Source organism: Streptomyces sp. NPDC093600, from assembly GCF_044764755.1.
In the GTDB taxonomy this organism is placed as follows: domain Bacteria; phylum Actinomycetota; class Actinomycetes; order Streptomycetales; family Streptomycetaceae; genus Streptomyces.
Genome location: NZ_JBIWIU010000008.1, coordinates 110444 through 167770, shown reverse-complemented (window position 1 = coordinate 167770; position 57327 = coordinate 110444). Strand labels below are relative to the sequence as shown.

Below are 57327 nucleotides of genomic sequence, written 5' to 3'. Positions count from 1 at the left end.
CGGACCGCGTACCCGTCCATGGAGCTGTTGTCGAACGGGGGCAGCGCCACCGGCACCGTCACGTCCTCGACCAGGACGCAGCCCTGGGCGTCGGGCAGTTGCAGCTCGATGGGTTCGAGCGGGGAGACCGCCGCGAGGACGTCGTCCAGGTGCGCGTCGACGGACCAGAGGCCGTGCGACGGCCCCTCGCAGGGACCGTGGGACGGACCGCCGGACCGATCGCTGGACGAGCCGTGGGACGGACCGCCGGACGGGCCGCCGGTCGCCGGTGCCGTACTGCTGCTCAAGGTGCTACATCTCCTCGTCGACGTAACTGCGGAGCCAGGTCCGGAAGTCCGGTCCCAGGTCTTCACGTTCGCACGCGAGTCTGACAATGGCACGCAGATAGTCCCCGCGGTCACCGGTGTCATAGCGCCGGCCCTTGAAGACCACGCCGTGGACCGGGCCGCCGACCCGCTCGTCCTTGGCGAGCTTCTGCAGCGCGTCCGTCAACTGGATCTCACCGCCGCGCCCCGGCTCGGTCTCCCGCAGTATCCCGAAAACGGCCGGATCCAGGACATAGCGGCCGATGATCGCGTAGTTGCTCGGCGCTTCCTCCGGATCGGGCTTCTCCACCAGGTCGGTCACCTTCACGACATCGGAGTCGACCGTCGCCTCGACCGCCGCGCAGCCGTACAGGCCGATCTGCGCGGGCTCGACCTCCATCAGCGCGATGACGCTGCCGCCCTCACGCTCCTGGACCTCCACCATCCGCGAGAGCAGCGGGTCGCGCGGGTCGATCAGGTCGTCGCCGAGGAGGACGGCGAAGGGCTGCTCGCCGACGTGCGGGGCGGCGCAGAGCACGGCGTGGCCGAGCCCCCGCGGGTCACCCTGACGCACATAGTGCATGGTGGCGAGGTCGTTGGACTCCTGGACCTTGGAGAGCCGCTCGGCGTCGCCCTTGCGGGTCAGCGCCTCCTCCAGCTCGTAGTTCCGGTCGAAGTGGTCCTCCAGCGGGCGCTTGTTGCGGCCGGTGATCATCAGGACGTCGTGGAGACCGGCCTCGACGGCTTCCTCGACGACGTACTGGATCGCCGGCTTGTCGACGACCGGCAGCATCTCCTTGGGCGTCGCCTTGGTGGCCGGGAGGAACCGGGTGCCGAGGCCCGCGGCCGGGATGACAGCCTTGGTGATCCTGGGGAGGGACTGAGTCATGCGGAGCACCTTAGCCGCTCGTAATGAGAGGAAGATGGGGGTCCCATCAAGTTCCTCCGCATAAGAGCAGGTACGAGAAGGTACGAGAACATCTCTGAATCCCGGGAGCTCCACAGTGCAAGCCGACATGTCCGGAAAGGCCGTTCTGCGCCGTCAGTTGCTCGCCGCCCGTGCCCTGCTGAGCAGCCATGATGCCGAGGCCGCCGCCGAGCGGCTCGGCCGGGGTGCGCTGGAACTGACCGAGATGGCGGGGGCGTCGACGGTCGCCGCCTATGTGTCGGTGGGCCGGGAGCCGGGCACGCGCGCGTTGCTCGACCTGCTGCGGGCACGGGGCACGCGCGTGCTGCTGCCGGTGCTGCTGTCCGACAACGACCTGGACTGGGCCGCGTACGAGGGGCCGGAGCGGCTGGCGAAGGCGGGCCGGGGCCTGCTGGAGCCGACGGGTCCGCGGCTCGGCCCGGACGCCGTGTGCGAGGCGGACGTGGTGCTGCTGCCGGGGCTCGCCGTCGACGAGCGCGGGATGCGCCTCGGCCGGGGCGGTGGCTCGTACGACCGGGTCCTCGCCCGGCTCGCGCGGGCGGACGCGCATCCGGCGCTCGTGGTGCTCCTCTACGCGAACGAGGTGGTCGCCCGGGTCCCGGAGGAACCGCACGACCACCCCGTGCACGCGGTGGTGACCCCGCAGGGGGCCCGGCGCTTCACACGCCGCTAGAGGCCCGTCAGGGCCTCAGGACCAGCGTCTCCTTCGTCGAGGCGTCGACCGCCGCCTTGCCGAAGGACCAGTCGAGCAGCTCGCCGTTCACCCACTTCTCGGTCTGGTCGGCGTAGTGCGAGTGGTACGCGTGCCCCGAGGCGCCGGACAGGTTGATCCAGCGCGACCGGTCCCAGTCGCCGACGTTGACGACCATCCGCATCGACGGCACCCAGATGACCTCGTAGCCGCCGGCCGCGTTCCAGCCGGTCGCGTTGACCGCCGCCTCGCCGCCGCCCAGGTTCCACGGGCCGCGGTTGAGCATGGTCCGGATGAAGTCCGGTCCGGCGGTGCCGAGGGTCTGGTTCTCCAGGGTCAGCTGGTGCAGCCGGCCCCAGCTCCAGGTGGAGACGTCCTTGCCGAGCTTGGCGGTCAGCTCCCAGCGGGCGTCCTCCATGGCGCGGGCGAGCAGCTGGTCACGGTTCTCGGTGGCCTGGTCCGTGCGGTTGGCCTCGGTCTTCCACCACTCGCTGTCCTCGTCCTTCAGCAGCGGGCGGACCACCTCGTACCAGCGGTCGCCGCCGTCGGGCTGCGCCGACTCCGCGTCGCGCTGGCCGCACTCGCGCACCAGCCTGTTCTGCTCGTCGACCGGGCCGGTCGGGTCGGCCGGGCGGACGTTGATGCAGTCCCCCTCGGCCCGCAGCTCCTTGGGCAGCTTGTCGCCGAAGGCGAGCTTGAGGACGTTGCGCCAGACCGCGTTGAAGTACGCGGCGGCGGCCGAGTCCGGCTCCTGGGTGTAGTCCCAGCCCTCCAGGAGCTTCTGCGCCTCGCGGACGTACCGATCCGAGATGTCGATCTTCAGCAGGAGCGGGTTGAGCAGGGTCGCGATCTCGCTGCGGTTGTCCATCTGCATGGTCCGCATGTCGTCCGGCGAGATCTTCCCGCCGTCCTTGGTCTTCGACTCGATGAGGTCGTTGATCCGCTGGCTGCGCGAGCCGTACCCCCAGTCCTTCGTCAGGAGGGCGGGGTACGCGTCGGCGCCGGTCACGGCCTGGTTGGCGGTGACGATGTAACCGCGCTCCGGGTTCTCCTCGTAGGGCAGCTCCTCGTAGGGGATGTAGCCCTTCCATCGGTACGAGGAGTCCCATCCCGGCGCCGGGAGCGTGCCGTCGCCCTTCGCGCGCTCCGGGATCCTGCCCGGCGCCTGGTAGCCGATGGTGCCCTCGGTGTCGGCGTAGATCAGGTTCTGGGAGGGGACCTGGAACTTCTTGGCCGCGGCGCGGAACTCCTTGAAGTTCTTGGCGCGGTTGAGCTCGAAGACGGCGTCCATGGAGGTGCCGGGCTCCAGGGCCGTCCACTGCAGGGAGACTGCGTAGCCGGTGCCGCGGTCGGGTGCGGCGTTGCCGACGGGGGCCTTCTGGCCGACCTTCTCCAGCTCCGAGGAGCGGTCGGAGACCACCGGGCCGTGGCCGGTCGAGCGGACCGTGATCAGCCGGCTGCCGCCGCCCGCGATCTTGATCGTCTCCTCGCGGGTCGTGAACGGCTTGGTCCGGCCGTCGACGAGGTAGCCCTCGCCACTGACCTTCTCGAGGTACAGGTCGGTGACGTCGGCGCCCAAATTCGTGAAGCCCCAGGCGATGCTGTCGTTGTGGCCGATGACCACACCGGGCATGCCGGAGAAGGTGTAGCCGGCGACGTCGTAACGGCAGGTCGCCGAGACCGAGCGGCAGTGCAGTCCCATCTGGTACCAGAGCGACGGCATCTGCGGCGCGAGGTGCGGGTCGTTGGCGAGCAGCGGCTTGCCGGAGGTCGTGTACTTGCCGGCGACGACCCAGGAGTTGGAGCCGATGCCGTTGCCGTTGGGGCCGAGCAGCGCGGGGATCTCGTCGAGCGAGTCGGAGAGCGCGCCGAGCTGGGACTGCATGCCCTGCAGGGCGCTGTCGACGGAGCCGCCGTTCGTGGAGCCGCTGGTGCCGGTGGAGCCGTTCGTCGACGCCGAGGAGCCGCCGTCACTGGTACCGGTGCCGGAGTCGCCGCTCCCCGACGTCTTGCCTTTCGGGTCGAACTCGCCCTTCGCCTCGTCGACCGCGCCGCCCTCGACGATCGGCTGGTGCAGCTCGTACGGGTACGCCGGGTACAGCTGCTTGATCTGCGCCGGGCTCAGCCGGCTCGTCATCAGCGAGCGGTCGATCTCGTCCTTCATGTTGCCGCGCAGGTCCCAGGCCATCGCCTTGAGCCAGGCCACGGAGTCGACCGGTGTCCAGGGCTCGATCTCGTACGAGTGGGAGAAGGAGAGCGCCGCGTACTCCACCGAGACGTCGGAGGGGTCCCGGTCCTTGAGGTAGGCGTTGACGCCTTCCGCGTACGCCTGGAGGTTCTTCTTCGTCTCCGGCGACAGGACCTTGTCGTACTCCTCCCGCGCGATGCGGTGCCACCCCAGCGTGCGCAGGAAGGCGTCGGTGTTCACCTGGCTCTTGCCGAACATCTCGGAGAGCCGGCCCGACGTCATGTGGCGCCGGACGTCCATCTCGTAGAAGCGGTCCTGCGCCTGGACGAAGCCCTGCGCGCGGAAGAGGTCGGCCTCGGTGTCGGCGTAGATCTGCGGGACGCCGTACGCGTCCCGCTTGACCTCGACCTGACCGGAGAGCGCGTCGAGCCGGATCGTGCCCGTCGTCTGCGGGAACGAGGCCCGGACGGTGCTGACGCCCCAGTACCCGCCGAAACCGACGCACCCGACCAGGGCGAGGACCAGGACGAGGACGATCAGGCGGGCGCGTCGCCCCTTCTTCTTGGCGGGAGGCGCGGTCGTGTTGGAGGGCATCGCTGTCCTTCGAGGGGCAGGGTGATCCTGGAGTACGGAAGCAACCTTAGGCGCAGGGCCGGGCCGGGCCGGACCCGGTGTGGGCGCGAGGAGCCACGCGCGCGTGCGCCTGGCACGGGACGGGCGATCGAGGAGAGGCCGAAGCGGCGTCAAGAGAACGTTAAAGATTAGGTAAGGTAACGAAGTGTCGACTGCTGGAACGATCCGGCTGCGCGCGAGGGGAAGGAACGGCCGCTGACTGTCCACCAGCTCAATGAACTCCTGCTCATCTGCTCGCTCGTGCTGCTCATCGCTGTCGCGGCGGTGCGGATCTCGTCCCGGAGCGGGCTCCCCAGCCTGCTGCTGTATCTCGGGATCGGGATCGCCATAGGGCAGGACGGCATCGGCAACGTCGCCTTCGACAACGCCGAACTGACCCAGGTGATCGGCTATGCCGCCCTGGTCGTGATCCTGGCCGAGGGCGGCCTGGGGACGCAGTGGAAGGAGATCAAACCCGCGTTGCCCGCGGCGGTCGTGCTGTCGACCGTCGGCGTCGCGGTGAGCGTGGGCATCACGGCGACCGCCGCCCACTATCTGGTCGGTCTGGAGTGGCGGCAGGCCCTGATCATCGGCGCGGTCGTCTCCTCGACGGACGCCGCCGCCGTCTTCTCCGTCCTGCGCAAGGTGCCACTGCCCTCCCGGGTGACCGGTGTCCTGGAGGCCGAGTCCGGCTTCAACGACGCCCCCGTCGTCATCCTCGTCGTCGCCTTCTCGACGGTCGGCCCGGTCGACAGCTGGTACGTCCTCGTCGGCACGATCGTCCTGGAACTGGCCATCGGCACGGCCATCGGCCTCACGGTCGGCCTCCTCGGCGCGTACGGGCTGCGGCACGTGGCCCTGCCCGCCTCCGGCCTCTACCCGATCGCCGTCATGGCCATCGCGGTCGTGGCGTACGCGGCCGGCGCGATGGCGCACGGCTCCGGCTTCCTCGCCGTCTATCTGGCCGCGCTGGTGCTCGGCAACGCCAAGCTGCCGCACGCGCCCGCCAACCGCGGATTCGCCGAGGGGCTCGGCTGGATCGCCCAGATCGGCATGTTCGTCCTGCTCGGACTGCTGGTGACGCCGAGCAAGCTGTTCGCCGACTTCTGGCCCGCGGTGGTCATCGGCCTGGTCCTGACGGTGGTCGCCCGGCCCCTGGAGGTCCTCCTCAGCCTGCTGCCCTTCCGCATCCCCTGGCAGGAACAGGCGCTGATGTCCTGGGCCGGCCTGCGCGGAGCGGTCCCCATCATTCTCGCGACGATCCCCATGGTGTCCGGGATCGAGGGCAGCGAGCGGGTCTTCAACATCGTCTTCGTACTCGTCGTGGTCTACACGCTCGTCCAGGGACCGACCCTGCCGTGGCTCGCCCGAGCGCTGAAGCTGGGCGACGGGGCGGAGGCGGCCGACCTGGGGGTCGAGTCGGCGCCGCTGGAGCGGCTGCGCGGGCACCTGCTGTCGGTCGCCATCCCGGCGGGCTCCCGGATGCACGGCGTGGAGGTCGCGGAGCTGCGCCTTCCGGCCGGGGCCGCGGTCACCCTCGTCGTACGCGACGACAAGAGCTTCGTACCGGGTCCGACCACCGTCCTGCGGCGCGGGGACGAGCTGCTCGTGGTGGCGACCGACCCCGTCCGGGACGCCGCCGAGCGGCGGCTGCGGGCCGTCGGGCAGGGCGGAAAGCTCGCCGGATGGCTGGGCACGGGCGGGGCCACGGCGGTCACCGAGCACCGGCGGCACGGCCACCGGCACGGTGACGACAGCGCCGACGGGCGGACCCATCGGCCCATCCGCAAGCGAACGTCCGGTTAATCACAGGCATCGATCGCAGGAGAAGGGCGTTTTCTCAGGCGGGACGGCGCCCTTCCCTGTACCATGAAGGCACACCTGATCGAACCAACTCTGCCTGACGCAGAGCTGGCGCGACCGTATGGCGGCCGAGGCACCCTCCGCAGTGGAGCCCGGCATCTACCGCAGTTCCGCGCATGAGGACAGCTCTCGGCGACACCCGCACCACCGTGCACGGGGCGCGCTACCAGGCGGCAGAAAGGCAAGGACCGTGGTGTCCACGGTCACCTCCGACAAGCCTGCGGCGGCTGAGACGTCTGCGACGTCCGAAACATCCGAAACACCTGCGACGTCCCAGAACTCCGCGGAGAACACCGGCCGGGTCGGGAAGCCCCGCAAGCGGGCCGGAAAGCGGGCGGCCGGTTACGGCCGGCTGCTGCGCACACCCGGCGCACTGTCGTTCCTGCTGCCCGGCTTCGCCGCCCGGCAGCCGTTCGCGATGCTGACGATCGGCATCGTCCTGCTCGTCCAGCACACCACCGGCTCGTACGGCAGCGCCGGTGCCGTCGCCGCCGCCACCGGCGTCTCGATGGCGCTGTTCGCCCCGCAGAGCGGCAAGCTCGCGGACCGCTTCGGCCAGCGCGCCGTCCTGATCCCCGGCGTCCTGATCCACTCCGCCGCCGTCGCCACGCTGACCGCGCTCGCCCTGGCCGGCGCCCCGATGTGGGCGCTGTTCCTCGCCGCCGTGCCGGCCGGTGCCTCGGTGCCGCAGATCGGCCCCATGGTGCGTGCCCGCTGGGCGGCGAAGCTGGAGGGTTCGCCGCTGATGTCCACCGCGGCGGCCTTCGAGTCGGTGACGGACGAGTTCACGTTCGTCGTCGGCCCGGTGCTCGCGACGGCGCTGTGCACCGGCGTCCACCCCGCCGCCGGTCTGATCGCCGAAGCCTCGCTGACGCTCTTCGGCGGCCTGTTCTTCGCCGCCCAGCGGCGCACCCAGCCCGCCCACGGCCTGGTCGCGGCGGCCTCCGCCGGACCGCGCGTCTCGGCGCTCTCCATCCCCGGCGTCCGGGTCCTGGCCATCGCCTTCCTGGGCATCGGCTCGGTCTTCGGCGGCATGCAGGTCTCCCTGACCGCGTTCTCCGAGGAGATCGGCAACCCCGGCGCCAACGGTCTGCTGTACGGGATCTTCGCCGCGGGCAACATGCTCGCGGGCATCGCGTGCGGCGCCGTCGCCTGGAAGATCGGCCCGCGCAAGCGCCTGATCCTGGGCTACGCCGGACTGACCGTGGCGGCCTCGCTGCTCTGGTCCGTCCACTCCGTGGCGCTGCTCGGCGCCCTGGGCCTGGTGGTCGGCCTGTGCATCGCCCCGGCCCTGATCACCGGCTACACCATCGTCGAGACCCTGGTCCCCGCCAACGCCCGGACCGAGGCGTTCACCTGGCTCACGGGCGCGGTGGCCCTCGGCCAGGCCGCCGCCGTCACGGTCGCCGGCCGGCTGGCCGACGCGCACGGCGCGAGCACCGGATTCCTGGTGCCGCTGGTGGGCACGGCGCTCGCGCTGGCCACGCTCCTCGCGCTGCGCTCGCGCCTGGCGCCCCAGGCGTCCGGACGGGTCGCCGCACGTGGTATCGGTCACCGAGTGCCGGTGACGGTGGACTGATCCCGCGGAATAGGTCACTATGGATCGTCGTTAGCACTCGATGAGTGTGAGTGCCAGGAGGAAGACAGTGCCGACCTACCAGTACCAGTGCACCGAGTGCGGCGAGGGCCTCGAGGCGGTGCAGAAGTTCACCGATGACGCGCTGACCGAGTGCCCGAGCTGCAAGGGACGCCTCAAGAAGGTGTTCTCGGCGGTCGGCATCGTGTTCAAGGGCTCCGGGTTCTACCGCAACGACAGCCGCGGCTCGTCGTCCAGCAGCTCGCCGGCCTCGTCGTCGAAGCCGTCCACGGCTTCCACCTCCGCTTCGTCGTCCTCGGACGCGAAGCCGGCCGCGTCGTCGAGCACGACGTCCAGCACGTCGAGCGGCTCCAGCTCGGCGAGCTCGGCCGCCTGAGCCTCCGTCTTTCGAGAAGCATCCTCCGGAAGCCCCACCGCTGTGCGCGGTGGGGCTTCCGGCGTTCGGGGCACCGATCTGCCCTTAGTCCCCCTCACGGGTGAGTGAGTTGTCCACAGGAGCCGGACCGTCCACAGGCCGGAGCGGGAGGAGCGCGAAGCCGGGAAGGTGGGGAGCGGCTCTTCGGATCTCCTGACAGGTGGTGTTCGCGATGACGACCTTCCCCGGCCACACCCGGCCGCACTCCCCCGGCGACAGCCACGGCTATGCCGGGCCGCACTCCCCCAGCCACGCCCCCGGAGGCTTCACCCACCCCCATGGGCCGGTCCGGCCCGACCCGGACAGCCGGGCCCGGCCCCCCTCCCTCTCGCCCGTTCCGGCGACGTGCGGTGTTCCGCAGTTCGAGCCTCTACGCGTGCGGGGCCGGCGACAGCGTCTGCGACGGGCCCTGCGGCGCAGGAGGCGTGCGCCCGCCGCCGTGCTGGCACTGACCGCGGCAGCGCTGGCGGTGGCCGGAGCCGGGGAGGTGTCCGCGGATCCTCCGCCGCACCGGGAGGCGCGGGAGCGGCCCCGGCCTCCCGCGGTGCGGCTCGTGTCCGCTCCGGTACGGATCGCCGACGCGGCGGCCGTGGCACTGCTGCGGCCCGGTGACCGCGTCGACGTGATCGCGGCGCCGGACTCGGCGACGGGCGAGGCGGGGAAGCCGCGTGTGGTCGCCACGGCCGCCCGGGTGGCCGACGTCCCGCGCCCGGGTGGGACCGGTCCGGGCGGTGGGACTGGTCCGGACGGTGGGACTGGTCCCGACGGTGGGGCACTGGTGGTCCTGTCCGTGCCGCGGGCGACGGCGACGGCTCTGGCCGGTGCGGGGATGACGTCCCAACTGGCGGTGACCCTGTGCTGATTCGTACGGGCAGCGTGCCAAGTAGCCGGTCCGGGTGTACCGATTGGACGCCTCCACGCCGGTCACGGCCTAATGGCTCCGTCAACCGCACACGCGACGAAAGGCATCCGGGTGACCCCGAAGAAGGAGAGCGTACTGGCGGGCTTCAAGGCCTTCCTGATGCGCGGGAACGTGATCGACCTGGCGGTGGCGGTCGTCATCGGCGCCGCGTTCACCAACATCGTGAACTCGGTGGTGAAGGGGGTCATCAACCCTCTGGTCGGCGCCTTCGGGACCAAGGACCTGGAGAGCTACAAGTCCTGTCTCAAGGCACCGTGCGCCATGGTGGACGGCGAGATGCAGGGCATCGAGATCCAGTGGGGTCTGGTCCTCAGCTCGATCCTGAGCTTCCTGATCACCGCGGCCGTCGTCTACTTCCTGATGGTCCTGCCGATGGCGAAGATCCTGGCCAAGCGGGCGGCGCACGAGAAGGCGAAGGAGGGCGTCCAGGAGACCATCGAGGTCAGCGAGCTGGAGGTCCTCAAGGAGATCCGGGACGCGCTCGTGGCGCAGCGCGGCGGGGACGGTGGCTCCGGCGGCACGCCGGGCGGCACGACGGGTGTGGGCCCGGGCGGCGGCTCAGGCGCCGGGGGCGGCACGGGGGCGCACATCACCCCCTAACCGACGGCTCGCGCCGGTGTCAGAGGTGGTGCGGCGGCTTCTCGTCGAGGAAGCGCGCGAGATCGGCGGCACTGTCACCGCCGTGAGGAGGCCGCTCGCCCCACCCACGGTCCGTGTCGTCCGCGGACTGCTGGTCCAGCGGATCATCGAAGATCAGTGCCGGCTTCGGTCGCGGTCGTGGATCGTCGTCGGACTGCTTCGCGTTGCGCGGGCCGTGGGTGGGGGCGGTGCTCATACGTCCAGGGTACGCCCGGAATTCGGCCTCGCACCCGGGTGATCGGCGGTCCTTCGGGCCGAGCACCCCCGGCCCGAGAGGACCAGGAACGCCAGCCCCATGATCTCCGGGCCCGCGGCGATCGCCGGCCCCACGACTGCCGAGCACGACGGTCGGGCGAGGGCCGGTCGGGGCGCCGGAGCGGAGGGGCGTGGTACGCAAGGGCCATGACGAAGCACGACGCACGCGACTCACTCGACGCGCTCACGGACGTGAGCGGCCTCCGGGTCGGCCACGCGCGCGTGGCCGGGCCGGGCGCGCTCAGCGGCACCACCGTCGTCCTCGCGCCGGAGGGCGGAGCCGTGGCGGCCGTGGACGTACGCGGCGGGGGACCCGGCACACGCGAGACCGACGCGCTCGACCCGCGCAACGTCGTCCAGCGGATCGAGGCAGTGGTCCTGACCGGCGGCAGCGCGTACGGCCTGGACTCGGCGGCCGGTGTGATGGCCTGGCTGGAGGAGCGGGGCCGAGGGGTACGCGTGGGGCCCGACCCCTCGCACGTGGTCCCGGTGGTCCCCGCCGCCTGCGTCTTCGACCTGGGCCGCGGCGGGGACTTCACCGCCCGCCCGGACGCGGCGACGGGGCGCGCGGCGGTGGAGGCGGCGGCGGCGACGGAGCTCCGCGCGCGCGTGGAGACCGGGGCGGTCGGCGCGGGCACCGGAGCCGTCGTCGGCGGGCTCAGGGGCGGGGTCGGTACGGCGAGCACGCTCCTGGCCTCGGGCATCACCGTCGGCGCCCTGGTCGTGGTCAACGCGGTGGGCTCCGCCGTCGACCCCGAGACGGGCGTGCTGTACGGCCGGTACTTCCAGGGCCGCCCGGAATATCCGGAGCCGGCCGTCCACGAGGCGGCGCGGCGGCGCCTCGCCGAGGCGCAGGCGACCCACGCGGCGCCGCCCCTGAACACCACGCTCGCGGTCGTCGCCACGGACGCCGTCCTCACCCGCGCGCAGGCGCAGAAGCTCGCGGGCACGGCGCACGACGGCATCGCGCGCGCCGTTCGCCCCGTGCACCTGCTCAACGACGGGGACACCGTCTTCGCCCTCGCGACCGGGGAGCGGGAGCTGCCCGCCGAGGCGGGGCCGCTCGCCCTGAACGACCTCCTCGCGGCGGGCGCGGACACCGTGACCCGGGCGATCGTGCGGGCGGTCCTGGAGACGGCCGAGGGCGTGTCGGGCCCGGGCGGGGACTTCCCCTCGTACCGGGAGCTGTACGGCGGGGCCACCGGCCCCGACTCCCGCTGACCGGAAGGAAGTTGACGCCCGCGACGAGGAGGACGAGGGGGCGCGCGGGAACTTCGGGTACGCCCCCGCCGTTTTCCCGAACGCCGGACACGATGTCAGACCCAGGCACTACGTTAAGCAAGCATCAAGTGACATGCGGCGACGGCCTGGAGACCCTCTTGAACGATCCGCGGGATTCTCACGATCCGTACGAGACGACCGAGACGCACGTTGAGCGGCTCCTCGGCCGGGCGCTCAACTCCTTCGATCTGCCCGACACTACGGTCGAGCGCCTGGAGACGGCGCTCGCCCACTCCAGCGCGCTGTACTCCTCGCACCACAGCGCGTCACTGCACCGCTCCATGTACCGGCACACGTATCTGCTCGCCGACGGCACGGCCCTGACCCTGTGGGAGCTGGTCCACAACACGGGCCGGGGCCGAGCCGAGCACCACGAGCTGTACGCGGAGGAGGACGAGGTCCGCCTCGCCGCGTCACGGCTGCTGCCGACCGGCCTGGACCCGGGCTGGGACGTGGAGCGCTCGGACGGGTTCGACCTCGACGACGAGGGCGACCTGGAGTCGCTGAACGCGCTGCTGGCCCGGCCGATACCGGCCCAGCCCCGGATGTACGTCTCGGACAACTCCGCGGACCACGCGCGCCGGGTGCTGCGGCGCGCGGAGAACGCGGACAGGCCCGGCGAGGGGACGGCGCGGCGGCTTCGGCTGGCGTTCGCGCACCACATCACGCAGGCGTTCGGCCGCCAGTGCCCGGCGGAGAGCCGCCGGGGCGCCGGATTCACGCTCTACGAGCACGCGTTCCTGCTGCTCGACGGCAGCGAGTTGAGCCTGTGGGAGGTCGAGCACACGGCGACACCGGACGGCCGCCACATGTGCGAGGTGTACGAGAACGAGCGAGCGGCCCGCGACGCGATGGAGCACCGGTCGCGGGTGCGCTGAGGAAAGCGGAGGACCGGCCACCGCGGTAGGTGGCCGGTCCACGGGTCAGGCCGCCACGGCGACCTTCGTGTCGGTGCCGGCCGTCTCCGGGCTGTCGCTCGGGGCGGGCTCGGGGGTCGGTCGGCGTGCGCCCTTGAGGAGGACGACCAGGGCGGCGCTGACGAGCGTGCCCGCCACGATCGCGACCAGGTAGAGCAGCGGGTTGCCGATCAGCGGGATCACGAAGATGCCGCCGTGCGGGGCCCGCAGGGTGCACTCGAAGAGCATCGACAGAGCGCCGGTGACCGCGCCGCCCGCCATCGCCGACGGGATGACCCGCAGCGGGTCGGCCGCGGCGAACGGGATGGCGCCCTCGCTGATGAACGAGGCACCGAGGACCCAGGCGGCCTTGCCGTTCTCCCGCTCGGTCTTGGTGAACAGCTTCCCGCGCACGGTCGTGGCGAGCGCCATCGCGAGCGGCGGGACCATTCCGGCGGCCATCACGGCGGCCATGACCTTGAGGGAGCCCTCGTTGGGGTTGGCGAGGCCGCCCACAGCGAAGGCGTACGCGACCTTGTTGACCGGGCCGCCCAGGTCGAAGCACATCATCAGGCCCAGGATCACGCCCAGGATGATCGCGTTGGCGCCGGAGAGGCCGGACAGCCAGTCGGTCAGCGCCTTCTGGAGGCTCGCGATCGGCTTGCCGATCACCAGGAACATCAGGAAACCGACGACGATCGAGGACAGCAGCGGGATCACCACCACCGGCATGATGCCCCGCAGAGCGGTGGGCACCTTCACCCTCTGGATGGCGAGCACCGTGCCACCGGCGATCAGACCCGCGGCGAGACCGCCGAGGAAACCGGCGTTGATGGTGAGCGCGATGGCACCGCCGACGAAGCCGGGGACGAGACCGGGCCGGTCGGCCATGCCGTAGGCGATGTAACCGGCGAGGACCGGGACGAGGAAGCCGAACGCGAGGCCGCCGATCTGGAACATCAGGGCGGCCCAGCTGTCGGCCTGGCCCCAGGCGAAGTACTCGGCGACCGAGGGCGCCTTGTCGATGTCCCAGCCGCCGACGGCGAACCCGAGGGCGATGAGCAGGCCGCCGGCGGCGACGAACGGCACCATGTAACTGACGCCCGACATCAGCCACTTGCGGAGCTTGGTGCCGTAGCCCTCGTGGGGCTCGCCCGCGTTCTCGACGGGCGTGCCGTGCTTCGCGGCGGCGGTGACCTCGCCGCGCGCGGCCTTCTCCCTGACCTCGGCGATCAGTTCGGCGGGCCGGTTGATGCCGGCCTTGACGCCGACGTCGACGGTGGGCTTCCCGGCGAACCGCTCCTTGTCCCGGACGGGCACGTCGTGCGCGAAGATGACGCCGTCGGCCGCCGCGATGACGGCGGGGTCGAGCCGGGTGAACCCGGCGGACCCCTGCGTCTCGACGACGACCTCCGCCCCGGCGGCCGGACCGGCCTTCTCCAGGGACTCGGCGGCCATGTAGGTGTGGGCGATACCGGTGGGGCAGGAAGTGACGGCCACGATCCGGAAGACCGGCGCGGACTTGTCACCGGCCGCGCCCGCCGACTCCCCGGCGGGCGCGTCGCCCGCGCCGCGCGGGGCGGCCGGGGAAGCCGGGGCCGTCCCGTCGGCGGCGTCCGCGTCGCCCGCGCCCCCGGGGCCGGTCTCTACGGAGCCCGTCGGCGCGGCGGCCGTTCCCTCCTCCGCGCGGACCACGGGCTCCTCGCCCGAGACGGGCTCGGTGGCAGACGCCGAGGCGGGCGCCGGGGCACGCCCCGCGCCAGCTACCTCGCCGGTGGCAGACGCCGAGGCGGGCGCCGTTGCAGGCCCGGCAGCGGGCTCCGGGACGGACCCCTCCACGGACCCCGCCCCAGCCACCTCCCCGGCGGCGGCCGTACCGCTCACCGCCCCGCCGGGAGTGGCGTCGCCCCCGGCGGTCGTACCGCTCACCGCCCCAGGGGTGGCGTCGCCCGCGATCAGGGCCGCCGCCTGCGCCGCCGAGGTCGCCCCGCGCAGCGCCCCCGTGAACTCCTCGTTCATCAGCTGGCGCGCCAGGGACGACAGGATCGTCAGGTGGGCGTCGTCGGCGCCCGACGGGGCCGCGATCAGGAAGATCAGGTCCGCCGGGCCGTCCGGGGCGCCGAAGTCGACGCCCTCGCGCGAGCGGCCGAAGGCCAGGGTCGGCTCGGTGACGTGCGCGCTGCGGCAGTGCGGGATGCCTATGCCGCCGTCCAGGCCGGTCGGCATCTGGGCCTCGCGGGCGGCGACGTCCGCCAGGAAGCCGTCGAGGTCGGTCACCCGGCCAAGCCCGACCATGCGCTCCGCGAGCGAGCGGGCCGCCGCTTCCTTCGTGCCGACGGACAGGTCGAGATCGACCAGGTCCGCGGTGATCATCTTGCTCATCGCGGGCTCCCTTGCTCGCTGAGTACTCGGTCGAGGGGTACGTCCGCGGTCACGGTGACCGCCGACGGATTCAGATCGGCAGGCGTCGGCATCTCGCTGCCCGGCAGCTGGACCGCCGCGGCGCCGTGTGCCACCGCCGCCGCCAGGGCGTCGGGCCCTTCGCCGCCCGCCGTGAGAAATCCGGCCAGGGAGGCGTCACCCGCGCCCACGTTGGAGCGGACCGCCTCCACGGACGCCGTGCCGTACCAGGTGCCGGTGTCCGACACCAGCAGCTGGCCGTCCGCGCCCAGGCTCGCGAGCACCGCGCCCGCGCCCCGCTCCCGCAGCTCCTCCGCCGCCTTCACGGCGTCGCCGACGGTGGCCAGCGGACGGCCCACGGCCTCCGCCAGCTCCTCCACGTTCGGCTTGACGACGTCCGGCCGGGCGGCGAGCGCCGCGAGGAGCGAGGGCCCTGAGGTGTCGAGCGCGATCCGGGCGCCCGCGCCGTGCGCGCGGGTGACCAACTCGGCGTACCACTCGGGCGCGAGGCCCCGGGGCAGGCTGCCGCAGCAGGCGATCCAGTCCGCGGCGGGCGAGTACGCGCCGACCGTGGCGAGGATCGTCTCGGACTCCTCGGCGTTCAGCTCCGGCCCCGGCGCGTTGACCTTGGTCAACGTCCCGTCCGGTTCGGCGAGGGCGATGTTGGAACGGGTGTGTCCGGCGACCGGCACCGGCGCCACCTCGATGCCCTGTCCGGCGAGGAGCTGGGCGACCAGCGCGCCGGGGGCTCCGCCGAGCGGGACGACGGCGACCGTACGGTGCCCGGCGGCGGCCACGGCCCGGGAGACGTTGACGCCCTTGCCCCCGGGGTCCATCCGCTCGGCGGAGGCACGGAGCACCTCGCCGCGGTCCAGGGCCGGTACTTCGTACGTCCGGTCCAGCGACGGGTTGGGGGTGACGGTGAGGATCATGCGCGTACGACTTCCGTTCCCGCGGCCTCGATCGCCGCGGCGTCCTCGGGGCTGAGCCCGCTGTCGGTGATGAGCAGGTCGACGTCGGCGAGGTCTCCGAAGCGGGCGAAGTGCTCCTGGCCGTGCTTGGCCGAGTCGGCGAGCAGCACGACCCTGCGGGCGGAGGCGACGACGGCCCGCTTGACGGCGGCCTCGGCGAGGTCGGGGGTGGTGAGACCGTGTTCGGGCGAGAAGCCGTTGGCGCCGAGGAAGGCGACGTCGGCGCGGATCTCCCCGTACGCCCGCAGCGCCCACGCGTCCACGGCGGCGCGGGTGCGGTGCCGGACACGCCCGCCGACGAGATGGAGATCGATGCCGGGGTGGTCGGCGAGGCGGGCGGCGACGGGCAGGGCGTGGGTGACGACGGTCAGCCCGCAGTCGAGTGGGACGTCGGCGGCGAGCCGGGCGACGGTGGTTCCCGCGTCGAGGACCACGCTTCCCGCCTCGGGCAGTTCGGCGAGGGCGGCCCGGACGATCCGGTCCTTCTCGTCGGCGGCGGTGGACTCGCGTTCGGCGAGGTCGGGCTCGAAGTCGAGCCGCCCGGCGGGTATCGCGCCCCCGTGCACCCTGCGGACGAGTCCGGCCCGGTCGAGGGCCTTGAGGTCGCGCCGTACGGTCTCGGCGGTGACCTGGAACTCCTCGGCGAGGGAGAGGACGTCGACGCGTCCGCTCTCGCGGGCGAGCCGCACGATCTCTTGCTGTCGCTCGGGTGCGTACATGTGGCTTTACGTCCATTCCATGCCCGAACCTGTGGTTTCACGAGCAGGCTACGCCCGCGTGTCGGCGAAGTAAACACACTCGGGCATACGGACGGACACGATCGGGCAACGGAGGACAGCGCAAGACCCCCGGTGAGGGACAACAGCGGAAGGCCCGGGTCCCTCGGACCCGGGCCTCCTCGATACGTCACCGGTTCACCGGTTCACCGGTTCAGTGAATGAGCGCCGGCTCCTTCGCGAGCTCTTCCACCGGCTCGCCCTCCTCCGCCGCTTCCGCGCCCTCCACATGCTGCTTCGGCTTCGCCGGCAGGGCGAACATCAGCAGGAAGATCGCGACGAGCACCGCCACCACCCACCCCAGCGCGTTCTGGAACGCGTCCGCGAACGCCGTCCCGATCTCCCCCGGAGCCCCCGCCAGCCGCTCCTCGTCGATCACGCCGTAGAAGACGACCGAGACCAGACCCAGCCCGAGCGCGTTGCCCATCTGTCCGGTCGTGTTGATGAGACCCGACGCCGAACCGGCGTGCTCCCTCGGTACGTCCGAAAGCACCGCGTCCGTCAGCGGGGCGACGATCAGCCCCATGCCCAGGCCCATGATCACCAGGGGCGCGATCATCTGCCAGGAGTGGATGGAGGTGCCGTACCGCCCGGCCTCCCAGAGGTAGAGCAGCACACCCGCCGCCATCGTCAGCGCGCCCGCCTGCAGCACCTTCCGGCCGAAGCGCGGCACCAGCTTCTGCACCGACAGGCCCGCCGCCACCGAGACGGCGATCGAGAACGGCACCCCGGTCAGCCCCGCCTTGAGCGGGCTCCAGCCCAGTCCGATCTGCATGTACAGCGTCCAGACCAGGAAGAAGATGCCCATCACGACACCGAAGGTCAGCTGCACCGCGATACCGGCCGCGAAGCTCTTCACCTTGAACAGCGACAGCTCGACCAGCGGCGAACCGTCCTTCCTCGTCTTGTACTTCTCGTACGCGACGAGCGCGCCGAACACGACGAGGCTGCCGGCCATGCACAGGTGACCCCACAGCGGCCAGTCCAGCTCACGGCCGCGCGTCAGCGGATAGATCAGCATCAGCAGCGCGAGGGTGACGAGCAGGACGCCGACCAGGTCGAGGCGGAGCGCCTTGGGAGCCTTGGACTCGGTGATGAACCTACGGCCCAGGATCAGGCCCGCGATGCCGACCGGCAGGTTGATCAGGAAGATCGGCCGCCACTCCAGGCCGAAGAGGTTCCACTGCGTCAGCAGCGCGCCGAGCAGCGGCCCCGACACGGCGCCCAGACCGATGATCGCGCCGAACATCCCGAAGACCTTGCCGCGCTCGTGGGCGGGGAAGGTGACATGGACGATCGACAGGACCTGAGGCACCATCATCGCCGCCGCCGCGCCCTGGAGGAGGCGGGAGGCGACCAGCATCTCCGGGTTCACGGCGAAGCCGCAGAGGGCGGACGCGAGGGTGAAGGCCCCCGTGCCCAGCAGGAACAGCCGCCTGCGGCCGTAGATGTCACCGAGCCGGCCTCCGGTGATCAGGCCGGCGGCAAACGCGAGGGCGTACCCGGCGGTGATCCACTGGATGGCTCCGAACGAGGCGCCGAGGTCGCGCTCGATGCTCGGGATCGCGATGTTGACGATCGTGGCGTCGACCAGGTCCATGAAGGCGGCGGTCATGACGATGGCGAGGGCGATCCATCGCCTGCGGTCGGTGCCGGGTCCGGCGGCGTCGTGTGAACTCATGGGATGAAGGTAGAAGTCATATAGGTCAGGTCGTGTCCTAGATGAGCGGCATCCTGGTGCCCATGACGGACACCCCCGCACGACTGCTGAATCTGCTGTCGCTCCTCCAGACGCCGCGCGAGTGGCCCGGCAGCGAGCTGGCCGAGCGGCTCGAGGTCTCGCCGCGCACGATCCGCCGGGACATCGACCGGCTGAGGGAGCTGGGCTACCCGGTCGAGGCGTCGAAGGGCGCGGTGGGCGGATACCGCCTGGTGGCCGGTACGGCCATGCCGCCGCTGCTCCTCGACGACGAGGAGGCCGTGGCCATCGCCGTGGGCCTGCGAGCGGGCGCCGGCCATGCGATTGAGGGCGTGGAGGAGGCGTCGGTACGGGCTCTGGCGAAGCTGGAGCAGGTCCTGCCGTCCCGGCTGCGGCACAGGGTCTCCACGCTGCAGAACGCGACGATGCCGCTGACTCGGGGCGACGGGGCGACGGTCGCCCCGTCCACGCTGACGGCCCTCGCGGGGGCGGTGACGGGGCAGGAGAGGCTGCGCTTCGGTTACCGCGCCGGGGACGGTACGGAGTCGAAGCGGCTGGTGGAGCCGTACCGGCTCGTGTCGACCGGGCATCGGTGGTATCTCGTCGCGTACGACCTGGGGCGCGAGGACTGGCGTACGTTCCGGGTCGACCGGGTGAGCGACCCGTTCGCCACGGGCGCCCGCTTCACGCCGCGCGAGCTGCCCGAGGGCGGGGCGGCGGAGTACATGACCCGCTCGATGGCGCGGGCCCAGCCGGATGTCGACCTGGACGTCGACTTCGCCGCCCCCGCCGAGTTCGTCGCGGCCCGGCTCCCCTCGCACCTGGCACCCACCGCCACGGGCCCGGACACCTGCCGCCTGCGCTCCCGTACGGCCGACTCCGTCGAATGGCTCGCGCTCCGCCTGGCCCTGGTCGACTGCGACTTCACGGTCCACGCGCCGGACGCGCTGGTGACGTACGTGAGGGACCTCGCGGCCCGTCTGGCGTCGTCGGTGGCATCGGTGGCCTGAGAGGCGGTGTGACGCGCACACGGTGAGACGCGCGCACGGGTGAGACGCGCTCACGGGCCCCAGGACCCGTGGCCCCGGTCTGCCGGCGGTCGCTCCCCGGGCCTGTCCGCGGCCTGTCCGGCGGGTCGGGGCCGGACAGGTCCGGTCCTAGGCCACCGCGTCGAATCCGGTGTCGCGGGCCATCTTCTTCAGTTCCAGCAGCGCGTGCTTCTCGATCTGGCGGATGCGCTCGCGCGTCAGGCCGTGCTCCTTGCCGACCTCCGTCAGCGTGCGCTCCCGGCCGTCCTCGATGCCGTACCGCATCCGGATGATCGAGGCCGTGCGGTGGTCGAGCTTGTCGATCAGGTCGTCGAGCTCCTCGCTGCGCAGCAGCGTGAGCACCGACTGCTCCGGCGAGACCGCCGAGGTGTCCTCCAGCAGGTCGCCGAACTGCGTCTCGCCCTCGTCGTCCACCGACATGTTCAGCGAGACCGGGTCCCGCGCCCAGTCGAGGACGTCCACGACGCGCTCCGGCGTCGAATCGAGCTCCGCCGCGATCTCCGCCGGCTCCGGCTCACGGCCGTTCTCGCGGTTGAACTCGCGCTGGACGCGCCGGATCCGTCCCAGCTCCTCCACCAGGTGGACGGGGAGCCGGATCGTGCGGGACTGGTCGGCTATGGACCGCGTGATGGCCTGACGGATCCACCACGTGGCGTACGTGGAGAACTTGAAGCCCTTGGCGTAGTCGAACTTCTCGACCGCGCGCACCAGGCCGGCGTTGCCCTCCTGGATCAGGTCGAGCAGGGGCAGTCCGCTGCGCGGATAGCGCCGGGCCACCGCGACGACGAGGCGGAGGTTGGACTTGATGAAGAGGTCCTTGGCACGCTCGCCCGCGGCGACGAGCGCCTCGAGCTCCTCACGGGACGCTCCGGCCGCGTCGCTCTCGACCTCTCCGTCGAGGATCTGCTGGGCGTACACACCCGCCTCGATGTCCTGGGAGAGCTCGACCTCCTTGGCGGCGTCGAGCAGGGGCGTACGCGCGATCTCGTCGAGGTACATGCCGACCAGGTCGCGGTCGGCGATGTCCCCGCCCACGGCGCGAACACTGCTTGCCCTCGAGCTGCTGCCGCTGGAGGCGGACGAACGACGGGCGACGGCACGGGTTGCCATGCGTGCTCCCTTGCTGAGTAGGTCGCGACACCCTTACGGGTGCCCTGCATCCGACGGAAACAACGACTGGAATCGGGACAGAATTCCCACGCACCGCATCGATTTTCGCGATCATGCAGTACCCTGTGCCGCCGCCGGGGCGCTCGCATAGCGCCGGAGCGGGCAGATGCGCAGGTCAGCTCGGTGCGGAGGCTGGACGCCGCGCCCGCCGACGGAAGAACCGTCGCGTCCGCCACGCCCGTGAAGACGAGGCCCGCCCTCTTCTGGTTGCTCTTGCGCTTCTCTTCCGGTTGCTCCGCTGGTTGCTCCGCGTCGGCCCGGGCGCGGGCGGGTCAGCCGAACTGCACGGAGCGCTTGGCGAGGCCCATCCAGAAGCCGTCGATGACGCTCCGGCCGCCGTCCAGGTCCCCCGCCGCGTCCGCGGCGCCCAGCGTCACGAAGAGTGGCGCGAAATGCTCGGTGCGGGGATGGGCGAGACGGCCGGCCGGGGAGGTGTGCGCGAAGTCGAGGAGCGCGTCGACGTCCCTCGCCTCCAGCGCCCGGCGCCCCCAGTCGTCGAACTCCGCCGACCAGCCCGGCACCCCGCCGCCCGGGTGCCGCAGAGCCGCCAGGTTGTGGGTGAAGAAGCCGCTGCCCACGATCAGCACCCCTTCGTCCCGCAGCGGCGCGAGCCTGCGCCCGATCTCCATCAGCTTCGTCGGGTCGAGGGTCGGCAGGGAGATCTGGAGTACGGGAATGTCGGCGTCCGGGAACATCTCCACCAGCGGTACGTACGCGCCGTGATCGAGGCCCCGGTCGGGGACGTCCTGCACCGGCATGCCGGGCCCTTGCAGCAGCTTGCGCACGGACGCGGCGAGCGCGGGGGCGCCGGGGGCCGGGTAGCGCACGCGGTAGTAGTGCTCGGGGAAGCCCCAGAAGTCGTACACGAGCGGCACGGTCTCGGTGGCGCCGAGGGCGAGCGGCGCCTCCTCCCAGTGGGCGGAGACCATCAGGATCGCCCGGGGGCGGGGCAGCCCGGCCGACCAGGCGGCGAGCTCGCCGGGCCAGACGGGGTCGTCGGCGAGTGGCGGGGCACCGTGCGAGAGGTAGAGGGCGGGCATCCGTTCGAGCGTGGCGTCCATGACGACCGCCTCCCAGAAATTTCGGCGAGCGCGAAGTGCTTTAAGGTTCAAGCTCATCTGACATGACAAGCCTAGACCCCATTTAGTTCAACTTTCAAGAATGAGTCGTAGGATAGATACATGACCTACGCATCCAAGGGCGAGCCCCGCTGGCTCAGCGACGCGGAGCAGGGCGTCTGGCGCGCATACCTCCACGCCACCACCCTCCTCGAGGACCACCTCGACCGCCAGCTCCAGCGCGACGCCGGGATGCCGCACATCTACTACGGACTCCTCGTCCAGCTCTCCCACGCGCCCCGGCGGCGGCTGCGGATGACCGAGCTGGCCAAGGGTGCCAAGATCACCCGCTCCCGGCTCTCGCACGCGGTGGCCCGCCTGGAGAAGAACGGCTGGGTCGCGCGCGAGGACTGCCCCTCCGACAAGCGCGGGCAGTTCGCCCACCTCACGGACGAGGGCTTCGCGGTCCTGGAGCGGACCGCGCCCGGCCATGTCGCCGCCGTACGGCAGGCGATGTTCGACCGGCTCACACCACGGCAGGTGGAGCAGCTCGGGGAGATCATGCGGGTGATGGCGGAGGGCCTGCAGCCCTCGGACCCGAACGCGGACCTGCCCTGGCTCCGCTGAGGAACCAGGGCAGGCGGCGTGCACGATGACGACCGGGCTCAGTGCACGATGACGGGGATCTTCACCTCGTCCTCGACGCCCTCACCGGTACCAGCGCCGGTGCCGTTGCCGGTGCCGGACCCGGCGGCCGCCCCGGCCCCCGGCTTCCCGGTGTTGATGAAGGTGACGGCGATCGCCGCCGAGACGACCAGGATGCCGACCGCCCACCAGATGGCCGCCGCGTAGCCCTCGACCATGCCCTGGAGCTGGAGCAGCTGCTGGGCGGCCGGGGTGGTGGCGCCGGCCGCGTTGTCGGTGAGGAACGCGGTCGTGGCCGAGGCGGCGATCGTATTCAGCAGGGCCGTACCGATGGCGCCGCCGACCTGCTGCGAGGTGTTGACCATGGCGGAGGCCACACCTGCGTCCCGCGGGTCCACGCCGTGCGTCGCCAGCGACATCGCCGGCATGAACGCCGTGCCCATGCCGAGGCCGAGCAGCAGCTGCGCGGGCAGGATCAGACCGGCGTAGGAGGTGCCGATCTCCAGCTGCGTGAGCAGCAGCATGCCGGCGCCCGCGGTCAGGAAGCCGGGGCCCATCAGCCAGCGCGGGGGGACCCGCGTCATCAGCCGCGTACCGATCTGGGTGGAGCCGACGATCATGCCCGCGATCATCGGGAGGAACGCGAAGCCCGTCCTGACCGGCGAGTACCCCTTCACGATCTGGAGGTAGTACGTCAGGAAGAGGAACAGGCCGAACATCGCGATGACGGCGAGACCGAGGGAGAGGTAGACACCGCCGCGGTTGCGCTCGGTCAGGACGCGCAGGGGCAGCAGCGGGGACTTCACCTTCGCCTCGGTGAGCACGAACGCGGCCAGCAGCACGGCCGAGCCGACGAAGAGGCCGATGGTGGTGGCGTCGGACCAGCCCTCGGACTCGGCGCGGGTGAAGCCGTAGACGAGCGTGACCAGGCCGAGCGTGGACAGGACGACGCCCGGGATGTCGAGCGGCGAGCGGTTGCGGCCGCCGGCCGGCTCACGGATCACGAGGTACGCGCCGACGGCGGCGACGATCGCGAAGGGGATGTTGACGAAGAAGGTCCAGCGCCAGTTGAGGTACTCGGTGAGGAAGCCGCCGAGGATCAGACCCACGGCGCCACCGCCACCGGCGATCGCTCCGTAGATGCCGAACGCCTTGGCGCGCTCCTTGGTGTCGGTGAACATCACCGCGAGCAGCGACAGCGCGGCCGGCGCGAGCAGCGCGCCGAAGGCACCCTGGAGCGCGCGGGCGCCCAGCATCAACGCCTCACCGGTCGCGGCCCCGCCGAGCGCGGAGGCGGCGGCGAAGCCGATCAGACCGACGACGAAGGTGCGCTTACGGCCCCACAGGTCGGCTATGCGGCCGCCGAAGAGGAGCAGACCGCCGAAGGCCAGGGCGTAGGCCGTGATGACCCACTGCCGGTTCCCGTCCGAGATCCCCAGGTCCTGCTGGGCGGAGGGCAGCGCGATGTTCACGATCGTCGCGTCGAGCACGACCATCAGCTGGGCGAGGGCGATGAAGACCAGCGCTTTCCAGCGCCTGGGATCTGTTTCGGACATGGGGGTAGCCACCTCTTGGTACGTAAAGGGAAAAACGGACGTACTGAGTGACGTGCTGGGTGACGTACTCAGTAAGGAAGTTGAGGAAGTCGACGGAGTTACGGGAGGACTGCCGTCATGGGCGGTCAGTCACCGCCCCGCAGATCCGCCAAGGTGGCGGCCGAGCCGGGCAGCACGGAGCGCGCGGGCGCTTCGAGGCCGTCCAGGAACAGCTGCAGATGACGGTGGACGAAGCGGTCCATGTTCAGGCAGGCGGTGCCGGGGAGCGGGCGGGTGAGCTGGGAGAGGGCCACCATCAGATCGCCGACGCCGACGTCGGCGCGGAGCCTGCCCGCCCGTTGCGCGCGGGCGACGAGGTCCTGGACGGCCTCCTCCAACCGCACGCGCTCGGCGTCCAGTTCGGGGTGGTCCTTGTCGAAGGTGCCGTCGAGCATGGGGCACAGGGCGCCGATCCGCTCGTCGGCGGCGGCGTGGGTGAAGCGGCGCAGCGCCTCGAAGGTGTCGGCCTCCTCCGCGACCGCCCGCTCCGCCAGCTCGGTGGTGCGGGACATGACGGAGACGACGACCTCCCGGATGAGCTCGGAGCGGTCCGGGAAGTTGCGGTAGAGCGTGGCGTTCCCGACGCCGGCGCGGCGCGCGATCTCGTCCAGGGGTACGTACGGGCCGAACTCGACGAACATCTCGCGGGCCGCGGCCACGATCCGCTCACGGTTGCGCAGCGCGTCGGCCCGCGGCCGCTGGGCGCGGCGGGCGGGTGCGGTGTCGGCGGTGCTGGTGCTCACGCCACGGCCTCCTTCGATGTTCCTTCGACGCTCCGGCGACGTTCTGGCCGCCTTCTGGCGACGGTCGTCGCCCACGCTTGCCGCTGATCCGGGGACTGGGTCCCCGTTTCCTCGGACACGGGCGTAAACGGGGAGGGACTCCCCGGTTATTTCCGCCCGGGCGCGTGACCTGGGTCACGCATGCCCGGGAGGCCGGAATACCCACGATCGGGCCACCCGGCGCGCGCCCCCGCACCTCTCGCCACAGGCTGATCGAACAGTGCGGCACGGATCACCCGTGGAACGGATCCTCAGGGAGGCGACCGTATGCAGCAGTCCAGCCGGCGGATACGCAGACCCGTCACCCTGGCCGCGGCGGCGGCCCTCGCGCTCGCCGCCCTGGCCTCCGCCAGCACGAATCTGCCCGGGCCGGCTCCGGCCTCGGCCGGGCCCGTGGCCACCACGCCCGGCAACTCGCCGCTCGAACCGTGCCGGATCGCGACGACGATGGGTGTGCAGATGTCGGAGGGGCTGCCCACCGCCCCCGGATACGCCCGCTCCACGGGCCGCCTCAGGGCCCTCAACCTGATGATCGACTTCCCGGACGCGCTCGGCGAGGGCACGGCGCTCGGCCGGTACGGCGAGTTCTTCCCCCAGACCACCGACTGGTTCCGCACCAGCTCCTACGGGCGGCTCAGCTACCACCCCGAGACCCCGATACGCGACTGGCTGCGGATGCCGAAACCGTTCTCCTCGTACGGGATAGAGCGCGGCGCACCGTACGAACCGGGCTATCGCTCGCTCGTCGAGGACATCGTCGGGGCCGCCGACCCGAAGGTGGACTTCAGCGCGTACGACCTGGTCAACATTTTGGTCACCCCGAACGCGGGGCCGTCGGCGCTCGACACCGTGCTGTCCGTCACCTTCTCGGGGAACGACGAGGCCCCCTACGCGGACGGGGTCCCGCTCTCGCACACGTCCTTCGTCTACAGCCGCCAGGACGACGGCTCGGGGACGTACGCCGACACCGGCTACCGGGTCCTGCCGCACGAGAACGGCCATGCCTTCGGGCTTCCCGACCTCTACACCGTGGACGGCGGCGGCACGGTCGGGCACTGGGACATCATGTCCGAGGACTGGGGGGCCAACAACGACTTCCTCGGCTGGCACAAGTGGAAGCTGGGCTGGCTCGACAACCACCAGGTCGGCTGCGCGTCCCGGCCGGGCACCACCGAGTACGCGCTGACCCCGCTGGCCACCGCCGGGGGCCTGAAACTCGCCGTCGTACCGCTCTCCGGCACCTCCGGCTACGCCGTCGAGGTCCGCACCCAGGACGGCAACGACGAGGCCGTCTGCCGGCCGGGCGTGCTGATCTACCGCGTCGAGTCGGACGTCGACACCGGGCACGGCCCGGTGACGGTCGCGGACAGCAAGCGGGACAGCGGCGGCTGCACCCGGCGCCCGAACGTCCACGCGGAGCTCTCGGACGCTCCGTACCGGCCGGGCGAGACCTTCACGGACCGGGCGAACGGGATCAGGATCACGGTGCTCGACAAGGACGGGAAGGGTCGCTACCGCGTGCGGGTCACGCGGAGCTGATGCGGGCGGGGGCGGGGGCGCGCTTGCGGGGGGGCGCTTGCGGGGGGGCGCTTGCGGGGGGGGCGCTTGCGGCGGCCGGGTCCCGCGCGGCGTGTTCGAGGCTTCTACGCGAACGTGGTGGTGGCTCGCAGCTCGCGCTTGAGGATCTTCCCGGCGGGGTTGCGGGGCAGCTCGGTGTCCCGTACGACGATGTGCGCGGGCACCTTGAAGGCGGCGAGGGACGCGCCCACGTGCGCCCGCAGCTCGTCGGCGGTGACCGAGGCGCCCGCGCGCAGCCGTACGACCGCGGCGACCTCCTCGCCGAGCGCGGGGTGCGGCACTCCGAGGACGGCGGCGTCGACGACGTCGGGGTGGTCGTGGAGCACGGCCTCGACCTCGACGCAGTACACGTTCTCGCCGCCCCGGATCACCATGTCCTTGAGCCGGTCGACGACGGTGACGCGCCCCTCGCGCAGGTGGGCGAGGTCCCCGGTCCGGAACCAGCCGTCCTCGGTGAAGGCGTTCCGGGTGGCCTCCTCGTCGCGCCAGTAGCCCCGGAAGAGGGACTGCGCCCGGAGTTGGAGCTCGCCGACGCCGTCGGCGTCGGGCCGGTCGATCCGCACCTCCACGGCGGGGGCGGGCCGCCCCGCGCTGCGCGGGTGGGCGCGGTACTCGGCACCGAAGTTGGCGAGGACGCCGCCGCAGGTCTCGGTGAGGCCGTAGCCGTTGCGCGGCTCGACGCGGTCTCCGTAGCGGGCGGTGAGCCGGGCGACGAGCTCCGGCGGGGCGGCGGCCCCACCGGTGTTGAGCATGGTGAGGCTCTCCAGCGGATCGTCGGTGCGCTCGGCCAGGTCGAGCAGGTGCAGGGCGGTGGTGGGCACGCCGGCGTAGTGCGTGACGCGGTGCTCGCGGATGAGCTCAAGGGCCCGGGCGGGGTCCCACTTCCGCATGAGTACGAGGGAGCCGCCCGCGGCCATGACGGAGAAGAGGGAGGTGAAGGCGGCGACGTGGAAGAACGGGAAGGTGGTGAGTGAGACGGGCGCGGCGCCCTGGCCCGGGATCGCGCCGCGCGAGAGGGCGGAGGCGGCGGCGAAGTACCGCGGGTTCATCGCGGCCCCGGCCTGGGCGAGGTGGGTCGCGACGGCGCCCTTCGGCCGGCCGGTGGTCCCGGAGGTGTAGACGATGGTGGCGTCGTGCTCGGGCAGGACGTCGACGAGGGGTGGCCCGAGGTGGGGGTCGGTGTCGGGCACGTACGGCTGGAACCCCTCGGCCGCCTCCCCGTGGAAGACGATCCCCGGCACGCCGTGCTTCCGGGCCCAGCGCGCGACCCTGCCGACCCGTTCGCCGTCGACGAGAAGGATGCCGGGCGCACAGTCGTCGAGCGCGTACGTGAACTCCTCCTCGGTCCACCAGGCGTTGAGGGGGACGGCGACGAGCCCGGCGAGCTGGGCGGCCCAGAAGGCGATCTGCCACTCGGGGTGGTTTCGCATGGCGACGACGACCCGGTCTCCGGGCCGCAGGCCGTGCTCGTCGACGAAACTCCGGGCCAGGCCGCAAACGGCGTCGAAGAACTCCCGATAGGTCAGCGTCCCGCCCTCGGACACCAGGAACGGCCGGTCGCCGTACGCCCAGGTGACCTCCACGAACTCCCGCAGCGTGCGGGGCCCGTCGACATACACGCCGCCCTCGACGGCGAACGGCGCCCCGTCGGCGGTCAGCCGCACGTCGACGTCCCGCGCCACGCCCCCTCCGGACGACCCGGTGTGCGTCGCCACGACCACCCTCACCCCCTCGCTAAGCGCTTGCTCAGTTCCCACGGGGGACGCTATGCCGGACCTCCGGACCGGGTCAACCCTACGCATCACGCCCAGCCCTCGATCCGCTAGGCTGTGCCTGATCACCCACGCCTTCGTAGCTCAGGGGATAGAGCACCGCTCTCCTAAAGCGGGTGTCGCAGGTTCGAATCCTGCCGGGGGCACCAGACAAAAGGCCCCGGACCGATCATGGTCCGGGCCTTTGACATCCACTTCTGACATCAACGGCGTCGGTCACTGACGACAGGGACGCCGCTTCCTGAGCAGCCGGTCCATGTGGCTCATGGCCTCCCGCTGCGTGTCCTGCACGACGTGCGTGCAGACATCCATGGTGATGCTGATCTGGGAGTGCCCCAGGATCTCCATCACCACGCGGGGCGCGACCCCGGCCGCCGTGAGGAGCGTCGCCGTGCCGTGCCGGGCGTCGTGCAGCCGGATCACCCGGAGGCCGGCGGACCGGGCGACGCGGGTGAAGGACCGGTAGAGGTTCCGCCGCTCGACCGGGCGGCCGGTGCGGGTGGTGAAGACGTAGTCCGACTCGCGCCAGGTCTCCCCCGCTTTCGCCCGAGCCGCTACCTGCCGCATCCGGTGCCAGCGCAAGGGCGCGATGCAGAGCGCGGGCAGCGGGACGGCACGGCGACGACGGCTCTTGGGATCGTCGTCGTACAGCGCGCTCCGGCGGCGGCTGCACCTGCTGACGGACGTACAGCACTCGGCCGTCGAGGTCGACGTCCGACCAGCGCAGGCCCACGATCTCTCCCCGGCGGAGCCCCATGGCGGTGGCGAGCACGAAGGCCGCGTACAGCGGGCCCTTACGGGAGGCCGCCAGGAAGTCGAGCGTCTCGTCCAGAGTCCAGTGCTTCAGCTCGCGGTTGTCTGTGCGAGGAGGTCCGACGAGCTTGGCGACGTTCCGCGTGATCAGCTTCTCGCGGCACGCCGAGGAGAGCGCCGAACGCAGCACGCAATGTGCCTCCTTGACCGTCGCCGCAGTGGTCTTCCCCTCCAGGCGGACGAGGAAGCGGCGCACGTCGGCGACGCCGAGGGATTCGAGCCGTTTCGCGCCGAGGAGCGGCACCAGGTAGAACCGGACGTGCGCTTCGTACTTGTCGTACGTGCTGAGCTTGAGCCGGGGCTTGATGACGCTGTCCAGCCAGTACGGCAGCCATTCGGCGAGCCTGGCAGACCGGGTCGGCACGGGCACGCCTTGGCCGACCTTGTCGAGCAGTTCCCGGCGCTTGGCATCGCACTCGGCCCAGGTCTTGCCGTAGGCGAACTTGCGGGCGGGTGCCGTCCGGCTGAAGGACGTAGACCGCGCATTGGAAGCGGCCGTCCTTGCGCTTGGTGATGGTGCCGGCGCCGTTGGGGTCCCGCTTGCGTTGCTGGGCCATCAGGCCGCCGCCTCCAGTTCGTTGGTGATGTACTCGCACACCCGGGCCTGCACTGGCTGACGGACGAGGCCGAACACGAACGGGCCCTCGCCTACCTGACCAGCGGCACGGGGTACCAACTCACTCTCTACGACGAGAGCACCCGCTACGTGCTGCTGGCTTACCCGGCGGGAGCGACCCCATGAACGGGCCCACCCGCGGCTACTGGTGCGAATGCTGGACCGAGCAAGTCACCGGCACGGGAGGGCCAGCGCGTGTGGCCTCGTTCGGCGCATACTCGGCACCCCAGGCAGACCGATGGGTCGCCATCGCCCTCCGCACCATCTCACCGGCACTCGACTCCGACGCGTCGGACGAAGCGTGGACGTGGTTGCACGAAGAGCGCGCCGAGACCCGCAGAGCCCCGATGCGCTCCAAGCCCTGCACGGTGACCATGACCCATGCCGACGTCCGCATCACCTAGACGATCCGGCCCGTGCTCTTCCTGCCCCTCGTACACCGGCAGGACGCCGAACTCCCAGCATGTGCACACAGCTTCAAGCCCCACCGCGCAGACTGAGTTACAACTTTCTCTACTTGTTCAAGGCACCCGCCGCGCACGGCGCGGCGCGTGCGGCCCGTCGCCCGGGCCGCCGCTCCTGTCTTCGCCCCGCTCCGGCCCTGCCGCCGGCCGCACGCCTGACAGCGCGGGTTGATGGGTGGTGAACCCCTCTGTGGCTGGGGCGGTCGGCTCCGCGGCTTTAGCCACCTCCCCGGTCAGGGACCCGCGTCGAGCAAGACCAGGGGGCCACTCGCTCACATTGCGGTCAGGCTCAAGAGCTGACCGAGTTGCCGGCAAGCGTACGGCCCCCTGATCATGCTCGACCCCAGCCCGGGCAGGCCACCGGCCAAACCCGCTCCACCGACCTCATCTCCAAGCCCTCGCTTGGAGTATCGGATGTTCTTCAAGGTGTGACACGCCCCGCGCACACGCCGTAACCTGCCGCTATGAGCGATCCCAAGGCAATGCAGGCGCAACTTGACATGCAGCGCAGGAAAATCGACGTAGATAACTACACCATCACAGTTCGCGAGTTGCTGAGTATGGCCGAACGAAACGAACTGAAGCGAGCACCCGAATACCAGCGCAAATTCCGTTGGGACGAGGAGGCGGAGTCTCGCCTTATTGAGTCGATTCTCCTTGGGCTCCCCGTGCCGAACCTATTTTTCGCCACGAATGAAGACGGATCTTGGGAGGTTGTTGACGGGCTGCAGCGAATCTCGACCCTGATCCATTTCGCCTCAGAGTCGGAGGCCCAGTTGGCGGAGATCAAGAAAAGTTCTCCGCTCGTACTGAGCAGCCTCAAAGAGCTCGACGAGTTCAATGGACTGACCTACGAGGACCTTCCGCCGGCAATGAAATTTGCCTTCACGAAGAGAGGCCTGGGGGTAACTGCACTCTCAGACAAGAGCGACCCTCAGATTCGTTTCGATACTTTCGAGCGACTCAATCGAGGGTCAGTCGAGCTTTCTAAGCAGGAAGTACGGGCATGTATCTACGAAGGGACTTTTAATAAGCTGATCCGCGAACTCGCAGAGGGGGATGACTTTAAGTCCCTGGTCAAGCTTCAAAAGAAGAACGAAGAGAACGCAACTCGCGAAGAGTTGGTCTTGAAGTTCTTCGCCTACCTGAATGACCGATCGACATTCAATGGCGCGGTCCATGATTTCCTAAATGCCTACATGGAAGCCAACCGCAACTCATTCGACGTCACCGCCGGCCGAGAGGTATTCGAGAGGGTTGTCGAGGAGATTCTCCACATAACGCAGGGCCCCTTGCTGCGCTCGAACACGAACATCACGCCTCAGAACGAACTGGAGGCAGTGATGGTCGCATGCGCTGAACTAATCACAGAGAAGGGGTCAGTGGGTCAGCCTCCCTCTGGTTGGCTCGATGATAGTCAGCTGGTCGCCGCTAGTACAGGCGCGACAAATACCAAGGCCAAGCTTAGGGATCGCATCGCTCGGGCAAAGGAACTTCTCACGCCGGAGGGGTGAAGTGGGCGCTGCAGGCACTTTCGCTGGCGTCGATGCGGCGATTGTAGACTTCGGGGATTGCTTGAATGAGGTTCGACAGAACCTCTACTACTGCGATGCAAATTTTCGACAGACAGGACTTCGGGACGTAAGAAGCACCATTCACGCAGCTTCCTACGTCTATGTGGCAGCTGCTGTCGAGAAGTGCACGAACTCGGTCTTGACGGCGGTAGTTGACGAAATAAACGCTGCGTCGATTAACTACGGGGATCTGCGAATTAGCTTGTTCGCAATGATCGAAGCAGGCCGCTTCGAATCGCTGCAACAGGTGCGGGGGCTCAAGATGTGGAGACGCAGGATGGAGGTTTTCTCTTTCTTGCACGAGTCCACCTCTTGCCAGATCTCCATCGAAGACCTTCCCCTTGATGGGCGGACCATCAGACAAGAGCACTTTGAGACCATCTGGGAGATCTTTGGATTCTCGGGCAATGCAATCCCTTCTCCCTTGCATTCCCTAGCCTTGCGAGATCTTGCGGATGCCAGGAATAAAGTGGCCCACGGTGAAGAGCGAGCATCTGTTGTTGCGGGCGGCAAGTCAATCACTGACACGTTGCGGCTCTACGGCAAGGTTGAGGATGTGATGACTCACTTTTGGGGGGCCGCCACGGAATACCTCTCCAAGCAGTGCTACAAGAGGTGAGTGGGAGCGGCACCAGAGCAGCCTCGGCATTGCCAGCAGCAGCCCGAGCACCGATTCTCCAGGGTGATATCCCACAAGGTGCGGCAATCGGTTGACCACAGCCGTGCCACCAACGACGATCGTGATCAAGTATCGACCGCGCCAGATGCGTTCAACGGGCGTCGACGACGGGTGACAGAGTGCATCGAGGTCTTCCTGTTCGCCCAGGTCAGATCGCGGCAAGAGGATGCCGAAGACCAGCAATTCGCCAGCTCAGAGCGCGTTGCTGCGAGCCGCTGCTTGGGTGTCCTGCGGGCCAAACCGTGGCTGCTGTCATAAGACGGCGGCCAGAACGGACTTGGGCGTGGAGGGACCCCGTTGGTTCACAGAGGAGGGTTCGATCCTGCCTGGGAGGCAATAGCTTGCGCCCGGGTTACTGCCCGTGTCTGGGCTGCGTCAGACCGCCGAAGCACGAACAGAGACGCCAGGGCGATCACACTGGGGCCCGAGAGCATTAGGGCCAAACCCACATGCCCTTCCCTACCAACCATGACGGCCCCGACGAGCATGCCAGCACTCAGCAGGAACCCCGCAATCAGGCCAATGACCATCAAGGCGTGGGATCGACGTGCGGCGGTCTCTTTAGCCTGCACTCGAAGCTCTTCAAACTCCAGCTGCCGGAGAGCCGACTGCTCGGCCATCCGAAGTTCGTGTTCACGGCGTAGTTGCGGCTCAAGGGCCTTCAACGCGACCTGTAGGTGATCGGCTGGTAGATCCGCCCATTGCATGGCGATCTCCAAGCCCGTGTGCTGGTGCCGCGGGACATCCGCCGCCTCACGTGTCATCGCTGTGTCCCCCCGCCGCCGTCAGCTACTGGTTCCCGGTGCCTAAGTCCTGGCGGCGGGGGCCCGAGTGCCTTGAACAGTGCATCGAACCCTTGTGAGAGATGACGCACCGCAGCGCCAGTGTCCTGGTTTTCTGTCAGTTCAAGCAGATCCGGAGTGGGGCGCTGAGGAAGTAGCCGTTCCACCAAACGGAGAAACATGGCGGAGTCGCGCATGAGGTCGTCGGCTTCCCGCTTGCTTGCGGCGCCGGCGATACCAGCCTCTGCTCGGGCTCTTCGGGAGGCGCCAGCCGCAAAGAGGGCACTCCACTCAGCAAGTTCCGGTGCTACCTCAGCCAAAACCTCCCAGGCCGAACGCACTCGACGTCGCCGACGGCCAGGCTCCTCAGAGCGCCCACGCACGGCGAGTATCGCCGCCGCGGCGCGCAGGGCAGAGAGGTGAGCGGCCGCATATCGCTCATTGGGAGTCACCAGGCCGGCGGCCTCCCTAAGACCGACACGCGCCTGGGAAATAAGGTCCAGGGCAGAGACGGGCACGACGCCCAGCCCGGCCGTCCGCGGATCGAGATCGCTCACGGCAGCGGCTGCCGCGTGCTGTGCCCCCTCAAGGCGATCCAGTCGAACCGACCATGATCGCGTGGCTGAACCTTGCGTCGAGCCCTTGCTGTTGACCTCAGCCCAGCGCGCTTGGAGTGCCGTGAGTGGGGCTTCTGCCGCGTGCTCCGTTGTCAACCAAGCGTTGTCGCCTACAGACCGGAGCGCCTGGCGGTACGCGTCCGCCAAAAGTTCCTCAGGTGCTGGGTCTTGATGCATCTGCGACATACCGTCCGACCGTCGCAGCCTGCGAGCATCCTGTATCAGCCTCCAACCCCCGTATACAGCCAGAGCTACGAGTGCTACGACCAAGAGTGTTACCAGCCACTGCATGTCCCCACCCCCAGTGCACTTGGCAAAGCAGGCTACCAAGACCATGGGCACATGTTCCGAAGAATGCTGCTGCCCGAGCCTTGCAACCACTTCACAAACCATGTCCGGGTCCCCGGAACAACGCGTTGCGCAGCGCTCAGGCGAGCCCGGCGATGGTGTGAGGTCGCCGCCTACTCACGGTCGGGGACTGTCTAACTTTCCTGTCAGGAGGCTCTGACCAGCAGAGACAAGGGGGATGCGCAGGCTCTCCGAGGCCGTGTGGCGAGCGCTGCGGCGCGGAGGGCCCCGAATTGTATCCGGGGCCCTGGTGCTCATCGCTAGCCGAAGGCTGCCGCCGGCAGTCTTGGGCCTTCATGGCCTTCGCGGGTGGTGAGGTCCGATGCTGGCAGGCGATGGCCTCGGCTTGTTGCTACGCGGATCGCGTCCTTGAGGGCTTCCGTCAGGTTCGCCGACAAGCGCCGAAGTTCCTCCGGTTCAGTCTCGTCGTCGTCGAGGATTTCCCGTGCGTGCGCCACGAGGTCGGCCGCCAGGCCAAGTTGGATCTCTTCAGTATTGTCGGCCAGGCGGGACAGGTGGCTGTCGTTGTGGTCGGTGCTCAGGTAGCAGGGTTTGCCGTCGGGGCCCGACCATGGGAGGAGGCGCAGCTCGTTGTGGGGCGTCATCCCTCGGCCCTTCTGTCGGCGGTCGTGTGGTGGGTGGTAAAGCGTGCGTCGGCGCGGTCGCCGGGGAGGACCAGGAGGGCGGCCTCAACCACGCGGCCTGTGGTGTCGGCAGATACGCGAGTGATCGCGAGGACAGCCAGCGCCGAGCTGATTCGCAGGGTTGAAGCTTCTTCCGGGGTGGGGAGCCGGGCGCTAACCTTCTCGCGGATCTCCGCTAGCCGGGGCCGGAGTGCTGAGAGCTTGGGCCAGCAGCCAGGCGATTCGGCCGGTGCTAGGGCATGGGGGACATAGATGCGAGCCAGGCTGTGTGGCGACTGCCCCACGTGGCTGACGCAGAGGTATTCGGTCACCAGGGCTCGTGATGGCACCTTCAGCAGGGTGCTCAGCGCCCCTTGGGCCAGGAGTTGAGTGGTGCGGACCGTGACGTGAAGAGTCGGAACGATGGGCGTGAGGGCGCCTCCCTCGTACGTGAGTCTCCGGCGGAGGCGGCGGACGAAGTTGCCCTTGCCGTGGACCTTCTCGATCAGGCCCTCGGCCTGGAGGAGCGCGAGGGCGTTGGGCAGCGTCGCCGTGCTGACCTTGTAACGCGTGGCGAGCTGGGGTTCCGAGGGGAGGCGTTCGCCGGGCTTGAGGAGGCCGGCGGTGATCTGGGTCCGGAGGTCATCGGCGATGGTGTGGCGGAGTGACGGCACGGCCGGGATCACCACCTTCTGAGGACTCGTACGGCAACGAGCCGGGTCCGGGGGTGGATGGTCAGCAGTTCGCCCGACTCGAAGAGGAGGCGCTTGGCGCCGCGTGGCAGTTGGAAGAGGTCGGCCACTCGACAGGGCAGGCCACCGATCTGGATGACGTCGCCGCGCTGCACGTTGGTCGAGGTGATCTCGACAGGCGCGGCCATCGCACCGCTTGGAGTCCAGGACTTCATGAGACCGACCCCGTAGAAGAGGCTGCGGCGGCCGGCGCGTGGCACGAGCAGGCGCATGTCTCGTAGACCACCGGAACGCCGACCGGCGCCGTCACCGGGGACGAGTGCGCGCACTCGTGGTGTGTGCCGATCCGGCACGAGGTCGATCGGTAGGGGGCGGCCTTCGTCTGCGGCATCACTGGGCCTCCGCCGGCTTGAAGCAGGTGCAGGCGAGGAGTTCCTCGACTGCCAGTACGTACGGGCGGACGAGGGCGGTCTCCTCACCCGCAAGGAAGTCCATGCGGTCCCAGCGCTGCCTCAGCGCCAGCGTCGGCCAGTCGGCGACGGTGGGGCCAGCGGGTGTTAACGGGGCGCGGTGGCGGGCCTTTCGGGCGTATCGCTCCCTGGTGCACGCTACGGCGCGGCGGATACGGTTGAACACGCTGATCAGCTCCTATCGCTGACGGCCAGGTCCCCGGACATCGCCCGTCGCGGGGACCGCTTTGTGTACGGCGGCCCATAGGGTGCGGCCGCCCAGGCTGGTGGCGAGGAGACCGAACCGGTCCGCCTGCGCCACGACTTCAAGGGCCTCCCGCCATATCTCGGCGGGGAGGGATTCCGGTACCTCCGCTTCGATCGACGTGTGCCGGGCGTGCTCTTCCACGCGCGTGGTGAGCCCGGCAGCGGCTAACCGGGCGGCGATGGCCTCCGCGCTTACTTCTGGAGCAGGCACAGGGCAGCCTCCGTCACCGGCGATCACTTTGAGTGAAGCTAGTTAACTAGATTAGAGCTAGTGGACTAGATTTTCCATATGTCTGAGCAGCCGCCCTATCTCCGCATCGCCAACGAACTGCGGCGGCGGATCGCGGAGCACGAGTGGACTCCTGGAGACCGGCTGCCCTCTCGGGCCCAGCTCGGCCAGGAGTGCGGGGTGGGCGAGAACGTCGTTCGTCGGGCCCAGGAGCTGCTGATCTCCCAGGGTGTGCTGGAGGGGCGAGCAGGGTCCGGGACCTATGTCGCCGAGCCTCGGCAGCGGGTGCGGATGGTTCGGTCCGCGGCGCGTGAGCAGCCCAACGGGTCTCCGTTCCGCGCGGACATGAAGGCCGTGGGGCGGAACGGTGGCTGGGAGAGCCGGACCGATGCCAAGGTGCCTGCGCCGGCGGAGATTGCTGCGCGGCTTGGGATCGGCGAGGGCGAGCTGTGCGTCCGCACCGTGTACGAGTTCCTGGCCGACGGACGGCCCGTGCAGTTGTCGACAAGCTGGGAGCCGTACGACCTCACCGCTGGCACCGTCGTCGTCCTACCCGAGGGCGGGCCGCACGCCGGAGTCGGCGTCGTAAACCGCATGGCCGAGATCGGGATCACGGTCAGCCATGCCGTCGAGCAGCCCGAGCCGCGGCAGGCGACCGCCGAGGAGGCGTCACTCCTCGGGATCCAGAAGGCCGCGCTCGTCACGCACATCCGGCGGACGTACTACAGCGACCAGGGACGGCCCGTTGAAACGGCGGACGTCGTCGTCCCCGCCGCCCTCTGCGAGATCGTCTATGAAGTCCCGATCAGTCGTTAGCGGGCATCCCTCGGGGCGGTGAGACCCAAACAAGGGTGAACGACGGGGGGCATCTCATTGGGCCACGCAGGGTGCTGCCGCTGGTGGCTCGGTTTCGCCATTCAAGGCTCTTCGGGCAGCATTCGACACACCGCCAACCGCCCGAAGCCTCGCGCGTCCAGCATCAACGACGCTCTGGGCAGGCCCGCTACCCGAGCGGTGTGCATGCGTGGCTTCTAGCTCTCGATCAAGGCTTCGCCGTGCATGAGCGGCTGCGGCGGAGACCTCCGGGGGGCCTTCCACACTCACAATGGCCTGAGCGAGGATCAGGTCAGACAGAGCACGCTGAACGGCCGAGTAACGCTCTCGGTACTCTTCGTCATCGATGTGGGTCTCCTTCGCCTCGCGGATCAAGCCAGCACATCGGATGGCGGCAGCAATGAACTGCGTATAGGCGTCTCGTCTGACCGCGCGAGCTTCGGTCTCCCGGCGGTCCACGCGGTCAGCGGCGGCCAGCTCGCGTTGAGTCGTGGTCTGGTGGCGCACACCCCGCAACGCGAGCCAGGAGGCGAGCCCTGCTGCGGCGAAGGCAGCAGCAGCAGTAAAGGCAGTAGTTATCAGCGCTTCGCTCACGCTCAGATCCCACCAAACTCGGCGCAGCGAGCGCAGCCGATTGGACTGTTCAGCAGCGAGCTGTACAGCAGCAGGGTTCCTTTGAGAAGAAGGCCTGACATCCACGGCTGACATCAACGACGGCGGACGGCGGCGGTCGTACCCGGTCGGCCGCAGCAGCCGTCAGCAGTGCCCCTCCCCCGCCCAGGCCCCCCCGACCGAACTCCTAAAGCGGGTGTCGCGGGTTCGAATCCTGCCGGGGGCACAGGGGCAAAGGGGCAGTTACTTTCTCAGTAACTGCCCCTTTGGCATCCACAGCCGACATCACGGCCACGGCTAGGGACAGCCGGGCCGCCTCTTGAGCAGCCGGTCCATGAGACTGATCGCCTCACGCAGGGACGCGCACCCGTGCCCTGCGTCGTGCCGCCGGACGGCGCGGAGGCCGATGGAGGGCGACCCGGCTACGGAACGAGGAACCCTCGCGCCGGGCGCAGCTCAGGGTCGATGTGCGGCATGGGCTCGATGATCCGCGTCGGGTACATCACCCAGAAGGATTCGCCGCCCGCGCGGACCGTGAGACCGCACTGCTCGGCGCCCGGCGATCCGAGATCGGTGTATTCGTCGTAGGCCCGCTCGATCGCCTGCCACAGCGACCGCGGCCCGTACTCCCACACCTCCCCGCCGGTCGCCGCCATGGCCGCAGAGCCCCGGCGGTCCTGCGCCCATACCTGCACCGTGCCGCGGTCCTCGGTGTGCCACATGCGTACACCCGGCAGGCGGGCGCCGGCGTACAGGGCGAAGTCGAGCCGCAGCAGTTCGTGCGGCTCGACCGCGCTCTGGCGCTGCCGGGCGGTCGAGCTGTCGACCGGCGCACCGTCGCCGACCCGGTGGGAGCGCATCGGCATGTAGGACGCGCCGCTGTGGAAGTGGCCGGACGCGACGCCGTGCTCGTCGACGACGAGTTGCACCAGGGCGCCGCTCCAGAAGTCCCGGGCCATGGGCGCCACTAGCCTGCCGTGGGGGCGGATCTGCCGGACGAGCTGATGCGGAACGTGGCGCAGGGCGCAGGTGGCGAGGATGGAGTCGAACGGTGCTGCGTTCGGCCATCCCCACTCGCCGTCGCTGCACGACAGGTGCGGCGCGTACCCGGCCGACCGCAGGTTCGCCGCGGCGAGCCTGGCGAGGGCGGGGTCGATCTCGGAGCTGTAGACGCGCTCGGAGCCGAGCCGCTCGGAGAGGAGCGCCGCAACGTGCCCGGATGCGGTGCCGATCTCGCCGACCTTGTGGCCGTCCTCGATGTCGAGCAGGGCGATGGAACGGGCGACCATGCTCGGCATGCTGTTGGACGAGGTGGCGATGCCGGGGCCCTCGGCGGCGCCGTCGTCGAGCTGGATCACGATCGGCTCGTCACTCGCGATGAGCTGCTCGCGTTCGGCCGGGTCGGTGACCGGTACGCATCGGTCCGGTGCCTGTCGCCAGATGCGGTCGGGGATGAAATCGCCGCGGGGTACGGCAAGCCAGACGTCGCGCCATGTGCTGTCGAGCAGACCCCGCTCGTAGAGGTTCTCTACGAGCGCGGCGTGCCCGCCCTGGTGGGCGGTGATCACGTTTCGCTCCCCGCTACTTGGTCTTGCCGCCGCTGCCGTCGGGCGACGGCGGGGTGGGCGGCGGGTTCCAGGGCTTGTCGGACGGCGGCCCTGCGTGCTTTCCGTCGGTCATGCGTACCTCCATCGGTGTGTCCGGGTCCGGCGATGTGGTGACTACCCGCCCGCAGTCGGCCGGCGACGACTGCGGGCAGGGGATCAGGGGAGAATCCCGACGGCGATCACGATCAGTACGCCGAGGACGGTGACGCGGTAAGCCGCCTGCCGCTGCCACGCGGTCATCGCTCCGGTCCTTCCGGTGGCATGAGTGGTCGCAGCGGACCATTTTCACGAGGTCCCCGTAGCTCGTACGGATCTCTCCCGGGCGGCAATAGCGGCACTCGCCGAGACCGCACTCGCCGGTAAGCACGCGTGAACTCGATCCCTTGAGGGGAGCAGCCGGCGGGGTCATCCCTCGCCTCCCGGCTGCTTCGGTTCCTCGGTGAAGCTGTACATCGGGATCACACCGCGGTCGTCGGCGCACGACCGGTGCGCGAAGATGTGCGCGCCGGGGCCGGGGTTGTCCGCCAGGACGCGGACGCAGACGTCTGCGCCCGGCTCAGGACAGTAGGTGCAGGTCCGCAACCTGCGTGGGTGCTGTGACATCTCGCGCCCCCGGCTCGTCGTTGATCAGGAACACGTCCATCCTGACGAGCCGGAAGGGAGAGAACTCTTTCAGTTCAGAGAGAGTTTCCGCGCCTACATACCGACCCAGGCGGCCATGCTCCCGAGCGACTCCGGCGCCCGCCGCGACAGGTGCACCAGCCCGCGGATCGTCTCGCGCGCACCCGGGTGGTACCGGGTCTGCTCCGGTGCGGACCGGCGAGCTGCCATGAGCGAGGTGAGCGCGGCCTCGGACTTCCCGAGCTCCATCTCGGAGCGGGCCCGGTCGATGAGGAAGTGCGCCCGCCGGGAGGTGGCCATCGATGCCGGGGGCTTGATCTTCTTGGCCTGCTTCAGGGCGTCGTCGTAGTGCCGCATCTCCACCGCGGCGGACATGCGGTGCATGGCCACGTTCGTCGGGCCGAACGACAGCCAGTGCACGTCAGAGGCGTCGCCGATCCGCTTCGCGAGACTGGCGGCCTCGGTGAGGTGGGTGTCGAGCGCGGCCTCGTCGGCGGCGCGGGCCGCGATGACCGAAGCACCCAGGTGCAGCTGCCCGGCGACGGCCAACGTCTCGCGCGTCTCCTCCGCCTGGCCGAGCAAGCCGTGCCCGGAGTCGATGAGCCGGCGGCCGATGGAGTACTCGCCCTCACGGAAGTAGACCAGGGCGCGCATGTACTGGCGGACGGCGGCGAGGCACGGGTCGGAGGCGCGTTGGGCAGCCCAGTCCATGCGGTCGAGGGCCACGCTGGAGAGGTCGTAGTAGCCGAGCTTGACCGACACGTCGTGAGCGGTGCGGTAGGTCGACGCGAGGGCCTGCCACAGCGGGGTGGACTGCTCGCGCCACGCGGACGTGGTGAGTTCGGCGATGGCGCTGGGCAGGGCGACGGCAGCCTTACGGAGGTGAGTGGCCCGCACGTGCGCACACAGGTGGTCCGCGGCGGTCACGAGCTGGTCGGCCGGGCGGACCGTGAGGTCGGGGTCCGGGCCGAGGTCGTAGAGGTCGAGGGCCTCGCGGATGGGCCGCACGAGGTCGGCGAGCTTGTCCTGGTGCAGCTGGGTCACGTAGGGCTGTCCTGTCAGCACGGTGACGTCGATCCTCAGGGTGCGCGCGACAGCGGCGGTGAAGTCGGCGGAGGCCGGGCGGGCTCCGCACTCGACTTGGGTGAGCCAGCTGTAGGAGTAGGGGATACGGTCGGCGAGCTCGCGCTGGCTCAACCGGGCCAGCCTCCGCTGTTCCTTGATGCGCTTTCCGGTGTGGTCGTCGTCCAGTGTCGGCATACCGGTCTCCGTCCTGACTCGTCATCCGGAACGGTACTCACGCACAGGCGTGGATGTACTGCGTCCGCTCTCGACTCGGCCCGTAGCGAGGGCGGTTGCGTGTGATCGGATGGGCGCATGAGCACTCGGACCCTGTACCTGTTCAGCTCGGCCGCCCCGCCCGTGTTCGACATCGCCAAGGTCGTCGAGGAGGCGCAGGCGGACGGCTGGGACGTCTGCCTGGGCCTCACCCCGGCCGCGGCTCGCTGGCTCGACGAGTCCCTCGACGGTCTCGCCGTTCTCACCGGCCATCCGGTCCGCTGGGAGTACAAGCTCCCCGGGGAGCCCGACGCGTGGCCCAGGGCGGACGCGATCCTCGTCGCTCCGGCCACCTTCAACACGATCAATCAGTGGGCGCTCGGGATCACGGACAAGTTCGTCGTGGGCGTGGTCGCGGAGGGCATCGGGAAGCGGATCCCGACCGTGGCGATGCCGTGCGTGAACGCGGCCTATGTGCAACACCCCGCCTTCGAGCAGTCGGTGGCGACTCTCCGCGGGGCTGGGGTGACTGTGCTGTACGGCGAGGGAGGGTTCGTGCCCAACCAGCCTGGGCAGGGCAACCCGGCCGCGTATCCGTGGCGGGCGGCGCTCGACGCGGTGAACACTCTCTGGCCTCGACAATGACGAAGCCGCCCCTCCCGCCCGAAGGCGGGAGGGAGCGGTGTTCCTCCGGCTCACGAGTCACTCCAGGGCCCCTGTCGCAGGACCCTGAAGAGCCGCCTCGCTACCCCGTCGCGTCCCCGCGCCTGCGGCGCATCCACCACGTCAGGGCCGCGCCCGTGGCGAGGATCGCTCCGGCGATGCCGGAGATCAGGGCGATCGGGGTGTTGGAGCCGGTGTCGGCGAGGTCGCCGTCCGGGTCCGGCCTGTTGGCCGGGGGGGTCGGCTTGCCGTCGCCCGGGGTGGACGGGTCCGGGGTCGGGGTCGACGGCGGGTCGGTCGGCTTCGGGCCGTCCGTCGGGGTCGGTGTCGGGTTCGGACCCGGGTCCTCGCCGCCGGCCTCGATGTCGCCGCTGCCACCGAGGAAGAGGGTGTCGGTGTCCCGGTAGGACACGTCATCCGACTGGAGGGACGTCTTCGTCGTGCTGTCCAGCGTGCGGTGCTCGACGTTGAACCGGGTCTGGGTGATGTTCCGCTTCGGCTGCTTGGAGAAGTCCACACCGCCGACGCCCTGGTTGAAGACCTTGCCGCCGTACTCCAGCTCGAACCACTCGATGCCCTCGCGCAGCGACTTCATGTACTTCTGGTACACGTCCTCGCGGGTCCACTTGTCGTGCGGGGCGCGCAGCGGCCACGCGGTGACGTCGTTGGAGTTGATGATCTTACGGAAGTCGGTCGGCGCCTTGGCGTCCTGCTGGCGGATGTACTCGGCGGCGACACGCGCGGTGTAGACGGCGCGCAGGTCGGCGTAGCGCTTGTCGTTGTTGACCCGCTCCTCCATGAGCGGAACGATGTTGGCGCGGACGCTCGCCTCCATCGACTTCTTCTCCGCCTCGGTCAGGCCCTTGCACTCCGTGCTGCCCGGCGCCTCCCACTCGATGTCGAGCCACTCGGCCGACACCTTCAGCGGTGCGTCGAGGATGTAGATCCCGCCGTCCTGCTCGCGGACCTCGGCGGGCTTGGGCTCGGCCCAGAAGCGGACGCCGGGGAAGCACGGAAGGCCGTTCTGGCGGGGAGCGGTGTCCCAGTACCTCTTGCCGCCGGCGTGCTTCTTCGGGTTGAGGGCTTCGGCGAAGTCCTCCTTCATCAGGTAGTCGGCCTCGAGCAGGACGCGGCCTGCGTCGGTCCTGCCGAACTTGGCGTCCATGATCTTGTCCGGCTGGTCCGGGTTGAGGTTGACCCAGAACTTCTCCGGAGTGAGCGCGAGCCAGGTGAACAGGGCGTCGGAGGAGAGCTGCATGCGCGCCTCGCCGCCGAAGCCGGGGTTCTCGTCCGGGTTGGGCATCTGGTCGGCACGCATCGAGTACTGCATGCCCTTGCCCTTGCCCAGGCCGCCGACGTACCGCAGCTCCAGGGTGGTGAAGTCGACGCCGCCCGGACCGCCGCGCGGGAGGGTGCCGCGGGTGTCGAGCCGGCGGGCGTCGGCCTGGATCCTCTTGGCCTCTTCCAGGGTCTTCCCGGAGCCGTTGATCCGGTCGTTCAGCGAGCCGCGCGTGCCGCAGGTGGACGCGGCGGCGAGCTGCGCCCTGCCCTGGCCGCCCTGGCAGCCCGGAGCGAACCAGCGCTGGTGGTCGGAGTATCCGCGGATGGGCTTGGTCCGCGGAATGGGGTTGTAGAGCCGCTGGTTGCCGCGGACCTGGTTCGTCTTACCGGGCCGCAGATCGCTGACGTACTTGTTCAGGCTGTCGATCTTCTTGCGCTGGCCGGCGCTGAACGGCTTGGCGCCGGTGAACCGGAACGTGTGGTCCAGCATGAACCGGGCGACCTTGCGGTCCTTCCCGAGCTGCTTGTTCGTGAGCTCCGAGTTCGACTTGAACTCGTTGAACTCCTTGGTCCGCTGGTTGTAGGCGTCGTACCGGCGCGAATCGACGACATTGCCCTGCGCGTCGATGAGCTCGACGGTGACCTCGCACAGCCAGTCCGGGCCGACCAGGCGGAAGTCGCGGACGAGCTGACGCTCGAAAGCCGACCCCTTGTGGTTGTTGACCTGGTTGCGGATGAACCGGTGCTCGAACCAGTGGTCGAAGGTCAGCCCTTCCTTGTTGTGGAAGTACCGGGCGTAGATCTCGAACTTGCGGTCCTCCGGGTCACCGGACTTGTCCGCGACCTTCTGCCACTCCTTGTAGTTCTTCTCCGTGTCGTTCGGAGCCTTCGACAGGGCCTTGGTCCTGTCGGCGGCCGTCGGCGGCTTCACCCCGTCGTACGCCTTGCCCGGCAGGTCGTAGTTGTAGTTCTTCGGGTTGCCCTGCCAGGCGGAGAAGTTGGAGCCGGTGGGGTCGTTGGGGAACCCCGAGTTGGTCGGCGTGCTCGGGTACGCCTTGCCGAGGTTCTTCACGTCGCAGCGCTTCGCGCCGGGCTTGATCCTGGCCGCGACGGCGGGCCCGGCGGCGCTGGCGGTGTCGGTCTCGATGCCGGGCAGACCGGTCACGGAGACCGCCGAGGCGATCCCGAGGACGGCCAGGACACGGCCTGCCAGACTCCACCGCTTGGGTATGCGCAGTGCTCTGTTCAAGAGTGATCTTCCCCCATGTGTGGGGCCTGAGGGGTTACGAGGCGACGCGTGAGGCCCCCGTGACGTGTACGCGTCGCCCAATCACCCTAGACCCGATTGCCGTACGCACGAGACACGATCAGGGTCATGTTGGTGTGTCAACTTTGTGATAATCACGGCGAGTTGACGAATCAGTCGTTGAAGTACAGGGCTTCCATGTGGCGCGTGGCGTGCTCGCTGTGCCGCACCCGCAGCGAGGAGGCGTCCAGGTCGGCCCTCCCCCACGGGTCCGCGCCGGCGAGGCAGGCCGTGGCGAGGGCGCCCCAGTCGTTCTGGTTCGGTTCGTCGTCCAGGTCGACGAACACGTCGAGCTCTTCGAGGGCTTCGGTGGTGATCCCGAGGGCGTCCATCACCGCCTGCGGGTCGCCGGTCAGGACGAACGGTTCGTCACCGGGCCAGCCGCAGGCGTGGAACATGGTGCCGTCCGGCAGCCACACGAGGTCTTCGGTGTGCTCGGCGCCGCAGTGCACCTCCACCCGGCCCACGATCCGCGCGTCGGGGAAGCGCTCCCGCAGCCGGGTGGCCTCCGCCAGGAGCGGCATGTCGTTGCCGTCGTCCCCGAACGCCGGATCGGAGACCGACAGGAGGTTCCCCCACGCCCCCGCCTGCACGATGTCCAGATCGGCCCGCGTGGCGACCGTGATCATGTCACTCCGCTTACGGGGGCCGAGGTCTTCGACCACATCGTCGATCGTGCCCAGGGAGCGGGCGAACTCCGCGGCCCGCCGCGGGTCGTTGGGCGGAAGGTCGGCGGCGTCCACGGTGAACGGCGGCTGCAGCACGGTGAGTTCGTAGCGGATGCCACTGCCACGGGTCATACGGTCGGGAGGAAGGGTCCAGAATTCGGTGTCGGACATGCCCGTCACCGTAACGGGTTGCCGGGCGCCCGGGGGGTGGTTGTGCTCCAGCGGTCCCCCGTTCATGAGCCCCCGGCCATCGGCGGATTCGCCGCGCGCGTCGGACCTCCGCCCCGGACCTCGGGTGACGCGTCAGGCTATCGGCCGTTCAGGAGGCCCGTTACCCTCGCGCCGGGCGTCAGCGGAGTTCTTCCGGGCAGGTCGTGCCTCGGGGGAAGAGCTTGTACGGGGCCGCCAGGCGGTAGACGCCCGGCTTCGGGGCGACCAGTTCCGTCCACTCGTCGCCCTCCGCGTCCGCCTCCGCCTTCAGCAGGCAGCCGTGCTCGTTGAGGAAGACCTTCGGGAGTTCCGTCTCCGACTCCTCGCGGGCCCGCTTCGACGCCTCCGTCTCCTCCGGCGGTTCGATCTTGCCGCCGTTCTCGTCCAGGAGGGCCAGCCACGGGGAGTACGGCACCCGGATCAGGACCCGGCCCGGGGCGTCGAGGCGGATCACGACCTCCTCGGCGGCCGCACGGCGCACCTCGGCCGGCGGGGCCGCCAGCGGGGTCGGGTTCTCGACCTCGTACAGCCGCCAGTTCGCGTCGGACCAGACCTGCTTGAGGTACGGCAGGCCGCCCTCGACCAGCTCCGCCTCCCGCTCCGCGCCCGAGTCGGGCTTCCCGGTCGGCAGCACCACGTAGTGCACCGCCCAGCGGTCGAGCCACTCCTCGTAGTTCGCGGCGTTCAGCGTGTCGTCGTAGAAGAGCGGGTTGCGCTCCATGTCCGCCTGGCGGTTCCAGCCCCGGGCCAGGTTGATGTACGGGGTGAGGGCCGACGACTCGCGGTGGCTGGAGGCCGGGACGACCTCCACCCGCGCCTTCTCCGCCCCCCGTACCTGCAACTGGTTGATCAGCGGCGCGACCTCCCGCGCCCAGGACGCGTCGGGGGCGGTGCGGATGACGTCGTCGACGCCCTTGAACCCGATCCAGAGGTTCAGCCCCGCGAAGGCCAGCACCAGCGCGTACCAGCGGCGCGAGCGCGGAGCGGCGTAGGGCAGCGCGGCGAGGAGGACGACGCCCGCGAAGACCATCACGAGCCGCGACACGTTCGACCCGATCTGGGAGTCGATCATCCAGGTCAGCAGCGTGCCCGCGGAGTAGACGGCCGCTCCGGTGCGGACCGTGCGCCACTCGCGCGGTACGAGCAGGAAGACCAGCACCCCGAAGAGGAACGGCAGCGACGTCGACGCCAGCGACATCGGCTGCGTACCGGAGAAGGGGAACAGCCAGGACGACAATGCCACCACCGCGACCGGGGCGAGGCCGAGGGCGTACGCGCCGGGGCGCCGTTTGTTGAGGAAGAGCGCCGCCGCCGCGACTCCGAGAAAGAGCCCGGCGACCGGGGAGCACGCGGTCGCGAGACCGGCGAGCGGCGCGGCGACCGCGGCCTTCGCCCAGCGCCGGTGCCGCCAGCGGTACGGCCAGCAGAAGACGGCCGCGACCGCGCCCAGCGCGAACATCATGCCGAGCCCGAACGTCACCCGCCCCGACAGCGCGTTGCACAGGAAGGCGAAGACCCCGGCCAGCGCGCACGCCAGCGGATTGCGCACCGCTCGCACCCGCACCAGGATCAGCGCCGTCAGACCGGCCGAGACGGTCCCGGCGATCATCATCGTCGTACGGACGCCCAGCACCGACATCACGTACGGCGAGATCACGCTGTACGAGACCGGGTGCATCCCGCCGTACCAGGCGAGGTTGTACGCGGAGTCCGGATGCCGGCCGACGAACTCGGCCCAGGCGTCCTGGGCGGCGAGGTCGCCGCCACTGTTCGCGAACAGGAAGAACCACAGGACATGGGTGAGCGCGGCGACGCCCGTGGCGATCATGACCGGGTAGCGGCGCCTGCGGCGCGCGGGGCGCGGCCCGGGCGCCGCCGGGCTCGTGGGTGGCCGGGGGGCCGGGAGGCTTATTCGCGGCGGGACCGCCGCGTCCGACGACCCAGCCGCTCCGGAATGCCCGGCAGCTCCGGTGTGCCCGGCCGCGCCCGAATGCCCAGCTGCTCCGGCGTGCGCGGCGGCTCCGGAATGCCCGGCAGCTCCGGTGTGCCCGGCGGCGGTCTCCTCCGGGGCTCCGCCGCTGCCGCCCATGGGCACGGGGGGACGCGACTGCGCCTCCTCGTCGGCGCGTGTCGGCTCGGCGGTGGTCACTGCGGCCCTTTCCCGTACTCCCCGTCGCGCGATCTCGTTCCTCGGAACGCTAACAGCTGGGCGCCCCGGAGAGCCGGGACGCCCGTCGTGCGTCAGCCGAGGCGCGTCAGCTTCTTGTCGAAGCCCGGCTCCACCAGGTCCTTCTGGAGGGCGACGGGTGCGCTGACCTTGCCGGCGCCCGTACCGATCGACACCTGACCGACGACGTCGCCCGCCTTGCCGGCGTGCGGAACGGCCTTGCCGCCGTCCGTCAGGGCCAGTCCCACCTTCAGGCCCGGCCAGCCGATGGCCTTGAGCTCCTGGGTCGCGACGACCGGGGTCTGCCCGCCGAGGCCGTCGTCGACGTAGCCGACGACCTGCCCCTTGCGGACGACGGAGGCGGAGGTCACGTCCTTCTGCGCCTCCTGGATCAGCTTGAGGCTGTAGTCGATCGCCAGTTGGAGCTTGTCGTTCAGGAAAGCGGCGTCCTTCGCACCCATCACCACACCGAGGATGCGGCGCTCCTTGCCGTCGACGACGGTGTACGCCGCCCAGAGCAGGTTGCCGCCGGCCGGGGTCGAGGAGCCGGTCTTGATGCCCCGGACACCCGGCTGGAGCAGGATGTTGTTGTTGTTCTCGATCCGGCCGGGGATGCCGTCCACGGTGAGGTTCGGCATGTCCACGATCTCCCGGAACACGTCGTACTGCATGACCGCCTTCGCCAGCTTCAGCTGGTCGAGCGGGGTGGAGACCGTGGTCGACTGCAGACCGGACGGGTCGGTGTAGACCGAGTCCGTCATGCCGAGGTCCTTGGCGGCGGCGTTCATCTTCTCGACGAAGGCGGCCTCCGTACCGGCGTCCCAGCGGGCCAGCAGCCGGGCGACGTTGTTCCCGGACGGGATCATGAGGAGCTGGAGCAGCTCCTTCTCGGTGTACTGCTGCCCCTCCTTGATCTGCGCCGTCGACTCGTCCTTGGCCTTGGCCTGCTCGCCGGCCTTCCGGTCGACCGTGATCTCGGGACCGGTCTGGTTCCCCTTGATCGGGTGGTCGCGGAGGATCACGTAAGCGGTCATCGTCTTGGCGACGCTGGCGATCGGAGCGGGCTTCTGGACTCCGTACGTCCCCAGCGAACCGACCCCCTCGACCTCGGCGGCGCCCTGGCCCTCGGTGGGCCACGGCATGGTCAGCTCGCCGCCCTCGAAGGTGAACGTGGGGGCGGCGGAGAGGGTGAGGGCAGGGGTGGGGAGCGGCCGCACGAACTGTACGACCGCAAAGACGATCAGCAGGAGAACGACCAGCGGCGTCCAGATCCGCACGCGCCGGGCGGCGGTGCGCAGGGGCGTCGGCGGCGGGGGCGGGGTGTTCGTGAGCTCCGCGAGCAGGTCCAGCGGGGGCAGCGGCGGCATGGGCTGCTGCTTGGTGCGCTCGGCCTCGGTGAGGGAGGCGGGCGTCGCGGGGCCGGTGGGGGCGCCAGGGGCGGGGGCGGGGGTGGCCGAGGGCTCCGGCCGCGGCTGCGGCTGCGGCTGCGCCTTGGGCAGGGGCTGGGGCTTCGCCTTCGCCGCCGGGGACTCGGGGAGGTCGCGGCGCAGCGGGATGAACTGGCTCGTGCGCTCGGCGTCGGACTCGGCGGCGGGCTCGGCGGCCTTCGCCGGGGGCGTCGGCGGGATCTTCAGCGCGGTCGTCGGCTGGTCCACCACAGGCGGCCGCACGGCCTTGAACACGGCGGTGGGCTGGTCGACGGCGGGCGCCTCGGCAGCCTCGTCGGCGGAGGCCGGCGCGTCGGCCGCGTCGCCGGTGGCGGGCGCGCCGGTGGCGGGCGCGTCGTTGGCGGGCGCGTCGGCGGAGGCGGACTGGTCGGCGGCGGGCTCCTCGTCCCGGGCCGGCGCGGCGGCGGCAGGCGTCACCGGAGCGGGCGTGTCCTCCCGGGTCGGCGCGTCGGTGGCAGCCGACGCCGGAGCGGGCGTGTCCTCCCGGGTCGGCGCATCGGTGGCAGCCGACGCCGGAGCGGGCGTGTCCTCCCGGGTCGACGCGTCGACGGCAGCCGACGCCTCCCGAGCCGCCGGCGCGTCCTCCGTGGCACGGTCCGCATCGGTCTCGCCCGCCTCCGGCACGTCCGCCCGGGCGCCCTCCGTCTCGTCGGCGGTCGTCTTCCGCGCCGCGAACCAGGACTTGTCCTCACCGTCCGCCTCGGCCGGCTCCACGCCCGTCGTCCCGGGGTCCTCGTCGGCGGTCTCCGGCGCGGCGGAAGCTTTCGCCGACCCGGTCGGGGCGGCGGACTCCTCGCCGTCGCCGCTCACGGCACTCCCCGCCCCGGCGCCCGGCTCCGTGTCCTCCGCCGTCTCCGACGGCTGGTCGCCGGTGGCGACCCACGCCGCCACCGCCGCCCGCAGGCGGTCACCCTCGCCGTCCGGCGCCGGGTCGGCCGGGGTGTCGTCCTCCGGCGCGCGCGGAGCGAGGGACTTGAAGACGGCCGTGGGCTGGTCCACCTGGACCGCGCCCGACCCCTCCGACGATGCCGACGACGCCGACTCACGGAGCACCGACAGCCGCGGATCCCGGCCGCCGCCGCCCGGAGTCGCCTCCTGCGAAGACTTCTGCTGCTCCGCCTCTTCGGGGGACTCGCCCGCCACCGTGCCTCCTCCATGCGTCATGCGTACGTCCGAACCATGTACCAGTGTCCTGTGTGAACCCCTTGGCTCCCGTGCTAGACGAGAACGACATACCTGCCGGTTCCCGTACGAACCACCCAGGCACTCTCGACAGATGAATGTGAGAGGGGTCACCCTGTGACTCATCCACGCGGGGAGGCATGGATGGGCAGGAGCCGCAGAACAATTCCGGAGGAGCTTCTGCTGCTCGCTCTGGACCCGGCCACGGGTACCACAGCGCAGCCGCAGTCGCTCGACCTCGGCCTCGCCGGGGCTCAGCTAGTGGAGCTGGCTCTGGCAGGACGGATAGCCCCTGACGGGGATCGTATCGCCGTGGTGATGCCACGGCCGACCGGAGATCCGACACTGGACTCCGCACTGGAACTGCTGCGCCGACGCGGCAGCCCGGTCCGGGCCGTCCACTGGATCGGCGGGCCCCGACTGGGGCTGCGCCAGATCTACCTCGCTCATCTGGAGCGCTGCGGCATGGTGCATGCCGTGGAGGGCCAGATGTGCGGAGTGCTGCCGACGACGCGCTACCAGGCGACGGAGACGGCCATCAGCCGGGACATCAGGGCCCGGCTGGACAGTGCGATCCGCACCGGCGTACCGCCGGACCCGCGGACCGCGGCGCTCGCCGCGCTGGCCCACGCGGTCGGTCTCGGCAAGCACCTCTACCCGGGGAACGAAGGACGGTCGTCGCGGTCCCGGCTGCGCGACCTGATCCGGCACGACCCCATGGGCGGCCTCGTGGCGCACGCCGTGATGGACGTCCAGAACGGTGTGGCGGCCCAGCCGCGCCGTAACACCGCGACGGGAGGCGGGCGTCCGGCGGGCGTCCCCGAGCAGCCCCGGCGCGGGAGCATGGCCCGCGCGGCCGTGCACTGACCGACTCGGGAGACACCGAGCGACACCAGACCCGATCCGGGAGCCGCACAGACGGGTGCGGGGCGGTCCTCACGACCGCCCCGCACACGTGTGTTGTCGCCATTTCCCAGCGCACACCGCATCTTTGGTGGCAGTCTGCCAAGCAGTAGATACTCACAGCTACGCAGCCGACAGCCGGAGGTGCAGTTTCCGTGGCGTCCAACGTCAATCCCACCGTCAGGCGACGCCGATTGGGGCAGGAGCTGCGCCGGCTCCGGGAGCAGAAGAACATGACGGCCGAGCAGGTGGCCGAGCGGCTCCTCGTCTCCCAGTCGAAGATCAGCCGCCTCGAGAACGGCCGTCGCTCCATCAGCCAGCGCGACGTCCGCGACCTCTGCGGCGTGTACGAGGTCGAGGACGAGCGGGTCGTCGAGTCGTTGATGCAGATGGCCAAGGACTCGCGCCAGCAGGGCTGGTGGCACGCCTTCGGCGACATCCCGTACAGCGTCTACATCGGTCTGGAGACGGACGCGGAGAGCCTGCGGGTGTACGAGCCGCAGATCATCCCGGGCCTGCTGCAGACCCACGGCTACGCCGAGGCCGTCATCGCCGGCGCGCTGCCGGAGTCCACGCCGGCCGACATCGACAAGCGGGTCACGGTCCGCACCCGCCGCCAGGAGCGGATCAAGGACGACGAGCGTCCGCTGCGGCTGTGGGCGGTCATCGACGAGGGTGCGCTGCGCCGGATCGTCGGCAACCGGCAGCTGATGATCGAGCAGCTGGAGCATCTCGTCGAGCAGTCGCATCTGCCGCATGTCACCGTGCAGGTCCTGCCGTTCGACATGGGGGCTCATCCCGGCATCAGCGGGCATTACGCGATCCTGGAATTCCCCGACACGTCCGACTCCAGCGTCGTCTACATCGAGGGTGTGACCAGCGACCTTTATCTGGAGAAGGCGCAGGATGTCGCGAAGTACAGCGTGATGTACGAGCACTTGCGCGCACAGGCGCTGAATGTGGAGCAGACCCGGGAGTTCATCTCGGACATCGCCAAGGAGTACGCCGCAGGAAATTAGGGGTGAATACGGCCATACGGCCGGGACGTCGAGGAAGAGGCCGGTACGGTACACCCCGGCCTTGTTCCGGCGGAAGTCCGCTTGGAATATGCCATCCGGTCGAGTGAACGCTCGCCCCACGCGAGGGGACCGGCGAGTAGCGTCGATCACGCCAGCAAGAACGTTGGCGCGACATACCACCGGCAGAACCGGAGCTGACATCATGGCGATTATTCAGGGCGCTACGGACACCTGGACCAAGTCCTCCTATTCCGGCGGGAACGGGGCCTGCGTGGAGGTCAAGTCCCCCGTCGTGGCCGCGATCGCGGTGCGTGACTCCAAGGCTCCCGAGGGTCCGTCCCTCGCTTTCGGGCCCGGTTCCTGGAACGCCTTCGTGAGCGAAGTGAGCACCGGAACGCTCTGAACCGCGAACCACGCGACACGCGAACGCGACACGCAACGCGAGACGCGAGACGCACGAAAGCACCCGGCAGCACAACCGCAGCAGCCCTCTCGACCGGTCCGCCGTCCTGGCCGAGGGGGCTTCGGCATGTCCGCCTCCGGGCAGTCCGTGAACCGATCGCCGGGCGGCCCTTTTTGACCCCATCTGTGTTCACGAATATGAACTCAGGTCAAAAACTCGAACGATTTTACTTGCTCTTGACCCTCCAGTGCGTTGTCGTGGCAGCTCAACTCGCCACACCATGAACGGCGTTCACAAGGCGGACCGGATCCCCTGGAGGGGGCTCAATGAACAGTCTCGACTGGGCCGTGCTCATCGGCTACTTCGGCGTGATGGTCGCGATCGGCGTCTGGTCCCACAAGCGCGTGGACAACGTCTCCGACTTCTTCACCGCCGGCGGCAAGATGCCCTGGTGGCTCTCCGGCATCTCGCACCACATGTCGGGCTACAGCGCCGTGATGTTCACCGGCTACGCGGGCATCGCGTTCACCTACGGCGTCACCTCCTACGTCACCTGGTCCTTCCCCATCGCGATCGGCATCGCCATCGGCGCCCACCTCTTCGCGCCCCGCCTCAACCGGCTGCGCTCGCGCCTGCATGTGGCCTCCCCACTGGAGTACCTGAAGAACCGCTACAACCTGCCCACCCAGCAGGCCCTCGCCTGGTCCGGCGTACTGCTGAAGATCGTCGACGTGGGCGCCAAGTGGGCCGCCATCGCCACCCTGCTCTCCGTCTTCACCGGGATCTCGCTCAACCAGGGCATCCTCATCACCGGCGTCATCACCGGCATCTACTGCACCGTCGGCGGACTGTGGGCCGACGCCCTCACCGAGCTGGGCCAGTTCATCATCCAGTTCTTCGCCGGCATCGCCATGCTCGTCGCCGTCCTGGCGAAGCTGGGCGGCTTCAGCGCGCTGTGGACGGTCTGGGACCGGCCCGAGCTCCAGGGGCACACCGCGCCGACCGCGGGCCCGTACACGATGACCTTCCTGCTCGCGTACCTCTTCATCAAGACCTTCGAGTACAGCGGCGGCATGTGGAACCAGGCCCAGCGCTACATGGCGACGCCGACCGCCCGCGAGGCCACCCGCTCCGGGCGGCTCTCGGCCGTCCTGTGGTTCGTCTGGCCGCTGGTCCTCTTCTTCCCCATGTGGGTGGCGCCGCTGCTCGTCGACCCGCAGAAGCCCGACGCCTCCGACTCGTACGCCCTGATGACCGAACAGCTGCTGCCGCACGGACTGCTCGGACTGGTCATCGTCGGCTTCTTCTCGCACACCATGGCCATGTGCTCCTCCGACGCCAACGCCATCGCGGCCGTCTTCACCCGTGACATCGCGCCCGCGCTGAGCAAGGCGGCACGCACCTGGTCGCACCGGGCCGGGCTGCTGGCCGCCCGCTGGTCGACCGTCGCCTTCCTCGCCCTGTCGATGGCGATCGCCACACAGGTCAACTCCCCCACCTTCGGCGACATCATCACCGTCGTCATCAAGTGGGTGGCCGGCCTGATGGGGCCGATCGCGATCCCGTTCATGCTCGGTCTGCTGCGGACCTTCCGCAGGTCCGGGCCGACGGCGGCACTCGTGTCCTGGGCGGCCGGCCTGTTCGCGTTCTGGCTCACGAACTACGGGCTCGACGGCCTGGAGCTCCAGACCCAGATCGTCTCGCCGCTCGCGACCTCCCTGGTGCTGTACGTCCTCATCGGCTTCATCAAGCCGGAGGACACCCCGGAACGGGACGCGGTGCTCGACAAGCTCCACTCGGACGACGGCAGCCCGGCGGCCGCGGTGCCCGAGCGTCAGCCCCTGGGGTAGTCAACGCCTCGGACAGACAGCGCCTCGGACAGTCAGGCCCTCGGCTGGTCATGCCCTCGGATAGCGGTCCCTCGGACAGTCAGCCTCTCGGATAGCGGGCCAGCCAGCCCGGCGAGGACTCCGAGGGGCTGTGCAGGGCGGTGCCCTGCGTCATCTCCATCGCGAAGTCGTCCGCCAGCTCCAGGACCGTCGCACGGCCCTCCAGTTCGGCCAGCCAGGCCGGCGGGAGGGCCGTCTCGCCGTGCAGGACGCCCAGCAGCGCGCCCGTGAGCGCCCCCGTCGCCGCCGACGGCCCGTCGTGGTTGACCGCGAGCCGCAGGCCGTGCCGCATGTCCTCGCCGACGAGGGCGCAGTAGACGGCGGCGGCGAGGAGGTTCTCGGCCCGGTCCTCGTCCGCGCCGAGCGCGGTGACCCTGGCCGCGTTCGGCATCCCCTGGCGTACGGCTCCGAGGGCCCGCTGGAGGGCCGTGGTGACCGGCTCGTGGCCGGGGCGCGGCGCGAGCTGCGCGAGGGCCCGCTGCACCGAGCCGTCGACGCTCTCGCCGCGCGCGAGCCCGTGCACGACGACGGCGAAGGCACCGGCCGCGAGATACGCGGCCGGGTCGCCGTGCGTCTGCGCCGCGCACTCCACCGCCAGCTGGCACACCAACTGCGGCTCCCAGCCGACCAGCAGCCCGAAGGGCGCCGAGCGGACCAGCGCGCCGGAATCGGTCGCGGTCGGGTTCTTCGGCCGGTCCAGGGTGCCGAGGACCTCGTCGCCGAAGCCGGTCAGACAGGCGCGGGCCGGGTCGCGGCGGGCGTAGAGCCACTCCTCACGGGCCAGCCAGCCGTTGTCCTTGCGCCGCTCGTCGGGGCCCCAGTCGCGCTGGGTAGCCGCCCAGCGCAGATGGGCCCGGTGGACGTCCGTCGGCGGGTGCCAGGCACCGGTGTCGCGGCGGACCTGGGCGCGGATGAGCCCGTCGACGGTGAACAGGGTCATCTGCGTGGCGGCGGTGACGGCGCCGCGCCTGCCGTACGCGGGGACGGGCTCGGTGAGCCCGTCCGGCCCGTGGGCGGTCCTGATCTCCGCCAGGGACAGACCCGACACGCCCGCGCCGAAGGCGTCGCCGACGGCACCGCCGAGGAGGCAGCCGCGCACCCGGGCCCGGAAGTCCTGCTGTTCGGCACGGCCCCACACGGCCGCGGCGGTTGTGGTCACGACGTGCCCTCCCCCGGTGACGCAGGTCTGACGCAGGTCTGCTCTGCCGCAGCACTGTAATCGACCGGGTACGGACGTTCGGGAGCCGGAACGTTATGTGATCCCCCGCCCTTCAGGCCGGGTTTGACTCACTCTGGGAGGACCGGAAGCAGCTCCGGGAGGTGTCCGTCGGACGCGCGCGCGGCGCGCACGCGCTCCTCCGGGACCTCGCCGTACAGCGTCGTCCGGGGGCGGGAGGGCCGGCCGGCCGCGTCCGCGATGGCGACGAGGTCCTTGATCGAGCGGTAGGAGCCGTAACGGGAGCCCGCCATCCGGGAGATGGTCTCCTCCATCAGGGTGCCGCCCAGGTCGTTGGCGCCCGAGCGGAGCATCTCGGCCGCGCCGTCCGCGCCCAGCTTCACCCAGCTGGTCTGGATGTTGGTGATGTGCGGGTGGAGGAGGAGCCGGGCCATGGCGGTGACCGCCCGGTTGTCCCGGACCGTCGGCCCGGGGCGGGCGATGCCGGCGAGGTAGACGGGCGCGTTGGTGTGGATGAACGGGAGCGTCACGAACTCGGTGAAGCCCCCGGTCTCCCGTTGGATCCGGGCCAGGGTGCGGAAGTGGCCCAGCCAGTGGCGGGGCTGGTCCACGTGTCCGTACATCATCGTGGACGAGGAGCGGATGCCCAGCTCGTGGGCGGTGGTGACGACCTCGATCCAGGTGGCGGTCGGCAGCTTGCCCTTGGTGAGGACCCAGCGCACCTCGTCGTCGAGGATCTCGGCCGCCGTCCCGGGGATCGAGTCGAGACCGGCCTCCTTGGCCGCCGTCAGCCACTCGCGGATCGAAAGACCCGTACGTGTCGCGCCGTTGACGACCTCCATCGGGGAGAAGGCGTGCACATGCATACCGGGGACCCGCTCCTTCACCGCGCGCGCGATGTCGAAGTAGGCCGTTCCCGGCAGGTCGGGGTGGATGCCGCCCTGCATGCAGACCTCGACCGCGCCGACGTCCCACGCCTGCTGGGCCCGGTCGGCGACCTGGTCGAGGGAGAGGGTGTAGGCGTCGGCGTCGGTGCGGCGCTGGGCGAAGGCGCAGAAGCGGCAGCCGGTGTAGCAGACGTTGGTGAAGTTGATGTTCCGTGTGACGACGTACGTGACGTCGTCGCCGACCACCGCCCGGCGGACGTCGTCCGCGATCCGGGTGAGCGCGTCGAGCGCCGGGCCGTCGGCGTGGAGCAGGGCCAGGGCCTGGTCGTCGGTGAGCCGCGTCGGGTCGTCGGCGGCGGTGGCGAGGGCGTCGCGGACATCGGTGTCGATGCGCTGGGGGACCATGCCGGGCGCCGCCGCCTCGCGCAGCGCCTCCCAGTCCCCGTACACCTCGTCGAAGTCGTCCCGGCGGTCGTGCGTGCGGCCGGTGGTGTCGATGGTGCGGTGCAGGTCGGTGCGGCCGGTGGCGGTGAACGCCTCGTCCGGCTCCTGCCAGGGCAGTCCGCGCACCGGCGCGTCCGGGTTCGCCAGGCCCGTCTCCGGGTCGGCGAGGGCACGGACGTGCGGCAGCAGCCGCGGGTCGAGCCAGGGCTCGCCCCTGCCGACGAACTCGGGGTACACGCAGAGGCGTTCGCGCAGCTCGAAGCCGGCGGCGCGGGACTTCTCGGCCAGGGTGTCGATCCGGGGCCAGGGCCGCTCGGGGTTCACATGGTCGATGGTGAGCGGCGAGACCCCTCCCCAGTCGTCGATGCCGGCGCCGATGAGCCGGCCGTACTCCTCGTCGACGAGGTTCGGCGGGGCCTGCAGGCAGGCGCTCGGGCCCATGATGTGGCGGGCGACGGCGATCGTGGCGACCAGGTCGTCCAGCTCCG

At 70.2% G+C, this 57327-nt stretch carries 47 protein-coding genes, 1 tRNA gene and 2 pseudogenes (2 of these 50 only partly in view); 21 read left to right on the top strand and 29 right to left on the bottom strand.

What is annotated here, in order from left to right; all coding sequences use genetic code 11:
- Positions 1 to 287 carry the 5' end (the start) of a gephyrin-like molybdotransferase Glp gene (glp, locus tag ACIRB4_RS20900; protein WP_403293238.1) on the bottom strand. The gene continues 1099 nt to the left of window position 1, outside the view, so the window shows 287 of its 1386 coding nt (coding positions 1-287); its start codon is at positions 285 to 287; its stop codon lies off the left edge, out of view.
- 4 nt (positions 288 to 291) lie between these two features.
- On the bottom strand, positions 292 to 1194 hold the full coding sequence (galU, locus tag ACIRB4_RS20895) for a UTP--glucose-1-phosphate uridylyltransferase GalU (RefSeq protein WP_403293237.1): 903 nt from the start codon (positions 1192 to 1194) through the stop codon (positions 292 to 294).
- A gap of 127 nt (positions 1195 to 1321) precedes the next feature.
- Between galU and ACIRB4_RS20890 the strand changes: the two genes are divergently transcribed.
- Positions 1322 to 1906, top strand: coding sequence for a 5-formyltetrahydrofolate cyclo-ligase (locus tag ACIRB4_RS20890; RefSeq protein ID WP_403293235.1), 585 nt, complete (start codon positions 1322 to 1324; stop codon positions 1904 to 1906).
- Between the two features lie 7 nt (positions 1907 to 1913).
- Here the strand turns inward: ACIRB4_RS20890 and ACIRB4_RS20885 are convergent, their stop codons facing one another.
- On the bottom strand, positions 1914 to 4706 hold the full coding sequence (locus tag ACIRB4_RS20885) for a penicillin acylase family protein (RefSeq protein ID WP_403293234.1): 2793 nt from the start codon (positions 4704 to 4706) through the stop codon (positions 1914 to 1916).
- Positions 4707 to 4985: 279 nt separating this feature from the next.
- Here ACIRB4_RS20885 and ACIRB4_RS20880 point away from each other — a divergent pair, with 279 nt between their 5' ends.
- The 5 genes from ACIRB4_RS20880 to mscL all read left to right on the top strand — a co-directional run bounded on the left by ACIRB4_RS20880 (position 4986) and on the right by mscL (position 10121).
- Positions 4986 to 6530: a potassium/proton antiporter gene (locus ACIRB4_RS20880; RefSeq protein ID WP_403293232.1), complete on the top strand. Its 1545-nt coding sequence runs from the start codon at positions 4986 to 4988 to the stop codon at positions 6528 to 6530.
- A 409-nt stretch (positions 6531 to 6939) separates the two neighbouring features.
- On the top strand, positions 6940 to 8166 hold the full coding sequence (locus ACIRB4_RS20875; protein WP_403293502.1) for an MFS transporter: 1227 nt from the start codon (positions 6940 to 6942) through the stop codon (positions 8164 to 8166).
- A gap of 67 nt (positions 8167 to 8233) precedes the next feature.
- A complete protein-coding gene (locus tag ACIRB4_RS20870; protein WP_403293231.1) occupies positions 8234 to 8560 on the top strand; it encodes an FmdB family zinc ribbon protein in 327 nt (108 codons plus the stop codon).
- 478 nt (positions 8561 to 9038) lie between these two features.
- Positions 9039 to 9461, top strand: a complete 423-nt coding sequence (locus ACIRB4_RS20865) for an RcpC/CpaB family pilus assembly protein (RefSeq protein ID WP_403293229.1) — start codon at positions 9039 to 9041, stop codon at positions 9459 to 9461.
- 111 nt (positions 9462 to 9572) lie between these two features.
- Positions 9573 to 10121: a large conductance mechanosensitive channel protein MscL gene (mscL, locus tag ACIRB4_RS20860; RefSeq protein ID WP_403293227.1), complete on the top strand. Its 549-nt coding sequence runs from the start codon at positions 9573 to 9575 to the stop codon at positions 10119 to 10121.
- Positions 10122 to 10140: 19 nt separating this feature from the next.
- On the opposite strand, the gene ACIRB4_RS20855 is transcribed toward mscL, so the two are convergent.
- Complete coding sequence (locus ACIRB4_RS20855) at positions 10141 to 10356, bottom strand: hypothetical protein (RefSeq protein WP_403293226.1); 216 nt, start codon at positions 10354 to 10356, stop codon at positions 10141 to 10143.
- A 206-nt stretch (positions 10357 to 10562) separates the two neighbouring features.
- Between ACIRB4_RS20855 and ACIRB4_RS20850 the strand changes: the two genes are divergently transcribed.
- Positions 10563 to 11636 carry a P1 family peptidase gene (locus ACIRB4_RS20850; protein WP_403293224.1) on the top strand — a complete coding sequence of 358 codons (1074 nt, stop codon included), beginning with the start codon at positions 10563 to 10565 and terminating at the stop codon, positions 11634 to 11636.
- Between the two features lie 158 nt (positions 11637 to 11794).
- Positions 11795 to 12574, top strand: a complete 780-nt coding sequence (locus tag ACIRB4_RS20845; protein WP_403293222.1) for a DUF6227 family protein — start codon at positions 11795 to 11797, stop codon at positions 12572 to 12574.
- 45 nt (positions 12575 to 12619) lie between these two features.
- On the opposite strand, the gene ACIRB4_RS20840 is transcribed toward ACIRB4_RS20845, so the two are convergent.
- From ACIRB4_RS20840 to ACIRB4_RS20825, 4 genes are all read right to left on the bottom strand, one after another.
- Positions 12620 to 14974, bottom strand: coding sequence for a fructose-specific PTS transporter subunit EIIC (locus ACIRB4_RS20840; RefSeq protein ID WP_403293221.1), 2355 nt, complete (start codon positions 14972 to 14974; stop codon positions 12620 to 12622).
- Complete coding sequence (pfkB, locus tag ACIRB4_RS20835; RefSeq protein WP_403293219.1) at positions 14971 to 15924, bottom strand: 1-phosphofructokinase; 954 nt, start codon at positions 15922 to 15924, stop codon at positions 14971 to 14973. Before pfkB ends, ACIRB4_RS20840 begins: the two co-directional genes overlap by 4 nt.
- The gene (locus tag ACIRB4_RS20830; protein ID WP_403293217.1) at positions 15921 to 16682 is read right to left on the bottom strand and encodes a DeoR/GlpR family DNA-binding transcription regulator; all 762 of its coding nucleotides are present in this window, start codon (positions 16680 to 16682) and stop codon (positions 15921 to 15923) included. Before ACIRB4_RS20830 ends, pfkB begins: the two co-directional genes overlap by 4 nt.
- Positions 16683 to 16893: 211 nt before the next feature.
- Positions 16894 to 18420: an MFS transporter gene (locus ACIRB4_RS20825; protein ID WP_403293215.1), complete on the bottom strand. Its 1527-nt coding sequence runs from the start codon at positions 18418 to 18420 to the stop codon at positions 16894 to 16896.
- 62 nt (positions 18421 to 18482) lie between these two features.
- On the opposite strand from ACIRB4_RS20825, the gene ACIRB4_RS20820 reads away from it, so the two are divergent.
- Positions 18483 to 19448 carry a helix-turn-helix transcriptional regulator gene (locus ACIRB4_RS20820; protein WP_403293213.1) on the top strand — a complete coding sequence of 322 codons (966 nt, stop codon included), beginning with the start codon at positions 18483 to 18485 and terminating at the stop codon, positions 19446 to 19448.
- A 147-nt stretch (positions 19449 to 19595) separates the two neighbouring features.
- On the opposite strand, the gene ACIRB4_RS20815 is transcribed toward ACIRB4_RS20820, so the two are convergent.
- Both ACIRB4_RS20815 and ACIRB4_RS20810 read right to left on the bottom strand, forming a co-directional pair.
- Positions 19596 to 20597, bottom strand: coding sequence for an RNA polymerase sigma factor RpoD/SigA (locus ACIRB4_RS20815; RefSeq protein WP_403293211.1), 1002 nt, complete (start codon positions 20595 to 20597; stop codon positions 19596 to 19598).
- A 332-nt stretch (positions 20598 to 20929) separates the two neighbouring features.
- Positions 20930 to 21718: a dioxygenase gene (locus ACIRB4_RS20810; protein ID WP_403293209.1), complete on the bottom strand. Its 789-nt coding sequence runs from the start codon at positions 21716 to 21718 to the stop codon at positions 20930 to 20932.
- Positions 21719 to 21838: 120 nt separating this feature from the next.
- Here ACIRB4_RS20810 and ACIRB4_RS20805 point away from each other — a divergent pair, with 120 nt between their 5' ends.
- The gene (locus ACIRB4_RS20805; RefSeq protein WP_403293207.1) at positions 21839 to 22342 is read left to right on the top strand and encodes a MarR family winged helix-turn-helix transcriptional regulator; all 504 of its coding nucleotides are present in this window, start codon (positions 21839 to 21841) and stop codon (positions 22340 to 22342) included.
- Positions 22343 to 22380: 38 nt separating this feature from the next.
- Here the strand turns inward: ACIRB4_RS20805 and ACIRB4_RS20800 are convergent, their stop codons facing one another.
- Both ACIRB4_RS20800 and ACIRB4_RS20795 read right to left on the bottom strand, forming a co-directional pair.
- The gene (locus ACIRB4_RS20800; RefSeq protein WP_403293205.1) at positions 22381 to 23916 is read right to left on the bottom strand and encodes an MFS transporter; all 1536 of its coding nucleotides are present in this window, start codon (positions 23914 to 23916) and stop codon (positions 22381 to 22383) included.
- Between the two features lie 125 nt (positions 23917 to 24041).
- Positions 24042 to 24698, bottom strand: coding sequence for a TetR/AcrR family transcriptional regulator (locus tag ACIRB4_RS20795; RefSeq protein ID WP_403293203.1), 657 nt, complete (start codon positions 24696 to 24698; stop codon positions 24042 to 24044).
- 306 nt (positions 24699 to 25004) lie between these two features.
- Here ACIRB4_RS20795 and ACIRB4_RS20790 point away from each other — a divergent pair, with 306 nt between their 5' ends.
- The gene (locus ACIRB4_RS20790) at positions 25005 to 26276 is read left to right on the top strand and encodes a M6 family metalloprotease domain-containing protein (RefSeq protein ID WP_403293202.1); all 1272 of its coding nucleotides are present in this window, start codon (positions 25005 to 25007) and stop codon (positions 26274 to 26276) included.
- 104 nt (positions 26277 to 26380) lie between these two features.
- Here ACIRB4_RS20790 and ACIRB4_RS20785 read toward each other — a convergent pair whose 3' ends face one another.
- A complete protein-coding gene (locus tag ACIRB4_RS20785; protein WP_403293201.1) occupies positions 26381 to 28030 on the bottom strand; it encodes a class I adenylate-forming enzyme family protein in 1650 nt (549 codons plus the stop codon).
- Positions 28031 to 28160: 130 nt separating this feature from the next.
- On the opposite strand from ACIRB4_RS20785, the gene ACIRB4_RS20780 reads away from it, so the two are divergent.
- Positions 28161 to 28236, top strand: a tRNA-Arg gene (locus ACIRB4_RS20780).
- 67 nt (positions 28237 to 28303) lie between these two features.
- On the opposite strand, the pseudogene ACIRB4_RS20775 reads toward ACIRB4_RS20780, so the two are convergent.
- Positions 28304 to 29457, bottom strand: a pseudogene (locus tag ACIRB4_RS20775) (tyrosine-type recombinase/integrase).
- 181 nt (positions 29458 to 29638) lie between these two features.
- On the opposite strand from ACIRB4_RS20775, the pseudogene ACIRB4_RS20770 reads away from it, so the two are divergent.
- From ACIRB4_RS20770 to ACIRB4_RS20760, 3 genes and pseudogenes are all read left to right on the top strand, one after another.
- Positions 29639 to 30016 (top strand): annotated as a pseudogene (locus tag ACIRB4_RS20770) (hypothetical protein).
- Between the two features lie 428 nt (positions 30017 to 30444).
- Entirely contained in the window at positions 30445 to 31494 is a 1050-nt protein-coding gene (locus tag ACIRB4_RS20765; RefSeq protein WP_403293199.1) for a DUF262 domain-containing protein, read from the top strand.
- Position 31495: 1 nt separating this feature from the next.
- Positions 31496 to 32173, top strand: a complete 678-nt coding sequence (locus ACIRB4_RS20760; protein ID WP_403293197.1) for an MAE_28990/MAE_18760 family HEPN-like nuclease — start codon at positions 31496 to 31498, stop codon at positions 32171 to 32173.
- An 820-nt stretch (positions 32174 to 32993) separates the two neighbouring features.
- Here the strand turns inward: ACIRB4_RS20760 and ACIRB4_RS20755 are convergent.
- The 6 genes from ACIRB4_RS20755 to ACIRB4_RS20730 all read right to left on the bottom strand — a co-directional run bounded on the left by ACIRB4_RS20755 (position 32994) and on the right by ACIRB4_RS20730 (position 36222).
- Positions 32994 to 33572, bottom strand: coding sequence for an SAV_6107 family HEPN domain-containing protein (locus tag ACIRB4_RS20755; protein ID WP_403293196.1), 579 nt, complete (start codon positions 33570 to 33572; stop codon positions 32994 to 32996).
- Positions 33573 to 34240: 668 nt separating this feature from the next.
- Entirely contained in the window at positions 34241 to 34585 is a 345-nt protein-coding gene (locus tag ACIRB4_RS20750) for a hypothetical protein (RefSeq protein WP_403293193.1), read from the bottom strand.
- Complete coding sequence (locus ACIRB4_RS20745; protein WP_403293191.1) at positions 34582 to 35277, bottom strand: GntR family transcriptional regulator; 696 nt, start codon at positions 35275 to 35277, stop codon at positions 34582 to 34584. Before ACIRB4_RS20745 ends, ACIRB4_RS20750 begins: the two co-directional genes overlap by 4 nt.
- Positions 35278 to 35285: 8 nt before the next feature.
- Positions 35286 to 35567, bottom strand: coding sequence for a hypothetical protein (locus ACIRB4_RS20740; protein ID WP_403293189.1), 282 nt, complete (start codon positions 35565 to 35567; stop codon positions 35286 to 35288).
- Between the two features lie 118 nt (positions 35568 to 35685).
- Positions 35686 to 35931 carry a hypothetical protein gene (locus ACIRB4_RS20735; RefSeq protein ID WP_403293188.1) on the bottom strand — a complete coding sequence of 82 codons (246 nt, stop codon included), beginning with the start codon at positions 35929 to 35931 and terminating at the stop codon, positions 35686 to 35688.
- Positions 35932 to 35943: 12 nt separating this feature from the next.
- Positions 35944 to 36222 (bottom strand): hypothetical protein, encoded by a 279-nt coding sequence (locus tag ACIRB4_RS20730; protein ID WP_403293186.1) that lies wholly within the window; start codon positions 36220 to 36222, stop codon positions 35944 to 35946.
- A 78-nt stretch (positions 36223 to 36300) separates the two neighbouring features.
- Between ACIRB4_RS20730 and ACIRB4_RS20725 the strand changes: the two genes are divergently transcribed.
- Positions 36301 to 37056, top strand: a complete 756-nt coding sequence (locus ACIRB4_RS20725) for a GntR family transcriptional regulator (RefSeq protein WP_403293184.1) — start codon at positions 36301 to 36303, stop codon at positions 37054 to 37056.
- Positions 37057 to 37110: 54 nt separating this feature from the next.
- Here ACIRB4_RS20725 and ACIRB4_RS20720 read toward each other — a convergent pair whose 3' ends face one another.
- The 3 genes from ACIRB4_RS20720 to ACIRB4_RS20710 form a co-directional block, all read right to left on the bottom strand.
- Positions 37111 to 37668 carry a hypothetical protein gene (locus ACIRB4_RS20720; protein ID WP_403293183.1) on the bottom strand — a complete coding sequence of 186 codons (558 nt, stop codon included), beginning with the start codon at positions 37666 to 37668 and terminating at the stop codon, positions 37111 to 37113.
- A 440-nt stretch (positions 37669 to 38108) separates the two neighbouring features.
- Entirely contained in the window at positions 38109 to 39254 is a 1146-nt protein-coding gene (locus tag ACIRB4_RS20715) for a methyltransferase (protein ID WP_403293181.1), read from the bottom strand.
- Between the two features lie 735 nt (positions 39255 to 39989).
- On the bottom strand, positions 39990 to 41174 hold the full coding sequence (locus tag ACIRB4_RS20710) for a helix-turn-helix domain-containing protein (protein ID WP_403293179.1): 1185 nt from the start codon (positions 41172 to 41174) through the stop codon (positions 39990 to 39992).
- 117 nt (positions 41175 to 41291) lie between these two features.
- Here ACIRB4_RS20710 and ACIRB4_RS20705 point away from each other — a divergent pair, with 117 nt between their 5' ends.
- Positions 41292 to 41837, top strand: coding sequence for a flavoprotein (locus tag ACIRB4_RS20705; protein ID WP_403293177.1), 546 nt, complete (start codon positions 41292 to 41294; stop codon positions 41835 to 41837).
- 100 nt (positions 41838 to 41937) lie between these two features.
- On the opposite strand, the gene ACIRB4_RS20700 is transcribed toward ACIRB4_RS20705, so the two are convergent.
- The 4 genes from ACIRB4_RS20700 to ACIRB4_RS20685 form a co-directional block, all read right to left on the bottom strand.
- The gene (locus ACIRB4_RS20700; protein WP_403293175.1) at positions 41938 to 44385 is read right to left on the bottom strand and encodes a hypothetical protein; all 2448 of its coding nucleotides are present in this window, start codon (positions 44383 to 44385) and stop codon (positions 41938 to 41940) included.
- Positions 44386 to 44555: 170 nt separating this feature from the next.
- The gene (locus ACIRB4_RS20695) at positions 44556 to 45281 is read right to left on the bottom strand and encodes a DUF6333 family protein (RefSeq protein WP_403293172.1); all 726 of its coding nucleotides are present in this window, start codon (positions 45279 to 45281) and stop codon (positions 44556 to 44558) included.
- A 178-nt stretch (positions 45282 to 45459) separates the two neighbouring features.
- Positions 45460 to 47148 (bottom strand): MFS transporter, encoded by a 1689-nt coding sequence (locus tag ACIRB4_RS20690; protein WP_403293170.1) that lies wholly within the window; start codon positions 47146 to 47148, stop codon positions 45460 to 45462.
- Positions 47149 to 47561: 413 nt separating this feature from the next.
- Positions 47562 to 50099 (bottom strand): D-alanyl-D-alanine carboxypeptidase, encoded by a 2538-nt coding sequence (locus tag ACIRB4_RS20685; RefSeq protein ID WP_403293168.1) that lies wholly within the window; start codon positions 50097 to 50099, stop codon positions 47562 to 47564.
- A gap of 162 nt (positions 50100 to 50261) precedes the next feature.
- Here ACIRB4_RS20685 and ACIRB4_RS20680 point away from each other — a divergent pair, with 162 nt between their 5' ends.
- The 4 genes from ACIRB4_RS20680 to ACIRB4_RS20665 all read left to right on the top strand — a co-directional run bounded on the left by ACIRB4_RS20680 (position 50262) and on the right by ACIRB4_RS20665 (position 54292).
- Positions 50262 to 50984 (top strand): GPP34 family phosphoprotein, encoded by a 723-nt coding sequence (locus ACIRB4_RS20680; protein WP_356894943.1) that lies wholly within the window; start codon positions 50262 to 50264, stop codon positions 50982 to 50984.
- Between the two features lie 191 nt (positions 50985 to 51175).
- Positions 51176 to 52039, top strand: a complete 864-nt coding sequence (locus ACIRB4_RS20675; RefSeq protein ID WP_403293166.1) for a helix-turn-helix domain-containing protein — start codon at positions 51176 to 51178, stop codon at positions 52037 to 52039.
- A 202-nt stretch (positions 52040 to 52241) separates the two neighbouring features.
- Complete coding sequence (locus tag ACIRB4_RS20670; protein WP_356894947.1) at positions 52242 to 52442, top strand: DUF397 domain-containing protein; 201 nt, start codon at positions 52242 to 52244, stop codon at positions 52440 to 52442.
- Positions 52443 to 52768: 326 nt separating this feature from the next.
- Positions 52769 to 54292, top strand: a complete 1524-nt coding sequence (locus ACIRB4_RS20665) for a sodium:solute symporter family protein (protein ID WP_403293165.1) — start codon at positions 52769 to 52771, stop codon at positions 54290 to 54292.
- 79 nt (positions 54293 to 54371) lie between these two features.
- Here ACIRB4_RS20665 and ACIRB4_RS20660 read toward each other — a convergent pair whose 3' ends face one another.
- Positions 54372 to 55490 (bottom strand): ADP-ribosylglycohydrolase family protein, encoded by a 1119-nt coding sequence (locus ACIRB4_RS20660; RefSeq protein WP_403293163.1) that lies wholly within the window; start codon positions 55488 to 55490, stop codon positions 54372 to 54374.
- 128 nt (positions 55491 to 55618) lie between these two features.
- On the bottom strand, positions 55619 to 57327 hold the 3' portion of the coding sequence (locus ACIRB4_RS20655; protein ID WP_403293161.1) for a bifunctional FO biosynthesis protein CofGH. 883 nt of this gene lie beyond the right edge of the window; the window shows 1709 of its 2592 coding nt (coding positions 884-2592); its start codon lies beyond the right edge, outside the window — the gene reads right to left on this strand; it ends in the stop codon at positions 55619 to 55621.

Excerpts from the sequence above, each read along its gene's own strand:
- ACIRB4_RS20800 (WP_403293205.1), bottom strand. The coding sequence starts at position 23,916 with ATGTCCGAAACAGATCCCAGGCGCTGGAAAGCGCTGGTCTTCATCGCC.
- ACIRB4_RS20685 (WP_403293168.1), bottom strand. The coding sequence starts at position 50,099 with ATGACGCATGGAGGAGGCACGGTGGCGGGCGAGTCCCCCGAAGAGGCG.
- ACIRB4_RS20665 (WP_403293165.1), top strand. The coding sequence starts at position 52,769 with ATGAACAGTCTCGACTGGGCCGTGCTCATCGGCTACTTCGGCGTGATG.
- ACIRB4_RS20885 (WP_403293234.1), bottom strand. The coding sequence starts at position 4,706 with ATGCCCTCCAACACGACCGCGCCTCCCGCCAAGAAGAAGGGGCGACGC.
- ACIRB4_RS20790 (WP_403293202.1), top strand. The coding sequence starts at position 25,005 with ATGCAGCAGTCCAGCCGGCGGATACGCAGACCCGTCACCCTGGCCGCG.
- ACIRB4_RS20690 (WP_403293170.1), bottom strand. The coding sequence starts at position 47,148 with ATGATCGCCACGGGCGTCGCCGCGCTCACCCATGTCCTGTGGTTCTTC.
- ACIRB4_RS20810 (WP_403293209.1), bottom strand. The coding sequence starts at position 21,718 with ATGGACGCCACGCTCGAACGGATGCCCGCCCTCTACCTCTCGCACGGT.
- ACIRB4_RS20820 (WP_403293213.1), top strand. The coding sequence starts at position 18,483 with ATGACGGACACCCCCGCACGACTGCTGAATCTGCTGTCGCTCCTCCAG.
- ACIRB4_RS20680 (WP_356894943.1), top strand. The coding sequence starts at position 50,262 with ATGGGCAGGAGCCGCAGAACAATTCCGGAGGAGCTTCTGCTGCTCGCT.
- ACIRB4_RS20805 (WP_403293207.1), top strand. The coding sequence starts at position 21,839 with ATGACCTACGCATCCAAGGGCGAGCCCCGCTGGCTCAGCGACGCGGAG.
- ACIRB4_RS20830 (WP_403293217.1), bottom strand. The coding sequence starts at position 16,682 with ATGTACGCACCCGAGCGACAGCAAGAGATCGTGCGGCTCGCCCGCGAG.
- ACIRB4_RS20825 (WP_403293215.1), bottom strand. The coding sequence starts at position 18,420 with ATGAGTTCACACGACGCCGCCGGACCCGGCACCGACCGCAGGCGATGG.
- ACIRB4_RS20695 (WP_403293172.1), bottom strand. The coding sequence starts at position 45,281 with ATGTCCGACACCGAATTCTGGACCCTTCCTCCCGACCGTATGACCCGT.
- ACIRB4_RS20710 (WP_403293179.1), bottom strand. The coding sequence starts at position 41,174 with ATGCCGACACTGGACGACGACCACACCGGAAAGCGCATCAAGGAACAG.
- galU (WP_403293237.1), bottom strand. The coding sequence starts at position 1,194 with ATGACTCAGTCCCTCCCCAGGATCACCAAGGCTGTCATCCCGGCCGCG.
- ACIRB4_RS20765 (WP_403293199.1), top strand. The coding sequence starts at position 30,445 with ATGAGCGATCCCAAGGCAATGCAGGCGCAACTTGACATGCAGCGCAGG.
- ACIRB4_RS20855 (WP_403293226.1), bottom strand. The coding sequence starts at position 10,356 with ATGAGCACCGCCCCCACCCACGGCCCGCGCAACGCGAAGCAGTCCGAC.
- ACIRB4_RS20740 (WP_403293189.1), bottom strand. The coding sequence starts at position 35,567 with ATGCGCCTGCTCGTGCCACGCGCCGGCCGCCGCAGCCTCTTCTACGGG.
- ACIRB4_RS20815 (WP_403293211.1), bottom strand. The coding sequence starts at position 20,597 with ATGGCAACCCGTGCCGTCGCCCGTCGTTCGTCCGCCTCCAGCGGCAGC.
- ACIRB4_RS20670 (WP_356894947.1), top strand. The coding sequence starts at position 52,242 with ATGGCGATTATTCAGGGCGCTACGGACACCTGGACCAAGTCCTCCTAT.
- ACIRB4_RS20705 (WP_403293177.1), top strand. The coding sequence starts at position 41,292 with ATGAGCACTCGGACCCTGTACCTGTTCAGCTCGGCCGCCCCGCCCGTG.
- ACIRB4_RS20840 (WP_403293221.1), bottom strand. The coding sequence starts at position 14,974 with ATGAGCAAGATGATCACCGCGGACCTGGTCGATCTCGACCTGTCCGTC.
- ACIRB4_RS20890 (WP_403293235.1), top strand. The coding sequence starts at position 1,322 with ATGTCCGGAAAGGCCGTTCTGCGCCGTCAGTTGCTCGCCGCCCGTGCC.
- ACIRB4_RS20750 (WP_403293193.1), bottom strand. The coding sequence starts at position 34,585 with ATGACGCCCCACAACGAGCTGCGCCTCCTCCCATGGTCGGGCCCCGAC.
- ACIRB4_RS20850 (WP_403293224.1), top strand. The coding sequence starts at position 10,563 with ATGACGAAGCACGACGCACGCGACTCACTCGACGCGCTCACGGACGTG.
- pfkB (WP_403293219.1), bottom strand. The coding sequence starts at position 15,924 with ATGATCCTCACCGTCACCCCCAACCCGTCGCTGGACCGGACGTACGAA.
- ACIRB4_RS20725 (WP_403293184.1), top strand. The coding sequence starts at position 36,301 with ATGTCTGAGCAGCCGCCCTATCTCCGCATCGCCAACGAACTGCGGCGG.